The organism is Profundibacter sp. (assembly GCF_965277155.1).
In the GTDB taxonomy this organism is placed as follows: domain Bacteria; phylum Pseudomonadota; class Alphaproteobacteria; order Rhodobacterales; family Rhodobacteraceae; genus Profundibacter.
The window spans coordinates 112,409-165,510 of record NZ_CBDIBV010000007.1; the positions used below are offsets into that span (position 1 = coordinate 112,409).

General features: G+C 56.3%; 47 protein-coding genes, 1 tRNA gene and 4 pseudogenes (1 of these 52 cut by a window edge). 22 read left to right on the forward strand and 30 right to left on the reverse strand.

Annotated elements, in window-relative coordinates; translation table 11 throughout:
- A protein-coding gene (locus ACQY4M_RS06855; RefSeq protein WP_428542438.1) for an efflux RND transporter permease subunit crosses the window boundary here: on the forward strand, positions 1 to 1,255 show its 3' portion. 1,700 nt of this gene lie to the left of the window's left edge; 1,255 of the gene's 2,955 nt are visible here — the last part of the coding sequence; the start codon falls outside the window, past its left edge; the stop codon is at positions 1,253 to 1,255.
- Positions 1,256 to 1,290: 35 nt separating this feature from the next.
- Here the strand turns inward: ACQY4M_RS06855 and ACQY4M_RS06860 are convergent.
- The 8 genes and pseudogenes from ACQY4M_RS06860 to ACQY4M_RS06895 all read right to left on the reverse strand — a co-directional run bounded on the left by ACQY4M_RS06860 (position 1,291) and on the right by ACQY4M_RS06895 (position 9,725).
- Positions 1,291 to 2,913: pseudogene (locus tag ACQY4M_RS06860) on the reverse strand (dihydroxyacetone kinase subunit DhaK).
- 11 nt (positions 2,914 to 2,924) lie between these two features.
- Positions 2,925 to 3,920: an ABC transporter ATP-binding protein gene (locus ACQY4M_RS06865; RefSeq protein ID WP_428542441.1), complete on the reverse strand. Its 996-nt coding sequence runs from the start codon at positions 3,918 to 3,920 to the stop codon at positions 2,925 to 2,927.
- Positions 3,913 to 5,010, reverse strand: coding sequence for an ABC transporter ATP-binding protein (locus ACQY4M_RS06870; protein WP_428542444.1), 1,098 nt, complete (start codon positions 5,008 to 5,010; stop codon positions 3,913 to 3,915). The genes ACQY4M_RS06865 and ACQY4M_RS06870 overlap by 8 nt, the downstream gene beginning before the upstream one ends.
- 3 nt (positions 5,011 to 5,013) lie before the next feature.
- A complete protein-coding gene (locus tag ACQY4M_RS06875) occupies positions 5,014 to 5,202 on the reverse strand; it encodes a hypothetical protein (RefSeq protein WP_118942616.1) in 189 nt (62 codons plus the stop codon).
- Positions 5,199 to 6,140 carry a carbohydrate ABC transporter permease gene (locus ACQY4M_RS06880; RefSeq protein ID WP_428542448.1) on the reverse strand — a complete coding sequence of 314 codons (942 nt, stop codon included), beginning with the start codon at positions 6,138 to 6,140 and terminating at the stop codon, positions 5,199 to 5,201. The genes ACQY4M_RS06875 and ACQY4M_RS06880 overlap by 4 nt, the downstream gene beginning before the upstream one ends.
- Positions 6,137 to 7,084 carry a carbohydrate ABC transporter permease gene (locus tag ACQY4M_RS06885; RefSeq protein WP_428542451.1) on the reverse strand — a complete coding sequence of 316 codons (948 nt, stop codon included), beginning with the start codon at positions 7,082 to 7,084 and terminating at the stop codon, positions 6,137 to 6,139. Before ACQY4M_RS06885 ends, ACQY4M_RS06880 begins: the two co-directional genes overlap by 4 nt.
- A gap of 108 nt (positions 7,085 to 7,192) precedes the next feature.
- On the reverse strand, positions 7,193 to 8,518 hold the full coding sequence (locus ACQY4M_RS06890; RefSeq protein ID WP_428542454.1) for an ABC transporter substrate-binding protein: 1,326 nt from the start codon (positions 8,516 to 8,518) through the stop codon (positions 7,193 to 7,195).
- A 175-nt stretch (positions 8,519 to 8,693) separates the two neighbouring features.
- Entirely contained in the window at positions 8,694 to 9,725 is a 1,032-nt protein-coding gene (locus tag ACQY4M_RS06895) for a LacI family DNA-binding transcriptional regulator (protein ID WP_428542457.1), read from the reverse strand.
- Positions 9,726 to 10,025: 300 nt separating this feature from the next.
- Between ACQY4M_RS06895 and ppsA the strand changes: the two genes are divergently transcribed.
- A complete protein-coding gene (ppsA, locus tag ACQY4M_RS06900) occupies positions 10,026 to 12,404 on the forward strand; it encodes a phosphoenolpyruvate synthase (RefSeq protein WP_428542460.1) in 2,379 nt (792 codons plus the stop codon).
- Here the strand turns inward: ppsA and ACQY4M_RS06905 are convergent.
- Positions 12,365 to 12,808 carry a class I SAM-dependent methyltransferase gene (locus tag ACQY4M_RS06905; protein WP_428542463.1) on the reverse strand — a complete coding sequence of 148 codons (444 nt, stop codon included), beginning with the start codon at positions 12,806 to 12,808 and terminating at the stop codon, positions 12,365 to 12,367. The two genes, ppsA and ACQY4M_RS06905, sit on opposite strands and share 40 nt — an antisense overlap.
- Positions 12,809 to 13,202: 394 nt before the next feature.
- On the opposite strand from ACQY4M_RS06905, the gene ACQY4M_RS06910 reads away from it, so the two are divergent.
- The 4 genes and pseudogenes from ACQY4M_RS06910 (at position 13,203) to ACQY4M_RS06925 (ending at position 16,141) form a co-directional block, all read left to right on the forward strand.
- On the forward strand, positions 13,203 to 14,246 hold the full coding sequence (locus ACQY4M_RS06910) for an IS5 family transposase (RefSeq protein ID WP_428539227.1): 1,044 nt from the start codon (positions 13,203 to 13,205) through the stop codon (positions 14,244 to 14,246).
- 65 nt (positions 14,247 to 14,311) lie between these two features.
- Positions 14,312 to 14,446, forward strand: a complete 135-nt coding sequence (locus ACQY4M_RS06915) for a hypothetical protein (RefSeq protein ID WP_428542466.1) — start codon at positions 14,312 to 14,314, stop codon at positions 14,444 to 14,446.
- Between the two features lie 92 nt (positions 14,447 to 14,538).
- A pseudogene (locus ACQY4M_RS06920) lies at positions 14,539 to 14,817 on the forward strand (IS1595 family transposase); the annotation flags it as partial.
- 13 nt (positions 14,818 to 14,830) lie between these two features.
- Positions 14,831 to 16,141 (forward strand): Na/Pi cotransporter family protein, encoded by a 1,311-nt coding sequence (locus ACQY4M_RS06925; RefSeq protein ID WP_428542469.1) that lies wholly within the window; start codon positions 14,831 to 14,833, stop codon positions 16,139 to 16,141.
- Between the two features lie 31 nt (positions 16,142 to 16,172).
- Here ACQY4M_RS06925 and ACQY4M_RS06930 read toward each other — a convergent pair whose 3' ends face one another.
- On the reverse strand, positions 16,173 to 16,565 hold the full coding sequence (locus ACQY4M_RS06930; protein WP_428542472.1) for a hypothetical protein: 393 nt from the start codon (positions 16,563 to 16,565) through the stop codon (positions 16,173 to 16,175).
- 98 nt (positions 16,566 to 16,663) lie between these two features.
- Between ACQY4M_RS06930 and ACQY4M_RS06935 the strand changes: the two genes are divergently transcribed.
- Positions 16,664 to 17,011, forward strand: a complete 348-nt coding sequence (locus tag ACQY4M_RS06935) for a winged helix-turn-helix transcriptional regulator (RefSeq protein ID WP_428542475.1) — start codon at positions 16,664 to 16,666, stop codon at positions 17,009 to 17,011.
- Positions 17,008 to 17,601, forward strand: a complete 594-nt coding sequence (locus ACQY4M_RS06940) for a nucleotidyltransferase family protein (protein ID WP_428542478.1) — start codon at positions 17,008 to 17,010, stop codon at positions 17,599 to 17,601. The genes ACQY4M_RS06935 and ACQY4M_RS06940 overlap by 4 nt, the downstream gene beginning before the upstream one ends.
- Here ACQY4M_RS06940 and ACQY4M_RS06945 read toward each other — a convergent pair.
- The gene (locus tag ACQY4M_RS06945) at positions 17,598 to 18,167 is read right to left on the reverse strand and encodes a carboxymuconolactone decarboxylase family protein (protein WP_428542481.1); all 570 of its coding nucleotides are present in this window, start codon (positions 18,165 to 18,167) and stop codon (positions 17,598 to 17,600) included. The two genes, ACQY4M_RS06940 and ACQY4M_RS06945, sit on opposite strands and share 4 nt — an antisense overlap.
- A gap of 117 nt (positions 18,168 to 18,284) precedes the next feature.
- Complete coding sequence (locus tag ACQY4M_RS06950; RefSeq protein ID WP_428542484.1) at positions 18,285 to 19,346, reverse strand: Mrp/NBP35 family ATP-binding protein; 1,062 nt, start codon at positions 19,344 to 19,346, stop codon at positions 18,285 to 18,287.
- Positions 19,347 to 19,727: 381 nt separating this feature from the next.
- Between ACQY4M_RS06950 and ACQY4M_RS06955 the strand changes: the two genes are divergently transcribed.
- The 13 genes and pseudogenes from ACQY4M_RS06955 to ACQY4M_RS07015 all read left to right on the forward strand — a co-directional run bounded on the left by ACQY4M_RS06955 (position 19,728) and on the right by ACQY4M_RS07015 (position 30,782).
- On the forward strand, positions 19,728 to 20,024 hold the full coding sequence (locus ACQY4M_RS06955) for a hypothetical protein (RefSeq protein ID WP_428542487.1): 297 nt from the start codon (positions 19,728 to 19,730) through the stop codon (positions 20,022 to 20,024).
- A 115-nt stretch (positions 20,025 to 20,139) separates the two neighbouring features.
- Positions 20,140 to 20,613, forward strand: a complete 474-nt coding sequence (locus tag ACQY4M_RS06960) for a hypothetical protein (protein WP_428542490.1) — start codon at positions 20,140 to 20,142, stop codon at positions 20,611 to 20,613.
- Between the two features lie 81 nt (positions 20,614 to 20,694).
- Complete coding sequence (locus ACQY4M_RS06965; RefSeq protein WP_428542493.1) at positions 20,695 to 21,072, forward strand: hypothetical protein; 378 nt, start codon at positions 20,695 to 20,697, stop codon at positions 21,070 to 21,072.
- On the forward strand, positions 21,021 to 22,247 hold the full coding sequence (locus tag ACQY4M_RS06970) for a c-type cytochrome (RefSeq protein WP_428542559.1): 1,227 nt from the start codon (positions 21,021 to 21,023) through the stop codon (positions 22,245 to 22,247). Before ACQY4M_RS06965 ends, ACQY4M_RS06970 begins: the two co-directional genes overlap by 52 nt.
- A gap of 14 nt (positions 22,248 to 22,261) precedes the next feature.
- Positions 22,262 to 24,091, forward strand: a complete 1,830-nt coding sequence (locus tag ACQY4M_RS06975) for a molybdopterin-dependent oxidoreductase (RefSeq protein ID WP_428542496.1) — start codon at positions 22,262 to 22,264, stop codon at positions 24,089 to 24,091.
- 65 nt (positions 24,092 to 24,156) lie between these two features.
- The gene (gene istA / locus ACQY4M_RS06980) at positions 24,157 to 25,656 is read left to right on the forward strand and encodes an IS21 family transposase (RefSeq protein ID WP_428539289.1); all 1,500 of its coding nucleotides are present in this window, start codon (positions 24,157 to 24,159) and stop codon (positions 25,654 to 25,656) included.
- Entirely contained in the window at positions 25,653 to 26,384 is a 732-nt protein-coding gene (gene istB / locus ACQY4M_RS06985) for an IS21-like element helper ATPase IstB (protein WP_428539322.1), read from the forward strand. Before istA ends, istB begins: the two co-directional genes overlap by 4 nt.
- Positions 26,385 to 26,498: 114 nt before the next feature.
- Positions 26,499 to 27,029: a sigma 54-interacting transcriptional regulator gene (locus ACQY4M_RS06990; RefSeq protein WP_428542499.1), complete on the forward strand. Its 531-nt coding sequence runs from the start codon at positions 26,499 to 26,501 to the stop codon at positions 27,027 to 27,029.
- The gene (locus ACQY4M_RS06995; protein WP_428542502.1) at positions 26,947 to 27,963 is read left to right on the forward strand and encodes an IS110 family transposase; all 1,017 of its coding nucleotides are present in this window, start codon (positions 26,947 to 26,949) and stop codon (positions 27,961 to 27,963) included. Before ACQY4M_RS06990 ends, ACQY4M_RS06995 begins: the two co-directional genes overlap by 83 nt.
- A gap of 412 nt (positions 27,964 to 28,375) precedes the next feature.
- Positions 28,376 to 28,522 (forward strand): annotated as a pseudogene (locus ACQY4M_RS07000) (IS1595 family transposase); the annotation flags it as partial.
- A 75-nt stretch (positions 28,523 to 28,597) separates the two neighbouring features.
- Positions 28,598 to 29,730 (forward strand): IS3 family transposase gene (locus tag ACQY4M_RS07005; protein WP_428539245.1). Its coding sequence is split into 2 segments (ribosomal slippage): positions 28,598 to 28,850 and positions 28,850 to 29,730, totalling 1,134 coding nucleotides; the frame shifts between segments, so codons are not numbered across the junction.
- A gap of 84 nt (positions 29,731 to 29,814) precedes the next feature.
- Positions 29,815 to 30,294 (forward strand): annotated as a pseudogene (locus ACQY4M_RS07010) (IS1595 family transposase); the annotation flags it as partial.
- A 17-nt stretch (positions 30,295 to 30,311) separates the two neighbouring features.
- The gene (locus ACQY4M_RS07015; RefSeq protein WP_428542505.1) at positions 30,312 to 30,782 is read left to right on the forward strand and encodes a hypothetical protein; all 471 of its coding nucleotides are present in this window, start codon (positions 30,312 to 30,314) and stop codon (positions 30,780 to 30,782) included.
- 48 nt (positions 30,783 to 30,830) lie between these two features.
- On the opposite strand, the gene trpB is transcribed toward ACQY4M_RS07015, so the two are convergent.
- The 3 genes from trpB to ACQY4M_RS07030 form a co-directional block, all read right to left on the reverse strand.
- Complete coding sequence (gene trpB / locus ACQY4M_RS07020) at positions 30,831 to 32,033, reverse strand: tryptophan synthase subunit beta (RefSeq protein WP_428542562.1); 1,203 nt, start codon at positions 32,031 to 32,033, stop codon at positions 30,831 to 30,833.
- A 167-nt stretch (positions 32,034 to 32,200) separates the two neighbouring features.
- On the reverse strand, positions 32,201 to 33,244 hold the full coding sequence (locus ACQY4M_RS07025) for an IS5 family transposase (protein WP_428542508.1): 1,044 nt from the start codon (positions 33,242 to 33,244) through the stop codon (positions 32,201 to 32,203).
- 212 nt (positions 33,245 to 33,456) lie between these two features.
- Entirely contained in the window at positions 33,457 to 36,873 is a 3,417-nt protein-coding gene (locus tag ACQY4M_RS07030) for a Hint domain-containing protein (RefSeq protein WP_428542511.1), read from the reverse strand.
- Positions 36,874 to 37,103: 230 nt separating this feature from the next.
- Between ACQY4M_RS07030 and ACQY4M_RS07035 the strand changes: the two genes are divergently transcribed.
- Positions 37,104 to 38,330 carry an IS256 family transposase gene (locus ACQY4M_RS07035; RefSeq protein WP_428539582.1) on the forward strand — a complete coding sequence of 409 codons (1,227 nt, stop codon included), beginning with the start codon at positions 37,104 to 37,106 and terminating at the stop codon, positions 38,328 to 38,330.
- A 408-nt stretch (positions 38,331 to 38,738) separates the two neighbouring features.
- Here the strand turns inward: ACQY4M_RS07035 and ACQY4M_RS07040 are convergent, their stop codons facing one another.
- The 15 genes from ACQY4M_RS07040 to ACQY4M_RS07110 form a co-directional block, all read right to left on the reverse strand.
- The gene (locus ACQY4M_RS07040; RefSeq protein ID WP_428539582.1) at positions 38,739 to 39,965 is read right to left on the reverse strand and encodes an IS256 family transposase; all 1,227 of its coding nucleotides are present in this window, start codon (positions 39,963 to 39,965) and stop codon (positions 38,739 to 38,741) included.
- A gap of 207 nt (positions 39,966 to 40,172) precedes the next feature.
- Entirely contained in the window at positions 40,173 to 40,829 is a 657-nt protein-coding gene (locus tag ACQY4M_RS07045; RefSeq protein ID WP_428539609.1) for an IS1595 family transposase, read from the reverse strand.
- Positions 40,830 to 41,139: 310 nt separating this feature from the next.
- Positions 41,140 to 42,272, reverse strand: a protein-coding gene (locus tag ACQY4M_RS07050) for an IS3 family transposase (RefSeq protein WP_428539245.1) whose coding sequence is annotated in 2 segments (ribosomal slippage) — positions 41,140 to 42,020 and positions 42,020 to 42,272 — 1,134 coding nt in all. Because the reading frame shifts where the segments join, the coding sequence is not laid out codon by codon here.
- Positions 42,273 to 42,367: 95 nt separating this feature from the next.
- The gene (locus ACQY4M_RS07055) at positions 42,368 to 43,369 is read right to left on the reverse strand and encodes an ATP-binding cassette domain-containing protein (protein ID WP_428542514.1); all 1,002 of its coding nucleotides are present in this window, start codon (positions 43,367 to 43,369) and stop codon (positions 42,368 to 42,370) included.
- Positions 43,366 to 44,046: a molybdate ABC transporter permease subunit gene (gene modB, locus ACQY4M_RS07060; protein ID WP_428542517.1), complete on the reverse strand. Its 681-nt coding sequence runs from the start codon at positions 44,044 to 44,046 to the stop codon at positions 43,366 to 43,368. The genes ACQY4M_RS07055 and modB overlap by 4 nt, the downstream gene beginning before the upstream one ends.
- Positions 44,043 to 44,804, reverse strand: coding sequence for a molybdate ABC transporter substrate-binding protein (gene modA, locus ACQY4M_RS07065; RefSeq protein ID WP_428542520.1), 762 nt, complete (start codon positions 44,802 to 44,804; stop codon positions 44,043 to 44,045). The genes modB and modA overlap by 4 nt, the downstream gene beginning before the upstream one ends.
- Positions 44,805 to 44,944: 140 nt before the next feature.
- A tRNA-Leu gene (locus ACQY4M_RS07070) sits at positions 44,945 to 45,030 on the reverse strand.
- Between the two features lie 91 nt (positions 45,031 to 45,121).
- Complete coding sequence (locus ACQY4M_RS07075; RefSeq protein ID WP_428542523.1) at positions 45,122 to 46,474, reverse strand: TRAP transporter large permease; 1,353 nt, start codon at positions 46,472 to 46,474, stop codon at positions 45,122 to 45,124.
- Positions 46,471 to 47,055: a TRAP transporter small permease gene (locus ACQY4M_RS07080; protein ID WP_428542526.1), complete on the reverse strand. Its 585-nt coding sequence runs from the start codon at positions 47,053 to 47,055 to the stop codon at positions 46,471 to 46,473. The genes ACQY4M_RS07075 and ACQY4M_RS07080 overlap by 4 nt, the downstream gene beginning before the upstream one ends.
- A 24-nt stretch (positions 47,056 to 47,079) precedes the next feature.
- Positions 47,080 to 48,333: a flavin-dependent oxidoreductase gene (locus tag ACQY4M_RS07085; RefSeq protein WP_428542529.1), complete on the reverse strand. Its 1,254-nt coding sequence runs from the start codon at positions 48,331 to 48,333 to the stop codon at positions 47,080 to 47,082.
- Positions 48,334 to 48,402: 69 nt separating this feature from the next.
- Positions 48,403 to 49,440, reverse strand: a complete 1,038-nt coding sequence (locus tag ACQY4M_RS07090; RefSeq protein WP_428542532.1) for a TRAP transporter substrate-binding protein — start codon at positions 49,438 to 49,440, stop codon at positions 48,403 to 48,405.
- A 15-nt stretch (positions 49,441 to 49,455) separates the two neighbouring features.
- Entirely contained in the window at positions 49,456 to 49,677 is a 222-nt protein-coding gene (locus tag ACQY4M_RS07095) for a hypothetical protein (protein ID WP_428542535.1), read from the reverse strand.
- A 65-nt stretch (positions 49,678 to 49,742) separates the two neighbouring features.
- A complete protein-coding gene (locus ACQY4M_RS07100; protein WP_428539227.1) occupies positions 49,743 to 50,786 on the reverse strand; it encodes an IS5 family transposase in 1,044 nt (347 codons plus the stop codon).
- 86 nt (positions 50,787 to 50,872) lie between these two features.
- A complete protein-coding gene (gene ypfJ, locus ACQY4M_RS07105) occupies positions 50,873 to 51,682 on the reverse strand; it encodes a KPN_02809 family neutral zinc metallopeptidase (RefSeq protein ID WP_428542565.1) in 810 nt (269 codons plus the stop codon).
- A complete protein-coding gene (locus tag ACQY4M_RS07110; RefSeq protein WP_428539230.1) occupies positions 51,679 to 52,929 on the reverse strand; it encodes an IS256 family transposase in 1,251 nt (416 codons plus the stop codon). The genes ypfJ and ACQY4M_RS07110 overlap by 4 nt, the downstream gene beginning before the upstream one ends.
- Positions 52,930 to 53,102 lie beyond the last annotated feature (173 nt).

A 53,102-nucleotide genomic window follows, 5' to 3' on the forward strand; every position in this document is an offset into this window, starting at 1 on the left:
ATCCGCTCTGCGGTTTTTGCTGACCAGCGAACCGGCCACGCCTTCGGCCAATTTTGGCCAGATCGTGATCCAGACAACGGGACTTGAGGCCCGCGATAAGCTGCGTGACGAGCTGCGCAAGGTTGCAACCGAAGAATTCCCCGGCACCGATGTTCTGGTGAAACTGCTGGCCATTGGCCCACCGGTGGGTCGCCCCGTGCAATACCGCCTGTCCGGCCCCGACATCGCCAAGGTTCGCGATCTGGGGCGTGAACTGACCGCGATTGTCGCCAGTGATGATCGGCTGGAAAGCATCGCAATGGACTGGAACGCCCCGGCCCGCGTGATCAAGGTGGATATCCTGCAAGACAAGGCGCGCCAGTTGAACCTGACCGCCCGTGATATATCCATTGCCCTAAATACCATTTACAACGGCAAAGGCGTGACCAACCTGCGCGACCAGACCTATCTGATCGACATCATTGCCCGCGGGGACAGGACGACATCTGAATCCATCGACACGCTGTTCAACCTGCAACTCAGCACAGCGGATGGCGGCACCATACCGCTGTCCAGCGTGGCCGATTTCAGGTTTGAAACCGAACAGCCGGTGGTTATTCAGCGCAACCGGATGCCCACAGTGACGGTCGAGGCGGCATTGGCCACCAAGGATCAACCCGCAACCATCGTCAAAGCCCTGAAACAGCAGATCGAGGAATTCGACAGCGCCCTGCCCGCTGGATATCATGTCGAGGTTGGTGGATCAGTCGAGAAAAGCGCTGAATCGCAAGGGCCTATTGCGGCGGTGGCGCCGGTGATGATCCTGATCATCATCACGCTGGTGATGGTGCAGATGCAGAGCTTCCGGCTGGCATTCATCGTGCTTTCGGTGGCTCCGCTGGGCCTGATCGGTGTTGTAATTGCCCTGATCACAGAAAAGGCTCCGATGGGCTTTGTCGCCATTCTGGGCATTCTGGCCCTTAGCGGTATCCTGATCCGGAACTCGATCATTCTGGTGGACCGGATCGAAGCGCTGCGCAAACAGGGCATGGCAGCATGGGATGCGGTGTTCGAGGCCACAGTCACCCGCGCACGCCCCATTGTGTTGACAGCGGCAGCGGCCAGTCTGGCCCTGATCCCGATTTCACGGCAGGTGTTCTGGGGTCCGATGGCCTATGCGCTGATGGGCGGGATTATCGTTGGCACGGTGATCACCCTGATCTTTGTGCCGGCGCAATATCTGATCGTGTTCCGTATCAAACGGGGCACAAAATAAAAGGCCATCCCGTTATCGGGATGGCCTATTCCACGTTATGCCTGACTTAGCTTTTCAAACAGCCGCGCCACCGCTTCGGCGCCCGGGTCATTATGGCCGCTTAGCCGGTCTTCGGAAATATAACTGGCGCGGCCTGCCTTGGCCTTGACGATCTGCGCGGTGTGATCAGCCCCTTTGCGGGCAGCAGTGGCGGCAGCGGCAAAGCCTTTTGGCAGCGCGTCCAGCGCGGGGGCAAGGGCATCGATCATGGTGCGATCCCCCAGATGGGCCCCGCCCACTTCCTGAACCCGTTCAAGGCCTGCTTCCAGCGCCTCGACGTGGTTCTTGCCGCTGGACGCGGCATCGCCGGCCGCCGAGAAGAAGATCGCCAGCAGCACGCCGGATGACCCGCCCATCGTCTGGCTTAGCTCCAGCGCAATAGCGCGATACAACTGGGTGGAATCCGCCAGCGGCAGTTGGTCCAGCACGCCTTTTAGCGCCCGTGCCGCGCCTGCAAGGGTCGAGCCGGTATCGCCATCGCCCGATTGCGCGTCCAGCGCGTTCAGATCGTCCTCGGCCTCTAGAAACACATCACAACAACGGGTGATAAAGGCCCCCATTTGCGCATCTGCAGACGGGATCGGTTTGATCGGTGTCAGGCCATCGGGAATGGGCAGCACCTCCGGTGCGTTCAGCGCGCAGCAACAGGGCCAGTCGCGCATGTCGACCGGCTCCTGCAACAGCGCCAGTTCCTGATCATTCACCGGCAGCACCGACACCGAAAACCCGCGCATATCCAGAGAGGTCATCATCGCCGCCGGTCCAACCAGATAGCGAATATCGTCGATAGTATCGGATTTGGCCATTTCCTCGGCCAGCACAGCCATTTCCAGCGGGGTTGCCCCGCCCAGATTGTTCAGCATCGCCACTTTGGGGCCATCACCGGCAAAGGGTTTCAGACGTTCCAGCACAATGGCAATCGCATTGGCGGCTGTGCTGAAATCAACCAGTTCGACACCGGATTCGCCATGGATGCCAAGACCCAACTCGGCCTTGCCCTCGGCAATACGTGCTTATTTGGGCGACCCCGGAACGGTGCAGGTATCCAGCGACATACCAAGGCTGGCCACATTGCCGATCACCCGTTTGGCAGCGGCGGTAACCGTGTCCAGATCCGCCCCCGCTTCGGCCAGTGCACCGGCGATTTTATGTACGAACAAGGTACCTGCCACACCGCGCGCCTGTGGCAGATCGGGCAGTGCAATATCATCGTCCACGATCACCATCGACACCTTGATGCCATAGGCCCGCGCCCGTTCCGCCGCCAGCCCGAAATTCAGCCGATCACCGGTATAGTTTTTCACAATCAGCAAACATCCCGCCGGACCAGATACAGCAAGAATACCCGCCAACACCGCATCGACAGAGGGCGAGGCGAACACATCGCCACAGACCGCCGCCGTCAGCATCCCTGCCCCGACAAACCCCACATGCGTCGGTTCATGGCCCGAGCCACCGCCCGATACCAGTGCCACCTTGGTTTTGTCGATGTCATTGCGCACCACGACCTTTATATGCGGGTAGCCGTCCAGCCGTGACAGCCGCCCCTTGGCGGTGCGCAACACGCCGTCGATGGCCTCGGTTACAAGGGTTTCTTTGCTGTTGATAAACTGGGCCATAAGAATTCTCCTTACTTCAAGCGGTCGCCGCTGGCGTTAAAATACAGGGGGTTTTCGGGGGTGATGGCGATGCTGTCGCCTTTGTTAAATGTGGTGTGGGCCTCGGTCAGGGTGATCAGGGGGGTGCCGGCAATATCCAGATGCAGGCGGGTCTGATCGCCCAGATGCTCCACCCGAACCACCGTGGCCTTTACCCCTGCCCCGATATGGATGTGTTCCGGCCGCAAGCCGATGTTCACAGCCCCCGCAGGGGCATCGGGGAACAGGTCAGCGGGCAGAATGTTGATTTTCGGCGAGCCAAGCCGGCTGGCGACATAGATGCTGACCGGATCCTCGTAAACCTGACGCGGGGTGCCGAATTGAACCAGCCTTCCCTGATCCAGCACGCCGACATGGGTGGCCATGGTCATCGCCTCGATCTGGTCATGGGTGACATAGAGCAGGGTCGCGCCCAGACTGGCCTGAATACGTTTCAGTTCGATCCGCAAATCCGAACGCAGCTTGGCATCCAGCGAACTAAGCGGTTCGTCCATCAGGTAAATCTGCGGGTCGCGCACCAAGGCGCGGCCTATCGACACCCGCTGCATCTCGCCGCCGGATAATTCCGTCGCCTTGTTGTCCAGTTTGTGGGTGATTTGTAAAACGGCGGCCACCTCGTCCACCTTACGAATGATTTCATCCGGAGGCGTGCGCAACACGGGGGATTTCAACGGAAAGGCCAAATTATCGCGTACCGAAAGATGCGGATAGAGCGAATATTGCTGGAACACCATCGCCACATCGCGTTGCGCGGGCGACAGGTTGGCCACATCTACGCCGTCGATCAAAATCTGCCCGCTGTCGGGCCAGTCCAGCCCCGAAATTAGCCGCAACGTGGTGGTTTTACCGGCACCTGTCGGCCCCAATAGCACGACGAACGATCCGTCAGGCACCGTCATTGTCACATTGTCCAATGCCACCTGTTTGCCAAAGGATTTGGATATGTTTTTCAAGCTGACTTCAGCCATGATCCAGCACTCCTTTGTTGCCTTGGGACAGCAGCGCCTTGCCTGTGCCCTTGTCAAACAGCGTCACATTGCGCGGGTTAAAGTTTAATCCCACCGCATCCCCCGCCTTGACGGGCCTGTCTGAAGGAATCCGCGCCTTTATGGTGCCGTTCGGGGTATCGAGTGTGACAATCTGGGTTGTGCCCAGATATTCGCTTGCCACCACCTGCCCCCGATAGGGCGCGCTGTCGCTGAAACTTACGTTTTCGGGCCGAATGCCGAACACCAGATCACCGGAGGCGCCTTGCAATTGTTCCGGCACATAAAAACTGTGGCCGTCCAGATGAACCGTGCTATCGCCTTTTTCAACGTCCCCCTGAAAATGCAGGAAATTCATGCTGGGGGAGCCAATAAAATCAGCTACAAACATGGTTGCAGGCCAGTCGTATATTTCCTGCGGCACACCGAATTGTTCCACAACACCGTGGTTCATCACCACGATCTTGTCGCCCATCTGCATTGCTTCCAATTGATCGTGGGTAACGTAAACCGTGGTGGCCCCCATGCGGTCGTGCAGGGCGCGCAACTCCTCGGCCATATGCTCTCGGAATTCGGCGTCCAGCGCGCCCAGTGGTTCATCCATCAGGAACGCCTTGGGGTCACGCACAATCGCCCGTCCCAGTGCCACACGCTGACGGTCACCACCGGACAGGCCACCGACCGGTTTGTTCAAAATATCCTCGATCCCCAGAATACGTGCAACTTCGGCCACCTTCTGTTTGATCTGCGCCCGGGGCATGCCCTGACTTTTCAACGGGTAGCTGATATTGTTGCGCACATTCATATGAGGATAGAGCGCGAACATTTGAAAAACAAAGGCAATATCGCGTTCGCGCGCCGGTTTCTGGCTGACCTCTTTACCGTCAATGAACACCTCGCCCGAGGTGGGCAATTCCAGCCCTGCGATCATGCGCAAAGTGGTGGTTTTACCGCAACCGGACGGGCCAAGCAGCATAAAGAATTCGCCATCCTCGATGGTGAAACTGGAGTCCTGTACGGCGGTGAAATCGCCGAAATCCTTACGAAGGTTTTTGATAATTATCTGCGCCATGATCTATTCCGGAAAATGGCTGACGATGATGAACATCACCGTGCCGACCAATGTGACAAGGAATGAATAGGTGAATGCAACCATCCAGAAGGATTGCATCATCATAAACACCCCCAAAGCAATCAGAACCGAGGCCAGCATTTCCCATGCGCCGCGACGGAATCTCAGTAACCCTTTGAAAAACCCGCTCATTTGCGCACCGCCCCGAATGTGATCCCGCGCAGCAGATGTTTGCGCAGCAGGATGGTAAAAATCATAACCGGCATCAGGAAGATCGTGGCGCCAGCCGCCACCGCCGGCCAGTCCTGCCCGCCGACCCCGATGATGGTGGGAATGAACGGCGGCGCGGTTTGCGCCGTGCCCGAGGTCAGCAACACCGCAAAGGCATATTCGTTCCAGGCAAAAATCAGGCAGAAGATCGCGGTCGAGGCAATGCCCGTCGCCGCCTGTGGCAGCACAACCTTATAGAAGGCCTGAAAACGGGTGTAGCCATCGATCAGCGCCGCTTCCTCGTATTCCAGCGGGATTTCGTCGATAAACCCTTTCAACAGCCAGACCGACAGCGACAGGTTCACGGCGGTATAGAGCAGGATCATGCCCAGATGCGTGTCCGACAGGCCCAACTGGCGAAACATCAGAAAGATCGGGATCGCTACCGCGATGGGCGGCATCATCCGTGTGGACAGGATGAAAAACAGCAGATCATCCTTGATCGGCACCTTGAAGCGGGAAAAGGCGTAAGCTGCTAACGTGCCCAGAAACACCGAAAAGAAAGTCGAGCCAAAGCCGATGATCACCGAATTCAGGAACCGCTGGCCAAAACGTGACGGCCCTGCGATCACCATGCCCTTGTCGCGCACGATTTCCTCGTACCAGGTGGTTGGCGGCTGCAATTTGTCCTGCATATCCGGCGTGATCCGGGTTTGCGTGGTGAACAGGTTCACATAGCCCTCAAGTGTGGGTTGGAACACCACCTTTGGCGGGTAAGCAATTGAATCCGATGGGGATTTAAAGCCGGTGGCGATGATCCACAGCAGCGGCATGATGGTGATCAGCGCATAGGCGACGACCAGTATGCCGGCGATCCATTTCATCCGGTTTGACGGTTCGGTGATGGAAAACCCGCTCATCTTTCTTTTACCTTGTTCAGGGCTTTGACGTAAATCGAAGCCAGTCCGAAGATCGTAACGAACAGGATCACCGCATAGGCCGAAGCATATCCGGTGCGCCACTTCTCGAACGCCTCGCGTTTCAGATTGATCGAGGTGACCTCGGTGGCCGACCCCGGCCCGCCGCCGGTCAGTTGCACCACCAGATCGAACATCTTGAAGTTTTCAATGCCGCGAAACAGCACCGCCATCATCAGGAACGGCAGCACCATCGGGATGGTGATGGTCCAGAACTGGCGCCATTTGCTGGCGCGGTCACATTCGGCGGCCTCGTAGATGGATCCGGGAATGGATCGCAACCCGGCAAGGCAGATCAACATCACAAAGGGTGTCCACATCCATGTATCCACGATCACAATCGCCCAAGGCGCCAGACTGACCGAACCGATCATCGAAAACGACGCCGGATCAACGCCGGAAAAGAAGCTGACCACATAGTTGAACAGCCCGATTTGCGGCTGGTACAGGAAGGTCCAGAAGTTGCCGACCACCGCAGGGGACAGCATCATCGGCAATACGATAATGGTGGTCCACATATCGTTGCCGCGAAATTTCTTGTTGATCAGATAGGCGAGCGTAAAGCCGATCAGCACCTGGAAAAAGATCGTCCAGATCAGGAAATGCGCTGTGGCCTGCATGGTTTGCCAGATGTCAGGATCGCTCAGGATGCGTTCATAATTGCGCAGCCCCACCCATTTTACATCGGCATTCATACGGTTGACGCGGAAATTGGTAAAACTTAACCGGATCGTCCAGATCAGCGGGAAAATATTGACCGCCAGCAGCAGGAATATCGACGGGGCGACGAATATCCACGCAATTGTCCTGTCGGACAGGCCTCTGACACGTTTGGCTATGCCTGGCGGGGTCGCCTTGGCAATACGGTCCATCGCTTTGTCGGCCATGGGAATTCCTTGGATTTCAGGTGGTTATTCTGGCAGAGCAGGCATGATGCTTGCTCTGCCGATGTGTCATGGCCCCGCCCGTTTGTCGGGCGGGGCAGTTTGGCAGGATTAAATCTTGCCTTCGTCCTCGAACACTTCGGTCCAGTCCTTGACCAAGCCGTCCAGCGCCTCTTTGGCTGTGCCCTGACCGGCGACCACATATTTGTGAACGCGGTCCTGCATCGCCAGAAGCAAAGACGCATAGGATGGCTCGGCCCAGAAATCCTTAACAATGGCCATCGATTCAAGGAACGCCTTGTTATAGGGCTGGGCATCCGGAAATGCCGGATCCTCGACCACCGCACGCATCGCCGATGCACCACCCATTTCGGTCCAGCGGGCCTGAATTTCAGGCTGTGCGAACCATTTGATATACTCAAGGGCTGCGTCCTTGTGCTCGGTGTTGGCAACAACCGAAATCCCCTGCCCGCCCAACTGTGCATAATGCCCAGCCGGACCCGGCGGGTTGGCAAAGTAACCGGTGCGGTCCCCACCAACGTTCGGGTCGGCATTTACGCCAGGCCAGATAAAGGCAAAGTTCATCTGCAGCGCGACCTGACCCGATTTATAGGCGTCGATGTCTTCGGACATATACCAGTCCGACGATCCCGGAGGGGTGCAGCAATCATACAGTGATTTGTAATATTCCAGACCGGCAATTGCGCCTTCGGAATTCACATAGCCATCCAGTTCTGCATAGGGGTTTTCCGGATTGCCATATTCAAAGCCGTAGTTATACAGCGCGTTGGTCACACCCATCGTGATCCCTTCCGAGCCACGCTCGGTATAGATCGCGGCACCGTAAACGGTTTTTCCGTCAATATCGCGCCCCTGAAAGAATTCAGCGATATCTTTTAGCTGTGACAGATCGGCAGGAACGCCCAGATCATAGCCATACTTGCCTTTGAATTCCTCTTGCAGTTCCGGCCGCGAAAACCAGTCCTTGCGATAGGTCCAGCCCACCACATCGGCATAGGCCGGCAGCGCCCAGTAATTCGGCGTGCCCTTGGGCCATTCGGCGTAACCGGTCACGGTTGCGGGCAGGAAATCGTCCATCGAAATGCCGTTGGCATCAAAGAATTCGTTCAGCTTCAGGTACTGGCCATTTTCAGCCGCGCCACCGATCCACTGGCTGTCGCCGATCATCAGGTCACACAGTTTGCCACCCGAGTTCAGCTCGTTCAGCATACGGTCGGCAAAATTGGGCCACGGAACAAATTCGAATTCCATGTTCACGCCGGTTTTGCTCTCGTAATCCTTGGACAGTTCGACCAATGCGTTTGCCGGATCCCACGCGGCCCAGCACAGTGTCATGGATTCAGCCGAAGCGCCCGTCGCGGCAAAAGCCGAGATTGTCGCCATAGCGGTTGCCATCATTAGATTGGATGTTTTCATTATATTCTCCCTAGAAATAAAAGCGGGCCAGCAGCCCCCCTTTGCGCCACTTTATTGCCAAAGCGTAGGTGATGTGCGCACCTCAAGTCAATTGATTTTTGAGGTGCGTGCCTCATTACGCGTCAAATCAATGGGTTGGCATATTTTCATGGCTCTGCAAGGGATCGCAACAGGTCTATTCGGGCATATTTTCCCGCAAAGTGATCTCGATCCGAATCCGTTCCTGCGAAGCAATCGTGCCCACCTGCTCGGCCTTGGCCCGCAAAATCCGGATAGAGCTGCGCACCAGATGGCCGACATCCTGCGTGATCACCGCATCCAGCGTGCCATCAATCAGCCGCGCGCGTGTATCGGGGGTTAGTTCGTGACCTATGATCACCATCTCGTCCGCCCCGCCTTCAGCTTCGATCGCCCGCATGGTTTCGCCAATGTCGTGGTGCATCAGATAGATGCCGACAACGGGTTCCCCGCCCTGTAGGGCCGTGTGGATAATCCGGGCTGTGCGCTGTGGATCGCCATAGGTTTCCATTGTCGGGCGCACTGTCAGGCGGTCAGCGTATTTCGCAATGATCGCATCAAATCCCAGACGTCGTTCCTGACTGTCACGCGACTGGATGGTTTCGGTGAGAACCAGCACAACACCGGTCTGCGCAGCGGTAAACCGCGCCATCAACTGCCCCACGGTACGCCCTGCGGCCTCGTTGTTTACCCCGACAAATAAGGCATTATCGGCGTTTGGCTGGTTGGAAACAAAGGCGACAACCGCAATTCCCCGACTGTCCAGCCGTGAAATGGCATCCCGCACCTGCGGGCTTTCGGGGGCCATGATGGCGACGCCATCCACTCCATCCGCCGACAGTTCATCCAGTCGGGCGGCAATACGGTGCGGATCATTGGCCGGCACCCTGATAACCGTTGCACTTGTGCGTTCGCTGTGCAGCGCATGATTGGCCTCGTTGATTGAATCGCGGATCAGATCAATGAATTCGTCATCATGGTCCGGTAGTAAAAACACCATCCGGTATTCTTTGCCCCGCGCCAGATTGGCCGCTGACATATCCCGCACAAATCCGATATCGGCAATCGCGCGGGTCACACGTTCGACCGTCACCTTACGCACCCCGCTACGACGGTTCAACACCCGGTCAACGGTTGCCAGACTGACGCCCGCGGCTTTTGCAAGGTCTTTGGTTGTCGGTCTTGCCATGGGGTCTCCGCTTGGGCAATCAGGGTGCGCCACAATGAGGCACGTCAATCATTTATATATGCCCTGCAGCTTCAAGTAAACGTCGGCAAGCAAAATCCAACAAGCTTGTTTGTGCTGCATTGCAAGCATTTGGACCTGAGAACAAGTAAACTGAATACCCGTCAAAGACACCTTTGAACTTACGGTAACAACCTGTGACATATTCACGGTTCTTGATCGACAACATTGCGCAGCCCCCCCAGCCCAACCCATTTATAGGGTAAGACGATATTAATCCGTTACCATAAGGGGGTGCCCGATATGAGTACTGATAATCGCAACATCATCTGGTTCGAAGAATTGTCCCGCACGGATGTGGGTCTGGTCGGGGGCAAGAATTCCTCGCTTGGGGAAATGGTCAGCAACCTGTCACAGGCGGGGATCAAAGTGCCCGCCGGTTTTGCCACCACCGCCGACGCCTATCGGGCCTATATGACCTACAATCATCTGGATGATCTGATCGCAACGACCCTGAGCCAAGAGGCCGACGGCAAGATTTCATTGCAAGAAGCCGGTGAAACCATCCGCGCGGCCATCATCAAAGGGGATTGGCCACAAGATATCCGCGACAGCCTGATAGAAAGCTATCGTGAACTGGGCAAGCGTAGCGGGAATGATGAACTGCCCGTCGCTGTGCGTTCCAGCGCCACGGCCGAGGATCTGCCGGACGCAAGTTTCGCAGGTCAGCAGGAAACCTTTCTGAATGTGCGCGGGGAAAAGGCGCTGCTGAACACCTGTCGGCGCTGCTATGCCTCGCTGTTTACCGATCGGGCGATTTCGTATCGCAAAATCAAGGGGTTCGATCATCAGAAAATTGCATTGTCGGTCGGTGTGCAGCGGATGGTGCGCTCGGATATTGGCGGATCAGGGGTGATGTTTTCTATCGACACGGAATCCGGTTTTGACAAGGTTGTCCTGATCAATGCCGCTTGGGGATTGGGTGAAAACGTGGTTCAGGGCGCGGTGAACCCCGATGAATACGAGGTTTACAAGCCTTTGTTGCCCAATCCCGATTTCACCCCGATCCTTGAAAAGAAACTGGGCGCCAAAGAAAAGAAAATGATCTATGCGGACAGCAGCGGCGGCGAAACCCGCAATGTGCCCACATCCAAGGCCGAGCGCGCGGCGTTTGTGCTGACGGACGACGATATTCTTGACCTTGCCCGACTGGCCTGCGCGATCGAGGATCATTATGGCCAGCCAATGGATATGGAATGGGCCAAGGACGGGATCACGGGCGAATTGTTCATCGTTCAGGCCCGCCCTGAAACCGTGCAATCGCGTATTGGTCAAGGGGTGCAGAAAACCTATCGGGTGCGCAATGCCGGCAAGAAACTATTAAGCGGTCTTAGCGTCGGATCTGCCGCCATTTCCGGCCGTGTTTACCTGATCGAAAACGCCAAGGACATTGACCGTTTTGTCGATGGGTCGATCCTTGTCACTTCGACCACCGACCCCGATTGGGTGCCCATCATGAAACGCGCGGCAGCGATTGTGACGGATCACGGCGGGCGCACCTCGCATGCCGCGATTGTCAGTCGTGAACTGGGGCTTCCGGCGATTGTCGGCACCTCGCTGGCCACGCATATCCTGCATGATGAACAGGATATCACCGTGTCCTGCGCCGAAGGCGACGAGGGCTTTGTTTACGAAGGGTACGCCGAAATCGAGGTGCAGGAAATCCAGACCGGTGATGTGCCCGAGACCAAAACCCGTGTGATGCTGAACCTTGCCAACCCTTCCGCCGCGTTTCGCTGGTGGCGGTTGCCCGCAGACGGTGTCGGACTGGCGCGGATGGAGTTTGTTATCAACAATGCCGTGCGGGTTCACCCGATGGCACTGGTTCACTTCGAGAGCCTGAAGGACGAAGCCGCATGCGAGGAAATCGCAGAACTGACACAGGGTTACTCCGATAAGCGTAACTATTTCGTTGACCATCTGGCCATGGGTTTATCGCGCATTGCAGCAGTTATGTATCCCAGGCCGGTGATCATCCGGATGAGCGATTTCAAAACCAATGAATACGCCGATCTATTGGGTGGCAAACAGTTTGAACCCAAAGAAGAAAACCCGATGATCGGATTTCGCGGTGCCTCGCGGTACTACTCGGACTGTTACCGCGACGGGTTCGCGCTGGAATGTCGGGCCATCAGAAAACTGCGTATGGAAATGGGCTTTGACAATGTGATCGTGATGATCCCCTTCTGCCGCTCGCCGGACGAGGCGGATCGCGTGATGGCGGTGATGGCCGAAAACGGGCTGGAGCGGGGCAAGGACGGCTTGCAGGTTTATGTCATGTGCGAAATCCCGTCAAATGTGATCCTGGCCGAGGAATTTGCCAAACGGTTTGACGGCTTCTCGATCGGCTCGAACGACCTAACGCAGCTGACACTGGGCGTTGACCGCGATTCCGAGGATCTGTCGGACCTGTTTCTGGAAAGCGATCCGGCGGTTTTGTGGATGATTAAAACGGTGATCGAAAAGGCGCACAAAGCGGGGTCCAAAGTGGGGCTGTGTGGTCAGGCGCCCAGCAACAATCCCGAATTTGCCCGCAAACTGGTGGAATACGGTATTGATTCAATCTCGGTCACACCGGACGCCTATCTGGCGGTGAAACAGAACGTGGCCAAGGCCGAGTAATCTTCCAGCGGCATATCCTCGGCCTCGGCATGCAGATATTCAACGCTGCCGCCGCCGCGTGTGCGGGCCACATCCAGCATACCGGCGCTGGCATCCGCAACAATCACCTTGCGGGCCGGATCGGCCGCTTTCACACCAAAGGCAATGTCGCCCGTGCCCCCCGCCAAATCGATCAGCGGGCCATTCATCCCCTGAAGCCGCTTTAGCGCCACCCGCACCGTGGCGCGTTTCCACAGGCGATGCAGACCAAAGCTCATCAGATCGTTCATCAGGTCATAACGCGGCGCGATCCGGTCAAACAACGCCCGCACAGCACCGCGCCGTTCGTCCTGCGCGACCCGCTCTGCGCCGAAAGTTTCGCGCAGACTGTCCAGTTCCTTGACCCGTTCTTGTGACGCTACCATTGCCTCGTCCTTCTTGCTTGCCCAGCATAAAGAGGGCTGGGTTCGTCCTGTCACCAAGCTAAATAATGGCAGCAAGGATTCTTCCATTGGGCAGATTGTCCCGCTCAAGAATTCCCTGCGAATTGGTTCCCAAGCCGAACAGCCTTTCCATCAGCTAACAAAAGCTGGCTTGAACTGCGGTTCGCAAAAGTTGTGTTTTTGGCTTGCGGCGGTGCTGTCATATAACTGTTACATGGCTGTTACATAGTGGGTTTTCTGCATTTTTCAGTCACTTACCGCGTGTTTATTTAACCTTACAAGGACCCTAGGGAACCTCTAAAAATCCCCCAAAATCCGGCCTGACGGGGTAGAATCGTCATCAGGATGAAAATGATTCGACCGACGGGGTTTTGTCATGGGTCAGATGGGATTTTTTGATCTTTCCAGCCGATACGCGGGACTGGACAAATCTGGTGATCCGCTGGTGTTGCTCAACGACATGGTGCCGTTCGAGGATTACCGGGACGAGCTGAAGGCCATATGGCGCACGCCGCCCGAACAGCGCAAATCCAACGCTGGCCGCCCGCCTTGGGATGAGGTGCTGATATTCAAGACGATGGTTTTGCAGCAGCTCTACAACCTCTCTGACGATCAGATCGAGTATCAGATCCGCGACCGCCTGTCGTTCATGCGGTTTCTCGGCCTTGGCATTGAAGACAGCGTACCTGACGCCAAGACCATCTGGGCCTACCGTGAAAGGCTGGCCGGGGCCGGGAAGATGAAGGAGCTGTTTGACAAGTTCGATGCCTTTCTGCGCGAAAAGGGCTATCTGGCGATGGGCGGGCAGATTGTTGATGCGAGCATCGTTCCGGCGCCGCGCCAGCACAACAAAAGGGACGAGAACGAGAAAATCAAGGCGGGCGAAACGCCTGAAGAGTGGGAGGAAAAACCCCACAAGAAGCGCCAGAAGGACGTGGATGCGCGCTGGACGAAGAAGCACGGCAAGAGCTATTACGGCTACAAGAACCACATCAATGTCGACCGGCGGCACAAATTCATCCGCGCTTATGATGTCACCGATGCCGCCGTGCATGACAGCCAGGCGCTTGCCGGTCTGATTGATGCGAGCAACACCTCATCGGACCTGTGGGCCGACAGCGCCTATCGCTCGCAAAAGATCGAAAGCGAGCTGGAAGAGCGGGGGCTTCACAGCCATATCCATCACAAGGGCAGGCGCGGCAAGCCGCTTGGCGAGCGCCAGCAAAAGGCCAACCGGAGGCGCTCGAAAGTGCGGGTCCGGGTCGAGCATGTATTCGCTTTTCAGGAGCGCTCCATGGGCGGCAAGCTGATCCGCTCCATCGGCCTGAAGCGGGCGCGATTTCGCATCGGGATGATGAACCTGGTCTACAACATGAAGCGCTTCGTCCAGTTCGAATGCGGCCTGGCGGCGCCGGGATAAGGGTTCATGGGGTGAGGTGTGCCTGAAATACCCAAAACCGGCTTGAAACCGGTGAAAATGGGTTTATGATCCGAAGCAATCAGGCGGGACAGGCGAAAAACCGTCCACCCCGCCGCGAAGAAGGCGAAAACGGGAATTTACAGAGGTTCCCCCTATGCTACCAAATACGCTTGCAAACAGGGCATCCTTTGCCTAGTTAGGCGCACCCATCCAAGGCGAACGAGGCAGCAGTGCTTACATTTATATTAAGGGGCTGACCCAGATAACCTAAAAAGAGGTTATGATGGGAAGCATGAGAAAGAGTCGCCTGAGCCACTACAAGCAAGACCGTCTTACGGAGCATTTTGTTTCGGGATCGACAGCACGAACAGCAGCCAGTTTGTGTGGTGTAAACCGCAAGACCGCAGCGTTTTATTTTCTACGCCTGCGCGAGATAATCGCCTATGAGCTGGAGGCGGAAAGCCAAGCTATGTTCGGCGGAGAAATAGAAGTGGACGAAAGCTACTTTGGCGGCAAACGCAAAGGTAAACGCGGGCGTGGTGCGGCAGGTAAAATTCCCGCTTTTGCTGTTGATCGGTGTCGCGATGTTCCTGAAAGGACAACAGCCCAAGGTCCGCCAGACGGGCCGTATCCTGATTGGGCTTGCGCTGGTGCTGGTGTCGCTGGATATGATCCGCATGGCCACCGAGCCGATCCGCGACAGTGCCGCGATTGCACCTTTTGCAGGCTATCTGGCCAAAGATGTGTTTTCCGCCTTTATCGTCGGTGCTTTGCTGGCCTGGGCGATGCATTCCAGCGTTGCCTCGGTGTTGATGTTCGTAACCTTTGCTGCCCAGGGGCTATTGCCCGCCACGGCTGCTATGGCGATGGTGCTGGGTGCCAATCTGGGCGGATCCTTCATCCCCTTCACCCTGACCCTTGGCGCACCGGCCAATGCACGGATTATCGTGATCGGCAATTTGCTGCTGCGTGGTGGCGGCGCCATCATTGCCCTGTTAATGCTGCATTTTTCTGTATTCCCACTGGATATTCTGGGCGGTTCGGCCCAACGTCAGACAATCAACCTGCATCTGGCCTACAACCTGATTGTGGTGCTGCTGTCATTGCCGTTAATCACCCCCCTCACCCGTTTTCTGGACCGGATACTGGCCGATCCGATTTCCGCTGATGCCGTCAAAATCGATCGCATCAGCGCTCTGGATGAAACCGCGCTTGATGACCCCGATCGCGCCCTGATCGGTGCCTCTCGCGAGGTGTTGCATATCGGCGAACGGATCGAGGCTATGCTATCTCCTGTTTTGGGCCTGTATGAAACATGGGACGAAGCCACGGCCAAGGCCATTCGCGACAATGAATCCGAAGTGAATGCGATGTATTTTGACACAAAACTGTATCTGGCCAAGCTGCACCAGAAACAGATTCCGGAAAAAATTGCCCATCGCAGTATGGAGCTTTCTTCGGTTGCGATTAACCTTGAAGCGGCGGGGGATGTGATCTCGAAAAACCTGCTGGGGATGGCGCATAAGGTACATGACAAGGGGCTGAAATTTTCACCCCAAGGGTGGCAGGAATTGTGCGATTTTCATGATCGGGTGCTGTCTAATGTGCAACTGTCGTTGAATGTTCTGATGACCAACAGCGTTGATGCCGCACGTCAATTGGTCGAGGAAAAAGAAGCAGTGCGTGATGTAGAACAGGAATTACAACGCCGCCACCTGGAACGCCTGCGCAAAGGCACCACCGAAAGTATCGAAACCAGCAACATCCATCAGGAAACCCTGCGGGCGCTAAAACAGATCAATACGGCGGTGTCGATGGTTGCCTATTCCATTCTGCGCGATACTGGCGAATTGCTGCACAGCCGACTGGCCGACAATAACGAAGAACACGGCTGATCGGGCAAGGATTCCCTGCCCGATCGATATATCAAGCCGCTATTGCAGGATGCGAAACATTACGTCGCAACAGACTTAGGCCGATGATAAACAGCGTTGCGTTGAACATGGGAAACCCTGATTGTTCAAGTGAAACAACGCCCGTACCTGTGTAAAACAGACCCGCCGCAAGGTCGATTACCTGAATGGCAATCATTCCATCAGCCCAGATCCGGTAGCGCACCGGATCACTGGCAATCACGAACATCCCGACGCCATAAACCAGAAACCGCCCGGCCAGCATCGCCAGTGGGTAATTGATGTCCTGACCGATCTGGCTTAACCCCTGCCACGCAACAAAGAACTGCGGGGCAAACAGGTAAAGCGCGCCCAGCACCAGCTGGACCACACCGATGAAATAACAGAGAGCCTTGAAGTAAGTCATATCTTGTGCCTTTTTGCTTGATTCAAACTACAAAGGCAGACATATTTCCATAACTTCCTTATGGGAAGTAGTTACCTAAATGAAAGTGACTATCCGATATGGACGCTATGAAACCCGGTGTTGATTGCACCCCCGATTGCCCCGTCAAACTGTCCGCCGATATCTTGTCGGGCAAATGGACCACACTGATCATCCGCGAATTGCTGGCAGGCACGCGGCGTTATTCGCAACTGCAATATGCACTGTTGGGGGTCAGCCCGAAAATCCTTGCTGCGCGCTTGCGGATGCTTCAATCCGAAGGTCTGGTAACACGCAAGGTTTACCCGACCGTGCCACCGAAAACCGAATATACATTGACCGATCTGGGTCGGGAAGCGGAACGTGTGATACGCGCCATGGCCGATTTCGGCAATTTGCTGGCGGCGCGGGAAAGCCCCACACCATGACCATCCCGATCCTGATCCTTGCCGCCGGTGCCTCGACCCGCATGCAGGGCCGTGACAAGCTGTTGGAAGATATCCACGGCCGCCCCCTGCTGCGCCATGTCACCCGCCGCGCGGTGGCAACGGGCTGTCCGGTGATGGTCGCATTGCCCGCTGGCAACCAGACCCGCCGCAAACTGCTTGAGGGGTTGGATGTCACCATTCTGGAGGTCACGGATGCCGATAGCGGCATGGCCGCGTCCCTTCGGGCGGGTCTGGGTGTATTGCCCGAAGAGGCCAGTGGATTGCTCGTGGCGCTGGCCGATATGCCTGACATAACCACTGACGATTACCTGAACCTTATCAAAGCCTTCCTGAATGATCTTGAAGCCAACATCCACCGTGCAGCCAGTGTGGATGGCATCGCTGGAAATCCCGTTCTGCTACCCCACTGGGCGCTGAATGACCCAAGCGTTTTCACCGGAGATGCTGGCGCTCGCCACCTGTTGCGCCAACACGCCGAACGGGTGCGATTGGTGCCCCTGCCCGGCGCCCATGCCACCACCGATCTGGATACACCGCAGGATTGGGCAAAATGGCGAAAACGGTGCTAAGCGGTTTCTTTGTTGATCACCGCCAGCGGCATCTGGCAAAACCCCTGCGCCGGAATATCCAGTGCGGCATTGTATTTGCTCGACATGTTCTGGAACGCGATCAGACCGCATAACTCGGCCAAGGCATCCTCATTGAAATGCGCCTTTAGCTGCTCCATCAACCCCGCCGTAACATCCTGATCCGTATAGGTTATTGCCTCGGTCAGCTCCAGCGCCAGACGTTCACGTTCCACGAACAGGTCGCTATCCTTCCAGCCCGCCAGATGCGCCACCTTTTCCTCGCTCACGCCGCGTTTCATCAGGGTCGTGGCGTTGATATCGACACAAAATTCGCAATGGTTGATCTGCGACACCCGCACCGTCACCAAGGATCGCAACGCCGGATCAATCCGCCCCTTGCGCCGGTTCAGCGCGCCATACAGCAGCGCCACCCCGACAAACACCGAAGGCGTGCGCGCCCAGAGCATCCCCGGCTCAAGCACCTTGCCGTATGTCTTTTTCTGCTTCCAGAAAAACAGCCGGATATACCACGGGTAATCGGAAACGGGTTTGGGCGGGATGAACATATTTCACACCTTGATATTGTTGGGCCGCGCGCCCTTTATCCGCCCTGTTTTTTTCAGCACAGGACAGATAGGTCAACGGGACAAATTGGCCCGCTGAATAGTTGCAATAACAATGGCTTACAGGGTGACCAGATGATCCTTCAACTTCTGTGCAATTTCAACAAAGCGCTGTGCCTCGGGTCCATCGGGCATTGCCCGCACAATCGGCGTGCCGCTGTCGGAGGTTTCGCGCAACACCCGCGTCAACGGCAGCGCCCCCAGAAACGGGATACCTTGCGCCTTGGCCTCGGCCTCGCCGCCGCCGTGGCCGAACACGTCGTCCTCGTTGCCGCAGGATGTGCAGATATGGGTCGACATGTTTTCTATCAGCCCCAGAACCGGTGTTTCGGTCTGATGAAACATGTCTATCGCGCGACGGGCGTCGATCAGGGCGACATCCTGCGGTGTGGTGACGATTACCGCACCGGTGATCGGGGTTTTCTGGGTCAGGGTGATCTGCACATCCCCTGTGCCCGGCGGCAGATCGACGATCAGCACATCCAGCGGCGCCCATGCCACTTCATGCAACATTTGTTGCAAAGCCCCCGCAAGGATCGGCCCGCGCCAGACCAGCGCGCGGTTTTCCTCCATCAGGAACCCCACCGACATCACCTTGACCCCGTGCGCGGCAATCGGGATCAGGCGTTCGTTCATCGCCACGGGCCGCCCGTTGCTACCCATCAATTTTGGCTGTGACGGCCCGTAGATATCGGCGTCCAGTATCCCCACCTTCAGCCCCAGATCGGCCAGCGTCAGCGCCAGATTGGCCGTCACCGTCGATTTCCCGACTCCGCCCTTGTCCGAGCCAACGGCGATGATGTGTTTCACCCCCTCCACCTGTTCGAGCGGCGGCGGGGTTCGCCCTGCAGACAGGTCAGGCGGCGCATCGCCTTTGCGCTCGGCGGTCAACAGCACAGATACGTTTTCCACCCCTTCCAATGCCCCAATCGCCGCCTCTACCTGATCGCGCACCGGCAGCATGGCTTGCGCATCCTGCGCCAGAACGTCCAGCACCAGTTGCACATGGCCCCCGTCCACTTTCAGCGCCCGCACAACATCCTCGGCGATTAGATCCTGTCCGGTACGCGGGTGGTTTATCCCGGCCAGAAGACCCTTGATTTCGGCAGTGGTAACGGACATGCGGCATCCCCTTTGAACCAGTAAACAATCGTTTCCCCTATCAAATCCTTCCCGCACCAATCGTCAACCGTCGGGTTTTGCCCAAAATGGGTGCGACAACCTGCCGCACCCGCCATTTCTGCCAACACCCTGCCATTTTGTCAGCCTGAACAATCCCTGAAATTCCGCACCGCGCGACGGATTGCAGAATGGCACCGGACATTCTGTCAGGTCGAAACCCCGCGAAAAACCACCTAACGCCTTATTATCATTAATTTATTTTATTTTTTACTGCGGCAATATGGTAATCAAAGAGTCGAAACGGGGGGCAACCGGATCAGACAGCAGATAAACCGGCTGAACGATCACAGCCTGCCCCGTGCATTAAAAAATGGGGGAAATATGCAGCATCGTACTCTCTTTTTGGCATTGGTAATCGCCGGACAGATGGCAACAGCACTTCCTGCTACAGCCCAGTTCATTGCCGGGGTCAACCCATCACAGCGCCCCGAAGGCGCACCCGTCATCTCCGAATTCAAAAAGGATGGCGCATGGTATGCGCGGGCCCTAACCGGAGTGATCCCGCCCTACCCGGCCAGCCTACGGTTTCTCGAGGATCAGGGGGCGTGGTTCAACCCGTTCCTCTACCCCGGAATGCCCGGCCCTTATGACATTCGCGGTTGGTATGAGCAGGAATGAGCCTTGCTGTTTTCCACCCACACACCAGTTTCCGGGACACCCCGGGGAGGCGGCGCACACTGGCGGTAATCCAACCGCAGTATGGGCGCCAATTATCTAAAGAGGAGCTTAAAGTATGACAAAAACGGTAAAATCAACTTTGGCAGCCATCTTGTGTTCGGGGTCTCTTATTGCGGGCGCAGCTGTTGCTGACACGCAAACAGGGATGTCGGGCATGGATGGCATGTCCGGAATGAATGGCATGTCGGGCATGAACGGTATGTCAGGCATGAATGGTATGTCCGGCATGAACGGTATGTCGGGGATGTCCGGCAATGGCGGCTCTAACTGGGTTTGCACCCAATGGAGCTTTGGCGGAATGTCCGGCATGAGCGGCATGTCTGGGATGTCCGGTATGGGTGGCATGTCTGGGATGAACGGTATGTCCGGAATGAACGGTATGTCGGGCATGGATGGAATGTCAGGCATGAGTGGCATGGACGGGATGTCAGGCATGAGCGGTATGTCCGGAATGGGCGGCATGAATGGCATGTCGGGCATGGGTGGCATGTCGGGAATGTCCGGCAACTGGACGCCTCCTTCCAACTAACCAAACCGATAAATCAGGAAACGGCGGGCAACCGCCGTTTCCACAACCTGCCAGTTCACAGCCAATTGGGGACACTGCAAAATGAAAAAGATTGAATCGCTGTTAGGGTATTTGTCCCTTGTCGGGTTATTGGGCACGGCAGGGTTGGCAATTTTCGTCATCGGGAACCTTATCTTCCAAGGCAGCCCCGAAACTGCAACTGCCGCAGTGTCAGAATCCGCAACGCAAGCCACTGTAGAAACAGTGACGAAAACAGAAGAAACCGCACCTGCCACGACAGCAGAAACGCCCGTTTCTGCTCCAAAGCCCGCAGTTACCCCCGAGCCTGTAAAGGTGGCCGATGCCGGCCCGATCATCAGCGCCGAGGCTGGTGAAAAGTTTTTAAGAAATGCAAGGCCTGCCACACCATTGATGAAGGTGGCGGTAAGAAGGTCGGTCCCAATCTGTGGGGCATTGTAGGACGCGATGTTGCAACCAGCGAAGGCTTCAAATATTCCGACGGCATGAAAGCAACACTGTCCGGCCAAAGCTGGGACGCGGCGATGCTGGATGAATTCCTGACCAAGCCCAAAGCCTATGTCAAAGGCACCGCGATGAGCTTTTCCGGTCTGAAGAAGGAAGCTGATCGTCACAATCTGATCGCCTATCTGGCGCAGCAATCCGGCACCCCGCTTTCGGTGGCCGATCTGGGGTTCGCCACCGCTGCCGCAACACCTGCCGCAGCAACCGAAACCGCAACAACCGAAGCCCTTGCCGAAGAACCCGCAGTGGAAGAGGCCAACACCTTTGTTGACAGCTACACCAATCCGCCGGCCCGCACAGCTGATGAACAGGCGGCAATAGACGCAAAAGTAGCAGCCCTAACGGCCGAAGTGGAAGGCATGGATTACGAACGCGCACGCTATTTCCCGATCCACTTCCCGCCACAAATCAATGAGGCCAGCAACGAGGAATGTCTGGTTTGCCACAGTGAAATCCTGACACATAAACCGCGGGATGCCTCGCCTGCCGGTGTGCCTGCCAGCGATACAATCGCCTGGTATCAGACCCTCGCCACCTATGACGGCCCGCAACAGACATTCCACTATCGCCACCTGCAAAGCGACTACGCCAAATCGGTGATGAACCTGCAATGTATTTCCTGCCACAAAGGCAACGACCCGCGCGAGGAAAGCCCTGACATGATATATGGCCGTGCCGCATTCAGTGCCGGTAAGGTTCCAGAATTCACCCTGCGCAAGATGGTCAACCCGTCAACAACCTGTCTGCGCTGCCACGGGGCCTTTCCTTATGAGCATATGGACGGGGTTGATGCCAACTGGCCCCAGGCCCGCCTTGATTTCGAGGATGAAGAAACCCCGAATGGCTGTCTGACCTGTCATGGCGAATACGGGTTCCGCACCAACCGCCACAACGTCACATATCTGAACGCCCACAACATCGAGGATTTGGCGACCGCCAGTTCCGATACTTGTTACGGCTGTCACGGTGGTCGTCAGTGGTACCGCATTTCCTACCCCTACCCGCGCCACCCATGGCCCGACATGGACGAGGAAACACCCGACTGGGCGCTGGAACGTCCCACCGCTTCCGATCCCGAATATCAACGGCCCGAACCCACACGGTCTGAGTAACAGGAGAAAAGACAATGAAATTCCTGACAAATCCGGCAAAACTGGCCAAGATTTTCACCCAGACCCGGCGCGATTTCCTGAAATCCACCGCCGCGACCGCAACGGTCGGACTGGTCGGCGGCAGCATGGCGGGCAAAGAGGTCAAAGCCTTTGCCTACGAGCCCTACCCGCTGGACGATGATCTGGAAACGGTCGTCACCTCCTGCGCCCACAACTGCGGGTCACGCCACATGCTGGTGGCGCATAAAAAGGGCGACGTGATTGTGCGTCTGTCCACCGATGACGGCACCCACCAAGGCGATGACGCCTATGGCACCGACACCGAGGAAAAGCCGCAGTTGCGCGCCTGTCTGCGGGGCCGATCCTACCGCTCGCGCCTCTATTCGCCTGAACGGCTGCTCTATCCGATGAAACGGGTCGGCAAGCGCGGCGAAGGCAAGTTCAAACGCGTCAGCTGGGACGAGGCCCTGACCGACATCGCCAAAAGCATGACTCATCTGAAAGAAACCTACGGCCCGACCGCCATTCTGGATCAAAGCTATGCGGGGGCGTCTTATGGCGTGCTGCATAAATCGGATCAGATCGAAGGGCTGCTTGGCCGCTTCCTTGGCATGTTCGGCTGCCGCACCAACAGCTGGTCGGTGCCGTCCTATCAGGGCAACACATTCGCCAGCCGCATGTCCTATGGCACCATTCAGGACGGCAACGAAGACGATGCCTTTATGCATTCGAAACTGATCGTGATGTGGGGCTGGAACCCGGCCTATACATTCCACGGCGGCAACACGTTCTACTACATGCGCAAGGCCAAACAGCGCGGCTGCAAATTCGTGGTGATTGATCCGCAATACACCGACAGCGCCTCGGCCTATGACGCATGGTGGATCCCGATCCGCCCCAACACCGATGCCGCGATGATGGCGGGTATGGCGCATTACATATTCGACAACAACCTGCAGGATCAGGAGTTCATCGACAAATTCGTTCAAGGCATGGACGAAGGCACGATGCCCGACTGGGCCAAGGGGCAAGATAACTTCAAAGACTATATCATGGGCGTTAGCGACGGCATTCCCAAGACACCGGAATGGGCTGCCGACATCTGCGGGGTTTCCACCGAGGACATCATCAAGCTGGCCGATATGTATGCCACCACCAAACCGGCCGCGCTAAAGGCAAGCTGGTCACCGGGGCGAAACGCCTATGGTGAACAATACGCCCGCATGGCCAACGCGCTTCAGGCCATGACCGGCAATGTCGGCAAGCTGGGCGGCTGCGCCGAAGGTGTTGGCAAGGGCTGGCATGCCGAAGGCGTGGCCTATCCTTACGACCAATTCGCCAATGTCTGGTTCGCGGCGATCAAATCGGACCGCTGGGCGCATTGTGTGATCAACTACCCGAATGTGAAACGCGAGGAAATCGGCATCTGGCCACGTGGCGACAATACCGATGGTCAAATCCCCAACATCCGCGGGATTTTTTGGCAGGGGTCGGACTGGTTCAACCAGCTGACCAACATCAACAAGGAAATCGAGGCGATTGATAAGCTGAACTCATACGGCGAAGGCGAAAGCCTGCTGGTATGCATGGACAGCACCATCACCCCGACCGGCATCTGGGCCGATTATCTGCTGCCGATTGCAACCCACTTTGAGCGTCACGATGTGGCCTTGCCGTGGTACAAAGGGCATTACTACATACACCGTCCAAAAGTGATCAACCCGATGGGTGAAAGCAAATCGGATTTTCAGGTGTTCACCGAGCTGGCCTATCGTCTTGGCTTTGGCCCCGGCTGTGAATCGGCGTGCAAAACTGACCCACTTGGGTGGGTTATGAGCGAGTAAAATTGACCCACCTGTTTCGTTAACATCCGCGCAAAATTGTGCGGAGGAAAGAGCAGGTGATATTGATGGAAAGCGTATCGAAGATCCGGCGCTGGGTGCTGGTTGAAGGGCGCAGCATCCGGTCTGTGGCGCGGGCGACGGGACTGTCGCGGAACACGATCAAGAAGTATTTGAAGGACGAGAATCCGCCGAGCTACCAGCGCCATGCGCCGCCAGTTCGGCACAAACTGTGCAATGGGTTTGATCTTCGGCTGCAGGAACTGTTTGATCAGGACTCGAGGCGACCACGCCGGGAGCGGCGGACGGCCCAGAAGCTATACGAGCAGCTTGTGGCAGAGGGCTATACCGGGTCCTATTCGCCGGTTCAGCGTTTTGTTCGTGAGTTGAAGCGCGCCGGGGCCTGTTCGGGAGATGCGTTTATCCCGCTGCATTTTGCGGCGGGTGACGCGCTGCAATTTGACTGGAGCGAAGAACGGGTCGTACTGGGTGGTGTCGAGCAGAAGGTGAAGGTCGCTCATTTCCGCCTGTGTCACAGCCGCAAGCCTTTCGTGATTGCCTATCCCGGTGAAGCCCAGGAGATGGTGCTGGATGCTTTCGTGCAGGCGCTGTCCTTTTACGGAGGCGTTCCGCGCAGGGTGATCATCGACAACCCCAAGACCATGGTGACCTACGTTTCGCGCTCGAAGGAGCGGATATTCCATCCCCGGTTCCTGGCCTTGATGAACCACTATGTGATGGAGCCGGTGGCCTGCACGCCCGCTGCGGGCTGGGAGAAGGGACAGGTCGAGAACCAGGTCCAGTTCTTGCGGGGCCGGTTGTTCGTTCCCGAACCGGCCTTTGATGATCTCGAGGCGCTGAACGCGTGGCTGCGTCTGCGTTGCGAAGATCTGGCAGAGCGTCCCCATCCCGAGCAGCAGGATCGCACGATTACCGAAGTGTTCGAAGACGAGCGCGCCGAACTGCGCCCCCTGGGTCGGGCCTTCGACGGCTACGTGGAAAAGACCGTCCGTGTCCGCTCCACCTGCCTGGTTCAATATGCCAGCAATCGCTACAGCGTGCCCTCCCGCTTTGCCGGGCATCATGTGTCGCTACGCGCCTATGCCGGCCGGATCGTGGTGGTCTCCGGTCAGGATGTGATTGCCGAGCACAGGCGTCATTTTACCCGCAATATCAGCTATTTCGAGCCCTGGCATTACGTTCCCCTGCTGGACCGCAAGCCTGGTGCCCTGCGCAATGGCGCCCCCTTTGTGGGCTGGGAACTGCCCGAGGCCATGCATCGGATCAGGGAACATTACATGGCTGGTAAAGGCGGGGATCGGGAGTTCGTCGACCTGCTCCTGCTGGCACAGGATCACGGGATCGAGGTGGTCGAGACGGCCTGCAATCTGGCGGTGGCACAAAACACCCTGCGGCTGCCCGCCATCATCAATCTGATCAACCAGTTGGTGGAACCGGTCATCACACCGCTCAGCGATGCCTGCGCTTATCCGCAGCTGACCTTGCGGCCCGAAGCCGATTGCAAACGCTATGAGACCCTGTGCTCGGCTGAGGAGGTTGCCGTATGAATGCCTTGATCGACCAACTGACAGCCCTCAGGTTGCATGGAATGGCAGCTTGCGCCCATGATCTGCTGTCCGCGCGCAAGCCGCCAAGTCTGACCACAGCGATAAGGCAACTGATCGACGCCGAGACTGTAGAGCGCCGGGTGCGCTCCATCCAGTATCAAATGAGGGTTGCGAAGTTCCCCCATCACAAGGACTTCGCCACCTTCGATTACAGCGCCGCCGCCCTCACCCAGGCCCAGATCGAACCATTCTGCACCGGCCAGTTCACAGAGGAGGCCCATAACCTCATCCTGGTGGGCGGAACCGGCACGGGCAAAACCCACATCGCCATCGCGCTGGGAACGACGCTGATCAACAACGGCAAGAAGGCGCGCTTCTTCAACGCCGTCGATCTGATCAACGCCCTGATCAAGGAACAGGCCGACGGCAATGCAGGGAAGATCATCCGGCAGCTCTCGGCTTTGGACTGCGTCATCATCGACGAGCTGGGCTACATCCCGTTTCCCAAATCCGGTGGCGCGTTGCTCTTCCATCTGATCAGCAAGCTCTACGAGAAGACCAGCATCATCATCACAACCAACCTTGAGTTCGGTGAATGGGTCTCGGTCTTCGGGGATGCCAAGATGACAACCGCCCTTCTGGATCGCGTCACTCATCACTGCAACATCATCGAAACCGGCAATACCTCATACCGGTTCGCCCAGAGTAAACGCCGTAGAAAAAACTAGCCGTTCCGCAAGCAAAGCCCCCAGACGGACTCGCTACATGAAGGCGGCCCGACTGGGGGCTTTGCGCCACAAAGGGGGGGGCAAATTTAAATGCCGAAACCGGGTCAGTTTTAAATGCTCATTGACAATCTGGTGGGCGAAAGCCCTGAAATGGCCGAGGTGCGGCGGTTGGTTTCCATTTTCGCCGCCGCCGATACGCCCGTGCTGATTTGCGGCGAAAGCGGGGTTGGCAAAGGGTCTATTGCAGCATCATTGCACGCCCAAAGCACACGCGCCAACGGGCGGTTTATTACCGTGGATTGTGATGATTCTTTGAACGAATCTGATCTGTTTGGACAGGATGCAAATGGCAAAGAACGCTGCGAAGGGCTGATTGCGGCCGCCGATGGCGGGACAATATTTCTTAATGATATCGATAAGTTATCCGATGCTATGCAATCAAAATTGCTGCGCGTTATCGAAACAGGAACCTATCGTCCACTGATGGCGTGGATGGCCCCTGCTTCCGTCAACTCACTATGGCAAAGTGAGGGCCGTAGAAGTGCTTCACAAGGAGAGGATCATGAACAAGAAACTACAAGCAGAGGCTATCGTCACCGTCGGCCTCGACATTGCCAAGAATGTTTTTCAGGTGCACGGCATTGATATACAAGGGCAAGTGATTGTCCGACGCCAGTTGCGCCGCAGCCAGGTTCTTTCATTCTTTAGGCTGCTGAATTCCTGTCTGATTGGCATTGAGGCCTGCGCCGGAGCCCACTTCTGGGCGCGTGAGCTGACACGTCTGGGCCATAATGTGCGTCTGATGCCACCTTCTTATGTCAAGCCCTACATCAAGCGTCAAAAGACGGATGCCGCAGATGCGGAAGCAATATGCGAGGCTGTAACCCGGCCGACCATGCGCTTTGTGCCAGCCAAGACCGAAGAACACCAAGCCATCTTGATGCAACACCGCACCCGCGATATTCTGGTCCGGCAGGTCACGCAGATCGTCAATGCCATCCGCTCGCATCTGGCTGAATTCGGAATTGTTGCGCCTGTTGGCGTACAAAATGTCGACCGTCTGCTTGAGGCAGCCGCAGAGCTTCCAGAACAAGCTGGCGTTGCATTCGATCTCCTTTCCCGGCAGTTCCATGAGACCCGTGATCGGGTTGCCGAAATCACCCGCCAAATTGAGATTTCCCAACGGCAAGACCCAACTGCACGTCGCCTGACCACGATCCCCGGTGTCGGGGTGCTGACTTCCAGCGCGATTACCGCGACAACGCCGGATGTGTCGCAGTTCCGCTCAGCACGCGACTATGCGGCATGGATCGGCCTTACCCCCAAACAGAATTCAAGCGGCGGTCGGGAACGGATGGGTGGCATATCGAAAATGGGTGACCGGTATATTCGACGGTTACTTTATCTTGGCGCTCTGGCGCGTATCCGCACACGACGCCGGCGTGGGGAAGGCGATGATTGGATCTGGCAATTGCTGAAGAGAAAGCCGGTGAAGGTGGTGGCGATTGCCATTGCGAACAAAATGGCCCGAACGATCTGGGCGTTGTTGAAATCCGGCCAAAGCTACCGGCCCGCATAAATTGACCAAAACACAATAGCCGGGCCCGCCCGGCTTCCGAGACGGCAAGGCGCAAAGTGAGGTGATGGCAAAAGGCAATAAACGTATCAGGACACCCCGTGTGGCCCCAAGCGATACGATCGCGTTCCACTGATTGGACCTGATACATGCGGACTTCATCAAGGCGCGCAGAAATACATCTGCAAACAGACGCCGAATACATGGCCGCGAAACGCCAGTTGCAGTACCAATTTTGTACTTGCCCAGCAGGGGCCATCCATACATGGGGGCCACTGCCGCGGTGCCCTCAACCGCGCGCTTTCTTGCGGCTACGGGTGTTGATCTGGAGGAAATGGCCTTGATGAGTCATTTCAAAAGTGAATTGTTCTAGGGGCTGACCCAGATAACCTAAAAAGAGGTTATGATGGGAAGCATGAGAAAGAGTCGCCTGAGCCACTACAAGCAAGACCGTCTTACGGAGCATTTTGTTTCGGGATCGACAGCACGAACAGCAGCCAGTTTGTGTGGTGTAAACCGCAAGACCGCAGCGTTTTATTTTCTACGCCTGCGCGAGATAATCGCCTATGAGAGAGGTGGTCGCGGAAATTCGGACCAGTTGTTAAGGTGGATCGACTTATGAGAAAGACGATTCAAAATGACGAAACGAAAGAACCATTCTCCCGAATTCAAAGCCCGCGTTGCGCTTGAAGCAATCCGCGAGGAAATGACGATGGCGGAGCTGTCGAAGAAGTATGGTGTGCATCCAACCCAGATTGGCACATGGAAACGAGCAGCGATTGAAAACATGGCCACGGCATTTTCCAGACGGGGCCGTGATCCTGATCGGGTTGATGAAGCCCAGATTGAGAAGCTGCACTCCAAGATTGGTCAGCTGGTCGTGGAACGGGATTTTTTAGCCAACGCCTCGCAACAGTTGCTCGGGAAGCGAGGCAAAAAATGGTGAGCCGTGAGCATGATCTGAGTGTGCGACGACAATGCGGGCTACTTTCTCTGGCGCGCTCGAACCTGTATTACCAGCCAAAAGGCGAAAGTGCTGAAAATTTGCGGTTCATGACAATAATCGACAAGCAATTCTTGCAGACGCCGTGGTATGGATCACGGCAAATGGCCCGGCACATGCAGCGCCAAGGTTACAAGTGTGGTCGCCACAGGGTCCGCCGTTTGATGCGGCTGATGCGGTTGGTTCCGATCTACCAGACGCCCAACACGAGCAAGAAACATCCGCAGCATAAGATCTACCCGTATCTGCTGCGAGACCTGACGATTGATCGTCCAAACCATGTGTGGTGCGTAGATATCACCTACATTCCGATGCAGCGCGGGTTCCTCTATTTGGTCGCGATCATGGACTGGCACAGCCGCAAGGTTTTGAGCTGGAGATTGTCAAACAGCATGGAGGCAGATTTTTGCGTTGAAGCCCTGAAAGAGGCTATGGCCAAATACGGCAAGCCCGATATCATGAACAGCGACCAGGGCAGCCAGTTCACCGGGTTTGAATGGACGCAGGCGCTGAAAGAAGCCGACGTGAAAATCTCGATGGATGGCAAAGGTCGCTGGGTCGATAACCGGATGATCGAGCGGCTTTGGCGATCCTTGAAATACGAATGCATTTACCTCAACGCATTTGAAACGGGTTCGCAGACCCGCGCCGGGATCGGGAAATGGTTGGCTTACTACAACACCGAGCGCCCGCATTCCACCCACGGAATATTGACCCCGGATGAAGCCTATGACAGAAAAACAAAACCAATGAGTTTGGCAGCCTAAATGAAACCCTGATCCATCTTAAACTGGCTGCTGACTGGTCAAAAAAGTGGGACCACCTCTGAGCTGGAGGCGGAAAGCCAAGCTATGTTCGGCGGAGAAATAGAAGTGGACGAAAGCTACTTTGGCGGCAAACGCAAAGGTAAACGCGGGCGTGGTGCGGCAGGTAAAATTCCCGTTTTTGGTATATTAAAAAGGGGTGGGAAGGTTTACACCAAGATCATCCCGGACGCCAAATCCGCCACTCTGATCCCGATCATAGAGCGCAAAGTCGTGCCGGATTCCATCGTCTATTCCGATTGTTGGCGCGGTTATAATGTGCTGGATGTGTCAGACTTCCACCACTTTCGCATCAACCATTCCAAGCTCTTTGCAGACCGTCACAACCACATCAATGGCATCGAGAATTTCTGGAACCAAGCCAAGCGCCACATGCGCCGATTTAACGGTGTCCCCAAGGCCCAATTTGGGCTATATTTGAAGGAATGCGAGTGGCGTTTCAACAACAGTGACCCTTCAGCTCAGTTATTGCAGCTAAGACAATGGGTTAAGCGTTACTTGAAGTAGTTATCTGGGTCAGCCCCTTGTTCTATTTGCTGTCCTCGCTGAAAATTCAGGTCTTGCCCCTGCGGGCGCGCAAATCCGATGTGATGCCACTGGCCAAACATTTCCTGCAAGGGCGAAATTTCCACCGCGGGATCGACAAATCCTTTGCCCCCGAAACGATCGAATCCCTGACAGAATATGACTGGCCCGGCAATGTGCGCGAATTGCGAAATGCGATTGAACGCGGGGTGATCATGTCGGCGGGGGCAGATACCGTGTTGCCCGAGCACATTGCCCTGCCCAGCCAATCCTCGGGCCTGCCATCAAATGCCACAGAAAGCGGCGTCAACTTGCGGTTTGACCATCAGCCCACACTGGACGAAATCCGCGACACCTATTTGCGGCTGTTGCTGGACAAATACGCCGGCAATCGCAAACAGGTAGCCGAAGCCTTGGGCGTTAGCGAACGCAACACCTACCGGATGCTTAAAAAGCTGGACGGGAAATAGAAAACGGCGCCCGGCTCTCACTGGGCGTCGTTAAGTCGTCAGGGTAATTTATTCCCCGAAACCATAGGTTTCCGCGACAAAATCAATGTCCTTGTCACCCCGTCCAGACAGGTTGATCAGGATGGATTTGCCCATGTGGTTTTTGGCCTCGCGCAGCGCAAAAGCCAGTGCGTGTGCCGATTCCAGCGCCGGAATGATGCCCTCATACCGCGACAAATCATAGAACGCTTGTAGCGATTCCTTATCGTCAGCCACGGTGTAATTCACCCGTCCGGTTTTTTGCAAATGCGCGTGCTCTGGTCCGACACCGGGGTAATCCAGACCCGAGGCCAGCGTGTTCACCGGTGCCGGTTCGCCCGCGTCATCGACCAGCATTTTAGTGCGGAAACCGTGGATATCGCCATCAACACCATAGGTCAGCGTCGCGGCGTGATCCCCCAGTTTCGAGGATGTGCCACCCGGTTCAACCCCGAACAGTTCAATCCCTTCATCATCGATAAAGCCGGAAAACAGCCCCATCGCGTTTGAGCCACCACCAACGCAAGCGGCCACGACATCTGGTAATTCCCCAGTCATTTCAATGAATTGCTCGCGCGCCTCAATCCCTACTACCTTTTGGAAATCACGCACCATCATCGGGAACGGATGCGGCCCTACGACCGAGCCAATGCCAAACAGCGCCTTGTCGGCCTGCTCCATATAGCTGCCGAATGCGCTGTCCACAGCCTCTTTCAGGGTTTTTGCGCCAAAGGTGACAGGCACCACGGTTGCCCCCAGCAATTTCATACGAACCACATTGGGGGCTTCTTTGGCCATATCGACCTCGCCCATATGGATTTCACATTCCATGCCGAAATAGGCCGCCGCAGTGGCCAGCGCCACACCGTGCTGTCCCGCACCGGTTTCGGCGATCAGTTTGGTTTTACCCATGTATTTGGCCAGCAAACCTTCGGCCATACAGTGGTTCAGCTTATGTGCGCCGGTGTGGTTCAAATCCTCGCGCTTGGCATAGATTTGTGCACCACCGGCCATGTCCGACAGGTTTTTCAGATAAGAAATAGGCGTCGGACGGCCCTGAAAATGTTTGCGGATATAACGCAGGTCATTCATATACTCGGCGGATTTTGACAGCTTGTCATAGGCGGCCGCGATTTCCTCGAAATGGGGCACCAGCGGGGGTGGCAACATTGCGCCGCCATATTCGCCAAAGAATCCTTCGCGGGTCGGGGTGGTTTTCAAATACGGTTTCATGACTATCCCTATTACAGGGAACCTCTGTAAATTCCCGTTTTCGCCTTCTTCGCGGCGGGGTGGACGGTTTTTCGCCTGTCCCGCCTGATTGCTTCGGATCATAAACCCATTTTCACCGGTTTCAAGCCGGTTTTGGGTATTTCAGGCACACCTCACCCCATGAACCCTTATCCCGGCGCCGCCAGGCCGCATTCGAACTGGACGAAGCGCTTCATGTTGTAGACCAGGTTCATCATCCCGATGCGAAATCGCGCCCGCTTCAGGCCGATGGAGCGGATCAGCTTGCCGCCCATGGAGCGCTCCTGAAAAGCGAATACATGCTCGACCCGGACCCGCACTTTCGAGCGCCTCCGGTTGGCCTTTTGCTGGCGCTCGCCAAGCGGCTTGCCGCGCCTGCCCTTGTGATGGATATGGCTGTGAAGCTCCCGCTCTTCCAGCTCGCTTTCGATCTTTTGCGAGCGATAGGCGCTGTCGGCCCACAGGTCCGATGAGGTGTTGCTCGCATCAATCAGACCGGCAAGCGCCTGGCTGTCATGCACGGCGGCATCGGTGACATCATAAGCGCGGATGAATTTGTGCCGCCGGTCGACATTGATGTGGTTCTTGTAGCCGTAATAGCTCTTGCCGTGCTTCTTCGTCCAGCGCGCATCCACGTCCTTCTGGCGCTTCTTGTGGGGTTTTTCCTCCCACTCTTCAGGCGTTTCGCCCGCCTTGATTTTCTCGTTCTCGTCCCTTTTGTTGTGCTGGCGCGGCGCCGGAACGATGCTCGCATCAACAATCTGCCCGCCCATCGCCAGATAGCCCTTTTCGCGCAGAAAGGCATCGAACTTGTCAAACAGCTCCTTCATCTTCCCGGCCCCGGCCAGCCTTTCACGGTAGGCCCAGATGGTCTTGGCGTCAGGTACGCTGTCTTCAATGCCAAGGCCGAGAAACCGCATGAACGACAGGCGGTCGCGGATCTGATACTCGATCTGATCGTCAGAGAGGTTGTAGAGCTGCTGCAAAACCATCGTCTTGAATATCAGCACCTCATCCCAAGGCGGGCGGCCAGCGTTGGATTTGCGCTGTTCGGGCGGCGTGCGCCATATGGCCTTCAGCTCGTCCCGGTAATCCTCGAACGGCACCATGTCGTTGAGCAACACCAGCGGATCACCAGATTTGTCCAGTCCCGCGTATCGGCTGGAAAGATCAAAAAATCCCATCTGACCCATGACAAAACCCCGTCGGTCGAATCATTTTCATCCTGATGACGATTCTACCCCGTCAGGCCGGATTTTGGGGGATTTTTAGAGGTTCCCTACAGTTTGTTTCCGCGACAGGGTTCAACGTCCAGCAAAGCATTGCAATAAAAAGATCGGGAAATGGTGTCCCATTCCCCGATCTTTTGTCATTCAGGCCCTTAGACCATTAGTTTGCCCGCTTATTAACGAACCAAAAGCCGCGCTTCGTGTGCTTTCAGTGTTTTGCGTGCGGATTGATAGGAATTGATCCCGTCCCGAGTTGCCAGTTCAGGGAACAGTTCCATAATTTCATTCCGCTGGGCATTCCCAACCGACTTCAACGCCATATCACCGGGCTGGAAGCTTTCGGTCCACGCCCCGTCCGACAAGACCACTTCGTGGTTGTCGAACATAAAGTACAGATACGCGGTGTTCATAACCTCTTTCTGGATGATATCGCGGTTGTTGACCAGATGTTTGGCCGCCGCCAGAACTTCGCGTTCCTCAAAATAAAGCGATGTTTTGTCATTGGCCACCAACATGCGGTGGTTTGGAGACACCAGCATGTCGCGTTCTGGCAAATCGTTGCCCAACGCACCCTTTTTGATCAGGATCGGCATCAGATGCGGGTTGGTGGCAAGGTCTTGCCAATGCAGCTTCTTCTCGCCCACCCAGCGGATTTCCTGAATGCCGTTGTCACGGGTGATGATCTTGTCACCCACGGACAGATCCTCGACCAGGCGTTCGCCTTTGGGGGTGGCGATCAGGGTTCCGGGTGTGAAGCACGGCACCACGTTTTCGATGTCGTGGAATTCCATTGTGCCAATGACATTGCCATCCGCATCGCGGAAATCGACATGACCGTTTTCCGGGTTGCCAGCGTCATGGAACACGCGGATGCTGCCCCCGTCAGGGCGTGAACCGGTCAGATCCAGCGTATCGTAATCATCGCCACCTTCGCCGCCCTCGACCACATCACCGGCAGTGATATTGGTAAAGGTATCGCGGTCATCGCCACCTGACATGACATCGACACCCGATCCACCGGAAATACTATCATTACCGGTCCCGCCGGAAATAATGTCATCCCCTTGTCCACCAATCAGCGTGTCATCGCCGGAACCGCAACTGATGGTATCGTCATCAATACCACCATCGATATAATCGTCACCTGCGTCGCCGAACAATGTATCATCGTCGTCAGCACCATAGATGGTGTCGTTACCTTCGCCACCATGGATAACATCCATACCGTTGTTGGGCACCAGATCAGGGCCATATGGTCCAGAGCCGTCATCCGGAATATTGATGGCATCCGGAAATGATGGATCAAGGCCGCCATAGATAGTGTCATCGCCAGCACCGCCATCGATGATGTCCGAGCCTTCGCCGCCGATGATCACATCGTCACCGTCGCCCCCGTCGATTGTATCGGCATCAATACCGCCATCAATGGTATCATCACCTGTGCCGCCGAAGATAATATCGGCATCGTCGCCGGTGGTTATGGTGTCATTGCCAGCACCGCCATAGATGACATCCTTGTCGTCATCCGGGTCGGTGTCTGCCGGATACAGTCCGGGATATCCTAAATCAGGCTTTGCATCAGTGCCGGCCGAATTCGGGCCGGATGTATCGATTACATCGTCGCCTTCGCCACCAAATACAGTGTCGGAACCGGCACCGCCGGTGATGGTGTCATTGCCAACACCGCCATAGATCGTATCGTCACCTTCGCCGCCATCCAGAACATCATCACCGCCATCGGCCAGATAATCAAAGTCCTGATCATCAATGTTGCCAAAGCCGAAACCCGAATTGATACCACGAGTGCCCAAGGTGAATGTGATAGAACTGGTCGTGCCAAACAGCGTAGATATCTGGCTGTCCAAATCCGAAGGGTCCGTATTGTTTTCTGTTCCCGAGGCGATCAGCGTTGAACCGTCGTAATTAACATCCAGAGAGCTGTCCGAAGGCACCCCGACATTGACCAGTGCCGGATCATTGATGGTCAGGGTTTCGGTCCCGTGGTTCGTATCCAGATCATGGAATACAACTCCGGGATTCAATTCAACCGGTTCACCTGTTGCGTGATCAAAAAACTCTACTCGGAAGGTGGCTGTTTCACCTTCCATATCCGCATCGTTGGTTCCGTTCAGAAGGATTTCGTAATCATTGTCCGAGGCCAGATCGACAGTCAGATCGTCGTTGGATGTTTCCACCAGAACCAAACGGGCATCCACGATTGTTCCGTCAGCCAGAACAGCAACATGTTCATAAACGACACTGTCACCGGCTTCTGCTGTATTCGGATCACTGGCGGTTTCGGACTCGGCCGCAACATTGTCAAAACTAAGCGTTACAGGGTCAACACCGCCCCCGTCAACGCCGCCGGTAACCGGACCATCGCCATAGATTACATCATCGCCTTTACCACCGGTGATGGTATCATCACCCGCGCCGCCATAGGCAGTATCATTGCCCGAGCCGCCGTTGATATCGTCGTTTCCTGTGCCGCCATAGATAACATCATCGCCGCCACCACCCTTAATGGTATCGGCACCGTCATTCCCGAACAGCACATCATTGCCCGAGCCACCGCCCAATGTGTCGTCGCCGTCGTTGCCGTACAGGGTATCGTCCCCGCTGCCACCATAAACCGAGTCATTCCCGGCACCGCCAGAGGCAACATCATCACCAGCGTCACCTTTGACGATGTCGTCCCCGTCACCGCCAAACAGCAGATCGTCGTCGTTCATGCCTTCCAGCAGATCGTCGCCTTCGCCGCCATAAATGGTGTCGTCACCATCCTGCCCGCACAGCTGATCATCCCCGTCTTCGCCATGCAATGTATCGTCGCCGTCACCACCCATGACCAAATCATTGCCCTCACCGGCAAAAACCGTATCATTGCCAGCGCCTGCAAGGATCGTATCGTCATTGTCGCCTGCATCCGGCAGGTAATCGCCATTCGGATCATCCAGAACGGCATCATGGTTATCTACACGGTCGCCGTCCGGATCACCGGTATAGGCAACATCGATCAGATCATCACCTGCCGTGCCCTCAACAATCCCGTCCGAGGTCACAACCGGAACCGCATCAAATGTCATTTCCGTGATACCAACAACACCGCTGTTATCGGCGGATTCGCCGTTATCCATAACAATTTCAATGCTGACAACCGGTCCCGGAATAGTCACGGTTACCGAGTCAACCGCACCCGACCCGTCAACGCCGGAATTTTCATTATCCCCCGCATTGACAGTATTGCCATCAACGGTGTGGTGCCAGGCTAGATCCGAATAGGACACAGGTACGATATTGCCATCCGCGTCCCGGGCGATAATGGTGACCTTGTCATCCCAACCAGCGCCTTGATCAACGTCCAGCAATTCAAAGCTGACATTTTCGACCGGCGCATCGAATGTGACAAATGTCGTAATTTCGTTTTCAACGCCGGATCCGTACATGATCCCGCCGTTCATTGTCCAACTGTCGCTATCGTCATTGCAAGGTGTGGACACAGTGACAGAAATATCATCCGAACCCGATGCAGAAGTAATTGTTGTCGATCCGTCAGAACCCGTATCGTTCCAATCAAGAAGATAATCAGCCATATAAATATTCCCCACAAATTAACCGGAAATCCGATCCTTCCACCAAATCCCCGTTTGAGTATTTGTCAGACTGCAAATAGCACCCCGACACACACACACATCAAATGCAAAGGATAATCCAGACCAAAGGCGGTAGTGTCGCGAGTTTGGTGGAAATTCGAGGACGGCGTAATCTCCGGGTGCATCGAAGCCACCCAACCGGCGGCTGGAACCGCCAAGGAGATCACGCCATGACAAAGAATACAGCAACATCGACATCCGCGCTACTGGCCAATGAAGCAGGCTATGACCCGATTGAAGACCGGCTGCGCCAGAACATCCGCGCGACGATCGAGGCGGTTTTCGAAGAGGAGCTGGAGCAGTTTCTGGGCCGTTGCCGGTATGGCCGCAGCGGCGGGGCAAAGGCCGGATACCGCCACGGGCATCGCGAGCGGCAACTGGTCGGAACATTTGGAACCGAAACGGTGCGCGTGCCGCGTGCGCGGATCACAGGCGAGGCCGGCAAGGCCAGAGAATGGCGCTCGAAGGCATTGCCCCGCTACCAGCGGCTGACGAAGAAGGCCGAGGCGCTGATCGCTGCTGTCTACCTTTCGGGCACCAACACACGGCGGGTAAAACGCGCCCTGTTCGGCCTGTTTCAGGGGGCGGTCAGCAAGGATGTGGTGAGCCGCGCCTGGCGCAAGGTGAAGGTGGACTGGCAGGCGTGGTGCGCCCGCAGCCTTGCGGATGAAGACATCGTGCGGCTGATCCTGGACGGCACCGTGATCAAAACGCGGATTGACAGGAAGGCCACCAATATCTCGGTTCTGGCCGCGATTGGCGTGCGCCGGGATGGGCAGAAGGTCTTGTTATCACTGATGAACATGGGCGGCGAAAGCACCTCCGCCTGGCGTCAGTTCATCAACGATCTGGATGCGCGCGGGTTGAAACGGCCCGAATTTGTCATCGTGGACGGGGCACCGGGACTTGAGGTCGCTCTCATTGCCCTCTGGGGTGAAGATCTGCCGATCCAGAGGTGCACGGTGCACAAGCACCGCAACCTTCTGGCCAAGGCACCCAAGCGTATGCATGATGAGTTGACAGAAGATTACCGCGACATGATCTACGCCAAAACACCCGAGGAAATCGCCACCCGCCGCAAGGCATTTCTGCGAAAATGGCGGCTGAAATGCAAGGCCGTCGCTGACAGCTTGGAAGAAGCAGGAGATAAGCTTTTCACCTTCACGCGTCTGCCACAAGGCCAGTGGAAATCGGCCAGAACGACAAATGCGATCGAACGCCTGAACGAGGAATTCCGCCGCCGCATCAAGACCCAGACCGTGCTGCCATGCGCCGAGACCGTGCCGATGCTGCTTTGGGCTCTGATGGCCTCGGGGCAGATCGTCATGCGAAAGGTCGATGGCTGGGAAACGCTCGCTCAGCCCGTCGCCGACGCAACCCTTGACCAAGCCGCCTGACCGGCGCATAACTCAACCCGCTCGGAGGTGCCTGAAATCAATTTCCACCACTTTCGAGACACAACCCCAAAGGCAACCTTTACATTCACTCATCTTTTCCCGGCACTATTTCCGCTTGGGGTGTCATCGTAAAACAGCAGATACTTTACGTTCCCAATGCATCAATAGTTTAGGTCTACTTGTCTTATACCTTGAAATGATGGGGGAAAAACGAAAAACGGCAAGAATGAGGCAAATTCCGGGCGTACTGCCTACATTTTAATGACCCTTTCAAAAGCTCTGCACAACCGCGAGGAGTCTCGACTGGTTGATTGTCTGAAATACAGCAACAATAGATTTTCAGGTTGTGTCTCGAAAGTGGTGGAAATTGATTTCAGGCACCTCCGAGCGGGTTGAGTTATGCGCCGGTCAGGCGGCTTGGTCAAGGGTTGCGTCGGCGACGGGCTGAGCGAGCGTTTCCCAGCCATCGACCTTTCGCATGACGATCTGCCCCGAGGCCATCAGAGCCCAAAGCAGCATCGGCACGGTCTCGGCGCATGGCAGCACGGTCTGGGTCTTGATGCGGCGGCGGAATTCCTCGTTCAGGCGTTCGATCGCATTTGTCGTTCTGGCCGATTTCCACTGGCCTTGTGGCAGACGCGTGAAGGTGAAAAGCTTATCTCCTGCTTCTTCCAAGCTGTCAGCGACGGCCTTGCATTTCAGCCGCCATTTTCGCAGAAATGCCTTGCGGCGGGTGGCGATTTCCTCGGGTGTTTTGGCGTAGATCATGTCGCGGTAATCTTCTGTCAACTCATCATGCATACGCTTGGGTGCCTTGGCCAGAAGGTTGCGGTGCTTGTGCACCGTGCACCTCTGGATCGGCAGATCTTCACCCCAGAGGGCAATGAGAGCGACCTCAAGTCCCGGTGCCCCGTCCACGATGACAAATTCGGGCCGTTTCAACCCGCGCGCATCCAGATCGTTGATGAACTGACGCCAGGCGGAGGTGCTTTCGCCGCCCATGTTCATCAGTGATAACAAGACCTTCTGCCCATCCCGGCGCACGCCAATCGCGGCCAGAACCGAGATATTGGTGGCCTTCCTGTCAATCCGCGTTTTGATCACGGTGCCGTCCAGGATCAGCCGCACGATGTCTTCATCCGCAAGGCTGCGGGCGCACCACGCCTGCCAGTCCACCTTCACCTTGCGCCAGGCGCGGCTCACCACATCCTTGCTGACCGCCCCCTGAAACAGGCCGAACAGGGCGCGTTTTACCCGCCGTGTGTTGGTGCCCGAAAGGTAGACAGCAGCGATCAGCGCCTCGGCCTTCTTCGTCAGCCGCTGGTAGCGGGGCAATGCCTTCGAGCGCCATTCTCTGGCCTTGCCGGCCTCGCCTGTGATCCGCGCACGCGGCACGCGCACCGTTTCGGTTCCAAATGTTCCGACCAGTTGCCGCTCGCGATGCCCGTGGCGGTATCCGGCCTTTGCCCCGCCGCTGCGGCCATACCGGCAACGGCCCAGAAACTGCTCCAGCTCCTCTTCGAAAACCGCCTCGATCGTCGCGCGGATGTTCTGGCGCAGCCGGTCTTCAATCGGGTCATAGCCTGCTTCATTGGCCAGTAGCGCGGATGTCGATGTTGCTGTATTCTTTGTCATGGCGTGATCTCCTTGGCGGTTCCAGCCGCCGGTTGGGTGGCTTCGATGCACCCGGAGATTACGCCGTCCTCGAATTTCCACCAAACTCGCGACACTACCGATTTTCATACCCAATAAGAAGTGTACTGTGAAAATCATCGAATTCGCCATTCGATTGCCTATACGTTAAGACAGGTTATCTATTATTTTGGGGGCTGACCCAGATAACTACTTCAAGTAACGCTTAACCCATTGTCTTAGCTGCAATAACTGAGCTGAAGGGTCACTGTTGTTGAAACGCCACTCGCATTCCTTCAAATATAGCCCAAATTGGGCCTTGGGGACACCGTTAAATCGGCGCATGTGGCGCTTGGCTTGGTTCCAGAAATTCTCGATGCCATTGATGTGGTTGTGACGGTCTGCAAAGAGCTTGGAATGGTTGATGCGAAAGTGGTGGAAGTCTGACACATCCAGCACATTATAACCGCGCCAACAATCGGAATAGACGATGGAATCCGGCACGACTTTGCGCTCTATGATCGGGATCAGAGTGGCGGATTTGGCGTCCGGGATGATCTTGGTGTAAACCTTCCCACCCCTTTTTAATATACCAAAAACGGGAATTTTACCTGCCGCACCACGCCCGCGTTTACCTTTGCGTTTGCCGCCAAAGTAGCTTTCGTCCACTTCTATTTCTCCGCCGAACATAGCTTGGCTTTCCGCCTCCAGCTCATAGGCGATTATCTCGCGCAGGCGTAGAAAATAAAACGCTGCGGTCTTGCGGTTTACACCACACAAACTGGCTGCTGTTCGTGCTGTCGATCCCGAAACAAAATGCTCCGTAAGACGGTCTTGCTTGTAGTGGCTCAGGCGACTCTTTCTCATGCTTCCCATCATAACCTCTTTTTAGGTTATCTGGGTCAGCCCCTTATTTTGAATACGAATACCCAACTCGGATTGTAGACATCAGCGAACCAACCCAATTACGACCAACAACCGTAAGGCGAGAAAGCCAAACTCACAAATCGAGCATGAATTGTTTCCATTTTGGCATGTATTTATGACATATTCTTCAAGCTTTTTGACTATTGGAAACAGTTTAAATGAAAAATCCTGCGAATCATTCCGTTAGGTAAGAGGTGGTCCCACTTTTTTGACCAGTCAGCAGCCAGTTTAAGATGGATCAGGGTTTCATTTAGGCTGCCAAACTCATTGGTTTTGTTTTTCTGTCATAGGCTTCATCCGGGGTCAATATTCCGTGGGTGGAATGCGGGCGCTCGGTGTTGTAGTAAGCCAACCATTTCCCGATCCCGGCGCGGGTCTGCGAACCCGTTTCAAATGCGTTGAGGTAAATGCATTCGTATTTCAAGGATCGCCAAAGCCGCTCGATCATCCGGTTATCGACCCAGCGACCTTTGCCATCCATCGAGATTTTCACGTCGGCTTCTTTCAGCGCCTGCGTCCATTCAAACCCGGTGAACTGGCTGCCCTGGTCGCTGTTCATGATATCGGGCTTGCCGTATTTGGCCATAGCCTCTTTCAGGGCTTCAACGCAAAAATCTGCCTCCATGCTGTTTGACAATCTCCAGCTCAAAACCTTGCGGCTGTGCCAGTCCATGATCGCGACCAAATAGAGGAACCCGCGCTGCATCGGAATGTAGGTGATATCTACGCACCACACATGGTTTGGACGATCAATCGTCAGGTCTCGCAGCAGATACGGGTAGATCTTATGCTGCGGATGTTTCTTGCTCGTGTTGGGCGTCTGGTAGATCGGAACCAACCGCATCAGCCGCATCAAACGGCGGACCCTGTGGCGACCACACTTGTAACCTTGGCGCTGCATGTGCCGGGCCATTTGCCGTGATCCATACCACGGCGTCTGCAAGAATTGCTTGTCGATTATTGTCATGAACCGCAAATTTTCAGCACTTTCGCCTTTTGGCTGGTAATACAGGTTCGAGCGCGCCAGAGAAAGTAGCCCGCATTGTCGTCGCACACTCAGATCATGCTCACGGCTCACCATTTTTTGCCTCGCTTCCCGAGCAACTGTTGCGAGGCGTTGGCTAAAAAATCCCGTTCCACGACCAGCTGACCAATCTTGGAGTGCAGCTTCTCAATCTGGGCTTCATCAACCCGATCAGGATCACGGCCCCGTCTGGAAAATGCCGTGGCCATGTTTTCAATCGCTGCTCGTTTCCATGTGCCAATCTGGGTTGGATGCACACCATACTTCTTCGACAGCTCCGCCATCGTCATTTCCTCGCGGATTGCTTCAAGCGCAACGCGGGCTTTGAATTCGGGAGAATGGTTCTTTCGTTTTGTCATTTTGAATCGTCTTTCTCATAAGTCGATCCACCTTAACAACTGGTCCGAATTTCCGCGACCACCTCTGTAAGCTGCCATTCCAGACCAGTAAGCGGTCAAATAATGCATATTTCGTTTATGCTCACCCAGAGATGCATTCCAACAGTCAAATCGGCCAATTCACAGTTGGTTTTCTGTTTCGACACAACGATGCGCCATCCGTCCCCCTGAAGGACCAAACGGCATGCATTGTCTGATGCGGGAATGATTTCAATCAGTGTTGTGGGCAGGCACACAGCCGCCGTACTGCCCCCCGGATTATCCGTGCTCAACATCACGCCGGCCTCGTTGAAACGAAGCACTCCGCTATGATCCGTGGTATCAGATACCGGCAGGCGGGTTTCCTGCTCCGAAATACATAGAACAGGGCCACGATCCGTTTGACGCACTTCATAAGGCAAGGATGTCTCGCATGTGACGGGGGCCTGCAATTGACCATCCATGATCTGCATGATCTGCCCCGCCATCATCGAGGTTTCTCGCCGCTCGTGACTGACATAGATCGCCGGACAGCCCGACGCCTGCACCGCCCGCGCAATATAAGGCAGGATTTCGTTGCGCCGAGCCCGATCCAGCCCCGTCATGGGTTCGTCCATCAACAACAATTGCGGATCCATCGCCAGGGCACGCCCGATCGCCACGCGCTGTTTTTCCCCGCCCGACAGCGCCCCGACACGCCGCGTTAGCATATCCGACAGGTCCAGCGCCGCAATCACACGTTCCAGCACTTCGGGCGCGGCCCTTGCCCGCCTGTGGCCATAAGCAAGGTTCTGGCCCACATCCATATGTTTGAACAGCCGCGCGTCCTGAAACACATAGCCAATTCGGCGCGCCTGTGGCGGCAGGAACACCCCGTCGCCCTGCCAGACCACATCACCAAACCGGATCATGCCCTTTGCGCTTGGCTCCAGCCCCGCGATGCTGCGCAGCAGGGTTGTTTTGCCGCTGCCACTGGCCCCTTCCAGCGCGGTGATCCCGGTTAACGGAATGTCGCCTTTGGCGGTCAGCGAATAATCCCCGAGGGTCAGCGTAATATCCAGATGCAGCATATCGCTCATTCCGCCCCCCGTCGTTTGCTGCGGTCCTTGCCGTTCATCAGGTAGACAAAGATCAGCACCAGAAAGGAAAACACCAGCAGCCCTGCAGACAACAAATGCGCAGTGGCATAATCCAGCGTTTCAACCGCGTTGAACACCTCGATTGAAATCACCCGCGTTTTGCCCGGGATGTTGCCACCCACCATCAGAACCACACCGAATTCCCCCAATGTGTGTGCAAAACTAAGAACCATCGCCGTCAGGAACCCGCGCCGCGACAGCGGGATCACCACACTGCGAAAGGCATCCCACGGGCCTGCACCCAATGTTGTCGCGGCCTCGAGCACACCTTTGCCAACCGACTGGAACGCGGTTTGCAAGGGTTGCACCGCGAAAGGCAGCGAATAGATCACCGATGCCATCAACAAACCGGCAAAGGAAAACGCCAGCGTGTCACCGGTCAACCGCAGCCACAGCGCGCCAAGCGCCATGTCGGGGCTCATCAACACCAGAAGGTAAAACCCCAGCACCGTGGGCGGCAGCACCAGCGGCAGGGCCACCAGCGCCTCGATCAGCGGACGCACGGGGTTGCGGGTGCGGGTCAGCCACCAGGCCAGCGGTGTGGCAATCACCAGCAGGATCAGCATGGTCAGGCTGGCCAGTTGCACCGACAGCCAGATCGCGGGCCAGATGTTCATTCCGGCACCCCGTAGCCTGATTTCACCAGCACCGCGAGGGCGGCGTCACCGGACAGATAGTCGTAAAATTCGCGCGCCGCATCGTTGCCCCTGGCATGCAGCAACAGCCCCGCCCCCTGCACAATCGGCGCATAGGTTTCGGACGGTATATCCAGCCATTCGCCACCAACGGCCATTGCCTGCGACAAGGCCACAAAGCCGATTTGGGCATTGCCCGTTTTCACAAAGCCGAAGGTCTGGCCGATATTGGCGCCAATCACCGCCTTTTGCGCGACCACATCCCCCAGATCCAGCGATTGCAGCACCTGACTTGCGGCCAGCCCGTAAGGGGCGGTCAAAGGATCAGCCATCGCAAAATGGCGCAAATCATCGCGCAACAGGCTGCTTGGGATGTCATCGGCCAAAATCCCCTTGTCGCGGGCATAAAGCACCAACGCGCCAAGAGCATAGGGTTTGCCCTCCCCGTCCAGCAACTTGCCCGCCTCTGCCAGCTTTGTTACCCGCGCCATATCGGCCGACAGGAACACATCATAAGGCGCGCCTTTGCTGATCTGGGCGAACAGGGTGCCGGTCGAACCATTGACGATATTCAGGATATGGCCGGTTTCCTGACTAAACTGCGCCCCTATTTCCTGCATCGCGGGCAGGAAATTCGACGCCACGGCCACCGTCACTTCGCCTGCCAGAACCGCCCCCGAAAACAGCCCCGCAAAAAGGGCGGCAATAACGGTTTTCAAAAGGCGCGCAAAACAAACCATAGCCCCTAACAACCCGTTATAGCGCCCTTTTGCAAGCCAATATCATTGCAGGAACACTCTGTCGCAGGCCCGCAATTGCGGCGCGATATCAAGCGCATCACAGCAATAACACTCACACCGCCAACAGGTTTTCAGGGTAGTGGTGCCCGAGGCGAGACTTGAACTCGCACGATATTGCTATCGGGGGATTTTGAATCCCCTGCGTCTACCATTCCGCCACTCGGGCCACTAAGGCCGTTTCCTAGCGCCAGCACGCGCCCGCGTCTACAGGAAAATGCACGCGCGCGGCAATTCTTTGAACAGCCGCGCCAAAGCCGTCAGAACATCACCCCGACCAGCCACAGTGTGATCCCCGGGAACATCACCAGCACCACCACCCGCAGCAGATCGGACATCACGAATGGGAACACCCCCTGATAGGTTTTCGACATCGGAATGTCCTTGGCCATGGAATTGATGATGAACAGGTTCATCCCCACTGGCGGTGTGATCAACCCCACCTCGACCACGATCAGCGCAAGGATGCCAAACCAGATCGCGGTGTCTTCGGCGTTCATGCCGAAATCCAGCACCTCGATGATCGGGATGAAAATCGGGATGGTCAGCAGGATCATCGACAGGCTGTCCATGATGCAGCCGAACACCAGATAAAACAGCAGCATGATGGTCAGCACCAGATAGGGGCCATAGCCCTGTGCCAAGATCCATTCGGCCAGCTGTTGCGGCGCCTGTGTGGTGGCAAGGAAGGAATTGAACACCTGCGCGCCCAGAATGATCAAGAATATCATCGCGCTGGCATTGGCCGCCCCCAGAACGGAATCCAGAAACCCGCGCCAGTTCAAACCACCCGTCATCACGCCATAAAGGCCCGTGGCCACAGCGCCAACCGCCGCCCCTTCGGTCGGGGAAAACAACGCCTGAATACCGGGTTGCGACCAGTTCCAGTCACCGGCGATCCCGCCGATCACAAGACCGAAGATCACCACCACCGGCCAGACCCGCACAAGGGTTCTGAACCGCTTTTTGTAAGGCACCCGCGGGGCGGTGCCGGCCGCATCAGGGCGAACCCGCACATAAATAGCCACAGTCAGCATATAGCCAAGTGCGGCCAGAATACCCGGCACCATCGCCGCCATGAACAGTTTGACGATGTTTTGTTCCGCCAGCATCGCATAGATCACCAGAATGACCGAAGGCGGGATCAGGATGCCCAATGTGCCCCCCGCGGCCAAAACGCCGGTCGACAACGCATCGGAATAGCCCCGCTTGCGCATTTCCGGCAGGGCCACCTGCCCCATCGTGCTGGCCGTGGCCAAGGACGATCCGCAGACCGCACCAAAGCCCGCGCAACCGCCGACAGCCGCCATGGCAATACCGCCCTTGCGGTGGCCCAGCCAGTCGCTTGCGGCCTCGAACAGGGCCGAGGACATGCCGGATTTGGTGGCAAACTGCCCCATCAGCAAGAACAGCGGCACGATCGACAGCGAGTAGCTGGAAAAAGTGTCATAGGCCAGTGTTTTCAGCAGCCCCAGCGTGGGCGTGGTTTTACCCAAAAAGGCCCATTGCCCTAAAAATCCCGCCATGCCCATCGCAATCGCAATCGGCACGCGCACGAAAATGGCCAGCAGCATCAGCACAAAGGCGATGATAGCAATCTCTAACCCGGTCATGGCTGGTACTCCCGTCCCTCAAGTGTCCAGTTCAGGCTGCGCCAGACGGTGAACAGGCTGACTACAAAGAACAGCACCGCACCGATAAAGGCGAAAGAATAAGGGATCCAGATTGGCACGCTCAGTTCATAAGTGGTTTCCGCAAAGAACGGCTTGTAACCCATTGAAAAGAAGTTTCTTACCGCCTCGGACCCATAGGGTACCTTTTCCCCCAGCCCCAGCCAGAACCGCCAGACGATCACACCTGCGGCCAAGGCGATCAACACATCCCCCATGAACCCCAGAAAGGATTGCACCCGCTGCGACAAGCGCAGGGTAAAGATGTCGACAACCACATGGGCGCGTTTGTATTGGGCAAAGGGCATGAAGGCAAAAATCGCGATTGCGCTGCCCATTTCGACGATTTCATAATCGCCCTTGATCGGGCCAAGCCCTGCGAACAAAAAGAACCGCCCGATGATTGACGCCACCGTCACCAGCGCGATGGCCGCCAGCACAACCCCGCCCGCATAGGCGAATGTGCGCGATATTCGTTCCAGCCATCTGCCCACCCGCAGTTCGGCCGATTTTGCCAATAGCATTGTCGTTTTCCCGTTTCCTGTTCCCTATACCGCGATGATCGCGGGGCGTTTGTTCAATTCCTCGATTGTCATACCCGTGACAGCCTTATAGCGGTCGGCAAAGGCCTGACGTTCGCTAAGCGGCATGACCGTTTCAATATCGTCAAACCCGTCTGGCGCACGCTCGGCCACGATGTCCAGAATCTTGTCCGGTCCGTCGCCGCGATTGGCCAGCACCACCGCATTCACCGCCTTGCTGCGGATATCGTCATAGGATTGTAACGCACCCTGCCCCACGCCATGATCGCGCAATTCGCGGGCCAGAACGCGGGCGTCAATGATGCCTTGCGAGGCCCCGTTTGATCCAATCGGATACATTGCATGGGCCGCATCGCCCAGCAGGGTGACAGGCCCGAAACTCCATTGTGGCAATGGATTGCGATCCACCATCGGGAATTCCCAGATGCCGTCTGCCTTAGCTATGATTTTCGGGATGTCGATCCAGTCAAAAGACCAGCTATCAAACCTGTGCGCAAAATCGGCGCGATTGTCGGTGCGATTCCAGTCCTGCGACAGCCAGTCGTAATCGGCAGGCAGTTCCAGATCGGCGATCCAGTTGATCAGACTGCCCCCGTCATCCGTATCACCAATCGGGTAGCAGACGAATTTGCAGGCCTTGTTGCCCACCATCGCCATGCTGCGGCCCGTCAGGAACTTCGGCCCGCGCGTCACGCCGCGCCACATCATCGTGCCGCCCCAAACTGCCGGTCCCTCATCCGGGTAGAACCCCGCGCGAAGCACCGAATTGATCCCGTCCGCCGCAATCAGCACATCACCGATGGCGGTGCCGATCACCGTGTCTGTCTTGCGGTTGGTGAGGGTTACCTCGACCCCGCTATCCACATCGCGCCAACCCGTCACAGCCGCCCCCATGGTCAACACATCCGGCCCTGCCCGTTCAATCAGCGCCTCCAGCAGCGCCATTTGCAAACCACCGCGATGGATCGAATATTGCGGCCATGTGTTGCCCGCGAAAGTGCCGCGTGGCTCGCGCCAGATTTCCTGACCTTGTGCAGTGAAATAACCAACCTCGCGGGTGCGCAAACCCACTTCGTCCAACGCATCCTCTAATCCCAATTCAAACAATTCGCGCGTGGCCAGCGATTGCAGATTGATACCAACCCCCAGCGGGCGAATATCCTCGACCGCTTCATAAATATGAAACGGGATGCCCACCTGATGCAAGCTCAACCCCAATGTCAGACCGGCAATACCGGCCCCTGCGATCAATACGGTCATATCATTCCCCTGATAAAAAGAAGGCCAGACCTGTTGCTGTCTGGCCTTCCTGTTCTTCGATTGCGCGATTTACTCGTCAGAGTATTTGGCAACCAGTGCCTGTGCATCGGCGACCATGGCTGCGCCGTCCAGACCTTTGGAGGTTACTTCGGCAATCCAGTCTGCTGTCAGCTTGTCACCGATGGCACGCAGTTCTGCCACAACACCGTCGTCCAGTGTCACGATCTTGTTGCCGCGCTCGCGCACAACCTTTTCGCCCAGATCATCGCCATCATCCATCGCCTTGCCAGCCCAACCGGATGTTTCCACACCCGAATTGTTATCGATGATCGCCTTCAGATCATCGGGCAGCGCATCATAGGCATCCTTGTTCATCGCCCAGATGAAATAGGTATTGTAAAGCGCACGGTCCCCGCCGATTTGCGTGTGGCTGTCGGCCAGTTCATGCACCTTCATTGGCGGAACAATTTCCCACGGGATCACGCCACCATCAACGATGCCTTTGGACAATGCCTCGGGAAAGGCTGGAACCGGCATGCCGACAGGTGTTGCGCCCACGGCCTCAAGCAGTTTGTTAGCCTGACGCGAGGGGCCACGCAGTTTTAGACCGTTGAAATCGGCAATCGAGGTGATCGGATCACCCTTTTTGTGGATAACGCCGGGGCCATGCACATGCACCGCGATCAGATGCACATCACCAAACCGCTCGCCCATGTATTTCGCCGTATAATCCCACGCAGCCTTGCTTGAGGCTTCGGCGGACATAGATGTCATGAACGGCAATTCAAACGCCTCGGCTTCGGGGAAACGGCCCGGCGTGTAGGCCGGAATGGCCCAGCCACCATCAATCACGCCATCGCGGATCTGGTCATAAAGTGCGGGCGGCTTGCCACCCAGTTGCATCGCCGGATAAATCTCGATCTTCAAACGCCCGCCGGATTCTTCCAAAATCTTGTCAGCCCAGGGCTGCATAAAAAATTTCGGCACCGAGCCTTTAGGCGAAATAAAGTGTTGAAAACGCAAGGTCACCTCTTGCGACATGGCCGCCCCGGCCGATATCCCAAGGGCCATAACCCCGATCATTGCGGATTTAAGTGTGAATTTCATTGGTATCCTCCCTGTTCACGATTCGCATCCTAGCACATTGGCGCAGGAGTTTTGATTCGTTGCAACTGCAATGATCCAGATCAAATGCGCCTTAGCAAGTATAATCGACCGCACAGTCGGTTTTGCAAGGAGATTCCTTACTTTTGCTAGAGGGAACCTCTGTAAATTCCCGTTTTCGCCTTCTTCGCGGCGGGGTGGACGGTTTTTCGCCTGTCCCGCCTGATTGCTTCGGATCATAAACCCATTTTCACCGGTTTCAAGCCGGTTTTGGGTATTTCAGGCACACCTCACCCCATGAACCCTTATCCCGGCGCCGCCAGGCCGCATTCGAACTGGACGAAGCGCTTCATGTTGTAGACCAGGTTCATCATCCCGATGCGAAATCGCGCCCGCTTCAGGCCGATGGAGCGGATCAGCTTGCCGCCCATGGAGCGCTCCTGAAAAGCGAATACATGCTCGACCCGGACCCGCACTTTCGAGCGCCTCCGGTTGGCCTTTTGCTGGCGCTCGCCAAGCGGCTTGCCGCGCCTGCCCTTGTGATGGATATGGCTGTGAAGCCCCCGCTCTTCCAGCTCGCTTTCGATCTTTTGCGAGCGATAGGCGCTGTCGGCCCACAGGTCCGATGAGGTGTTGCTCGCATCAATCAGACCGGCAAGCGCCTGGCTGTCATGCACGGCGGCATCGGTGACATCATAAGCGCGGATGAATTTGTGCCGCCGGTCGACATTGATGTGGTTCTTGTAGCCGTAATAGCTCTTGCCGTGCTTCTTCGTCCAGCGCGCATCCACGTCCTTCTGGCGCTTCTTGTGGGGTTTTTCCTCCCACTCTTCAGGCGTTTCGCCCGCCTTGATTTTCTCGTTCTCGTCCCTTTTGTTGTGCTGGCGCGGCGCCGGAACGATGCTCGCATCAACAATCTGCCCGCCCATCGCCAGATAGCCCTTTTCGCGCAGAAAGGCATCGAACTTGTCAAACAGCTCCTTCATCTTCCCGGCCCCGGCCAGCCTTTCACGGTAGGCCCAGATGGTCTTGGCGTCAGGTACGCTGTCTTCAATGCCAAGGCCGAGAAACCGCATGAACGACAGGCGGTCGCGGATCTGATACTCGATCTGATCGTCAGAGAGGTTGTAGAGCTGCTGCAAAACCATCGTCTTGAATATCAGCACCTCATCCCAAGGCGGGCGGCCAGCGTTGGATTTGCGCTGTTCGGGCGGCGTGCGCCATATGGCCTTCAGCTCGTCCCGGTAATCCTCGAACGGCACCATGTCGTTGAGCAACACCAGCGGATCACCAGATTTGTCCAGTCCCGCGTATCGGCTGGAAAGATCAAAAAATCCCATCTGACCCATGACAAAACCCCGTCGGTCGAATCATTTTCATCCTGATGACGATTCTACCCCGTCAGGCCGGATTTTGGGGGATTTTTAGAGGTTCCCTAGAGATTATCCGTCCCGAACGTATCGCAGGTTGCCAGCTCACCGCTTTCGTAGCCGGTATAGAACCAGCGTTGACGCTGTTCCGAGGTGCCATGGGTAAAGGTGTGCGGCATCACCCGCCGGCCGGCGTTGCGCTGTAATGTATCATCCCCGATCTGTTTGGCGGCGTTCATAGCCTCGGCAATGTCCCCGCGCTCAACCGAGCCGAACTGCTCCTTGGCATGGCGCGCCCAGATGCCGGAATAACAATCCGCCTGCAATTCGATACGAACGGAAATGGCGTTGCTTTGTTCTTTGCTGACCTGCTGGCGGATGCGGTTGGCTTTGCCCAGAATTCCCAATTCATCCTGGACATGGTGCGCAACCTCGTGCGCCACCACATAGGCAGATGCAAAATCACCCTTGGCCCCCATTTGCCGCGAAAGAGTGGTGAAGAATGCGGTGTCCAGAAATACCTTTTTGTCACCCGGACAATAAAACGGCCCGGTCGCCCCGTTGGCCCCGCCACAAGCCGATTGCGTGGCGCCCTTGAACAAAACCAAAGTAACCGGATGATACGGTTGGCCGACCTGTTCACGGAAAATGTTGCTCCAGACATCTTCGGTATCGGCCAGAACCACAGAAACAAATTCCCCTGCCCGTTTGTCAGCCTCGGTCAGTTCACCGCCCCCACCGTTCTGTATCTGACCACCGGACATAGCAGGGTTATTCAATAGGCTACTGACATCCACCCCCATAAAGGCCCCGATCAACACAATGATCAGTGCACCAATTGAGCTATGCCCAAAAGTTGGTGACGCAGTAATCAGGCGGCATGTTTTTCCTGCTTGATCCCGTCCTTAAATTCAACCCCTTCGATGATTTCCGGCAATCGGAATGCGCCGTCGAGTTTACGCCATTTCTTCTTTGCCGACATCATCAGGCGGAAGGTCATTGCCAAGGCGGTCTTGCGCCCGAGGCAGCCTTTGGTCTTCTTCGTTCGGTGCCGCACGGTGGCAAATATGCTTTCGATGGGGTTGGATGTGCGGATGTGTTTCCAGTGCTCGGCAGGGAAGTCGTAGAAGGTCAGCAGCACGTCCCGGTCCTTGGTCAGCTTCCCCACGGCACGCTCGTATTTCACGCCATAGGCTTCGATGAAGAAATTGAACGCGGCCTCGGCGTCCCGTTTGTTCTCGGCCATCCAGATGTCCTGTAGATGGCCCTTGGCTTTGGCTTGCAGCGACTTCGGCATGGCATTCAGGACGTTGCCGGTTTTATGCACCCAGCAGCGCTGCTCCCGGGTCTCACCGAACACCTCCCGCAAGGCGTTCCAGAAGCCGAGCGCGCCATCACCAACGGCCAGATCAGGGGCTTTTCTGAGGCCACGACGTTGCAAGTCCAGCAGCAGTTCACGCCAGCTCTGGCTGCTTTCTCGATACCCGTCCACGAGGCCCAGAACATCCTTGTTACCCCACTCGTCCGCGCCGATGATCACCAGCATGCATTGCTTGTCAGCATCCGTGCGCGGCTTGAAATAAACCCCGTCGGCCCAGAAATACACATAGCGTTTGGCCGACAGGTCACGCCGGTTCCAACGCTCGTATTCTGCCCACCACTCCGCCTTCAGGCGCGAAATCGTGCTCGATGTCAAACCACCCGCATCAGGCCCCAGAAGGGCCGCCAGTGCTTCGCCGAAATCACCCGTGGAAATACCTTTGAGATAGAGCCAGGGCAACAACTCCTCGACCGACTTTGCCCGGCGCAGATACGGCGGCAGAAGCGTCGAGGTGAACCTGATCTTCTCCGCCCCCGTGCCACGATCACGCACCCGAGGCACATTCACCGGGACAGGGCCGATCCCCGTCATCACCTCGCGCTCCGGCAGGTATCCGTGGCGAACAAGGCGCTGGCGACCGGCCGAATCCCTCAAATGCGCGTGTTGCGCCATCAGATCACAAACCTCGGCCTCGACCGCCTGTGCCAACAGATCCCGCGCGCCTTTGCGCAAGATATCCGTCAGCGGATCAGGTGAAATTCCGGCTGGATCGGTAAACTCCAAAATAGTATCGTCTTCCATGTGGCATATCCTTTTCTCTCTGAGAATCGCGGCGCGTCAACACCGCCATGATATGCCACCCAATCACCCCATCACCAACTTTCGGGCATTACTCTAATGACGATCCGGCGTCCCGCTAAGACGCGCGGCCATTTCCGTGATCAGCCCTGTCGTGTGTTCCAGATACTGCAACA

Excerpts from the sequence above, each read along its gene's own strand:
- ACQY4M_RS06865 (WP_428542441.1), bottom strand. The coding sequence starts at position 3,920 with ATGGCTGAAGTCAGCTTGAAAAACATATCCAAATCCTTTGGCAAACAG.
- ACQY4M_RS06870 (WP_428542444.1), bottom strand. The coding sequence starts at position 5,010 with ATGGCGCAGATAATTATCAAAAACCTTCGTAAGGATTTCGGCGATTTC.
- ACQY4M_RS06875 (WP_118942616.1), bottom strand. The coding sequence starts at position 5,202 with ATGAGCGGGTTTTTCAAAGGGTTACTGAGATTCCGTCGCGGCGCATGG.
- ACQY4M_RS06880 (WP_428542448.1), bottom strand. The coding sequence starts at position 6,140 with ATGAGCGGGTTTTCCATCACCGAACCGTCAAACCGGATGAAATGGATC.
- ACQY4M_RS06885 (WP_428542451.1), bottom strand. The coding sequence starts at position 7,084 with ATGGCCGACAAAGCGATGGACCGTATTGCCAAGGCGACCCCGCCAGGC.
- ACQY4M_RS06890 (WP_428542454.1), bottom strand. The coding sequence starts at position 8,518 with ATGAAAACATCCAATCTAATGATGGCAACCGCTATGGCGACAATCTCG.
- ACQY4M_RS06895 (WP_428542457.1), bottom strand. The coding sequence starts at position 9,725 with ATGGCAAGACCGACAACCAAAGACCTTGCAAAAGCCGCGGGCGTCAGT.
- ppsA (WP_428542460.1), top strand. The coding sequence starts at position 10,026 with ATGAGTACTGATAATCGCAACATCATCTGGTTCGAAGAATTGTCCCGC.
- ACQY4M_RS06905 (WP_428542463.1), bottom strand. The coding sequence starts at position 12,808 with ATGGTAGCGTCACAAGAACGGGTCAAGGAACTGGACAGTCTGCGCGAA.
- ACQY4M_RS06910 (WP_428539227.1), top strand. The coding sequence starts at position 13,203 with ATGGGTCAGATGGGATTTTTTGATCTTTCCAGCCGATACGCGGGACTG.
- ACQY4M_RS06915 (WP_428542466.1), top strand. The coding sequence starts at position 14,312 with ATGATCCGAAGCAATCAGGCGGGACAGGCGAAAAACCGTCCACCCCGC.
- ACQY4M_RS06925 (WP_428542469.1), top strand. The coding sequence starts at position 14,831 with ATGTTCCTGAAAGGACAACAGCCCAAGGTCCGCCAGACGGGCCGTATC.
- ACQY4M_RS06930 (WP_428542472.1), bottom strand. The coding sequence starts at position 16,565 with ATGACTTACTTCAAGGCTCTCTGTTATTTCATCGGTGTGGTCCAGCTG.
- ACQY4M_RS06935 (WP_428542475.1), top strand. The coding sequence starts at position 16,664 with ATGGACGCTATGAAACCCGGTGTTGATTGCACCCCCGATTGCCCCGTC.
- ACQY4M_RS06940 (WP_428542478.1), top strand. The coding sequence starts at position 17,008 with ATGACCATCCCGATCCTGATCCTTGCCGCCGGTGCCTCGACCCGCATG.
- ACQY4M_RS06945 (WP_428542481.1), bottom strand. The coding sequence starts at position 18,167 with ATGTTCATCCCGCCCAAACCCGTTTCCGATTACCCGTGGTATATCCGG.
- ACQY4M_RS06950 (WP_428542484.1), bottom strand. The coding sequence starts at position 19,346 with ATGTCCGTTACCACTGCCGAAATCAAGGGTCTTCTGGCCGGGATAAAC.
- ACQY4M_RS06955 (WP_428542487.1), top strand. The coding sequence starts at position 19,728 with ATGCAGCATCGTACTCTCTTTTTGGCATTGGTAATCGCCGGACAGATG.
- ACQY4M_RS06960 (WP_428542490.1), top strand. The coding sequence starts at position 20,140 with ATGACAAAAACGGTAAAATCAACTTTGGCAGCCATCTTGTGTTCGGGG.
- ACQY4M_RS06965 (WP_428542493.1), top strand. The coding sequence starts at position 20,695 with ATGAAAAAGATTGAATCGCTGTTAGGGTATTTGTCCCTTGTCGGGTTA.
- ACQY4M_RS06975 (WP_428542496.1), top strand. The coding sequence starts at position 22,262 with ATGAAATTCCTGACAAATCCGGCAAAACTGGCCAAGATTTTCACCCAG.
- istA (WP_428539289.1), top strand. The coding sequence starts at position 24,157 with ATGGAAAGCGTATCGAAGATCCGGCGCTGGGTGCTGGTTGAAGGGCGC.
- istB (WP_428539322.1), top strand. The coding sequence starts at position 25,653 with ATGAATGCCTTGATCGACCAACTGACAGCCCTCAGGTTGCATGGAATG.
- ACQY4M_RS06990 (WP_428542499.1), top strand. The coding sequence starts at position 26,499 with ATGCTCATTGACAATCTGGTGGGCGAAAGCCCTGAAATGGCCGAGGTG.
- ACQY4M_RS06995 (WP_428542502.1), top strand. The coding sequence starts at position 26,947 with ATGAACAAGAAACTACAAGCAGAGGCTATCGTCACCGTCGGCCTCGAC.
- trpB (WP_428542562.1), bottom strand. The coding sequence starts at position 32,033 with ATGAAACCGTATTTGAAAACCACCCCGACCCGCGAAGGATTCTTTGGC.
- ACQY4M_RS07025 (WP_428542508.1), bottom strand. The coding sequence starts at position 33,244 with ATGGGTCAGATGGGATTTTTTGATCTTTCCAGCCGATACGCGGGACTG.
- ACQY4M_RS07030 (WP_428542511.1), bottom strand. The coding sequence starts at position 36,873 with ATGGCTGATTATCTTCTTGATTGGAACGATACGGGTTCTGACGGATCG.
- ACQY4M_RS07035 (WP_428539582.1), top strand. The coding sequence starts at position 37,104 with ATGACAAAGAATACAGCAACATCGACATCCGCGCTACTGGCCAATGAA.
- ACQY4M_RS07040 (WP_428539582.1), bottom strand. The coding sequence starts at position 39,965 with ATGACAAAGAATACAGCAACATCGACATCCGCGCTACTGGCCAATGAA.
- ACQY4M_RS07045 (WP_428539609.1), bottom strand. The coding sequence starts at position 40,829 with ATGAGAAAGAGTCGCCTGAGCCACTACAAGCAAGACCGTCTTACGGAG.
- ACQY4M_RS07055 (WP_428542514.1), bottom strand. The coding sequence starts at position 43,369 with ATGAGCGATATGCTGCATCTGGATATTACGCTGACCCTCGGGGATTAT.
- modB (WP_428542517.1), bottom strand. The coding sequence starts at position 44,046 with ATGAACATCTGGCCCGCGATCTGGCTGTCGGTGCAACTGGCCAGCCTG.
- modA (WP_428542520.1), bottom strand. The coding sequence starts at position 44,804 with ATGGTTTGTTTTGCGCGCCTTTTGAAAACCGTTATTGCCGCCCTTTTT.
- ACQY4M_RS07075 (WP_428542523.1), bottom strand. The coding sequence starts at position 46,474 with ATGACCGGGTTAGAGATTGCTATCATCGCCTTTGTGCTGATGCTGCTG.
- ACQY4M_RS07080 (WP_428542526.1), bottom strand. The coding sequence starts at position 47,055 with ATGCTATTGGCAAAATCGGCCGAACTGCGGGTGGGCAGATGGCTGGAA.
- ACQY4M_RS07085 (WP_428542529.1), bottom strand. The coding sequence starts at position 48,333 with ATGACCGTATTGATCGCAGGGGCCGGTATTGCCGGTCTGACATTGGGG.
- ACQY4M_RS07090 (WP_428542532.1), bottom strand. The coding sequence starts at position 49,440 with ATGAAATTCACACTTAAATCCGCAATGATCGGGGTTATGGCCCTTGGG.
- ACQY4M_RS07095 (WP_428542535.1), bottom strand. The coding sequence starts at position 49,677 with ATGATCCGAAGCAATCAGGCGGGACAGGCGAAAAACCGTCCACCCCGC.
- ACQY4M_RS07100 (WP_428539227.1), bottom strand. The coding sequence starts at position 50,786 with ATGGGTCAGATGGGATTTTTTGATCTTTCCAGCCGATACGCGGGACTG.
- ACQY4M_RS07110 (WP_428539230.1), bottom strand. The coding sequence starts at position 52,929 with ATGGAAGACGATACTATTTTGGAGTTTACCGATCCAGCCGGAATTTCA.